Genomic DNA, 55,423 nt, shown 5'->3' with positions numbered 1-55,423 from the left:
TGCGGGCGACTGGGAGCTGATCATCGTCGACACACCGCCGAGCCGGTCGGCGCTGGACTTCCTCGACGCGCCGACCCGGCTCTCCGCCGCGCTCGACGGCCGGATGATCCGCCTGCTCACCGGACCGGCGAAGGCGGGCGGCTGGGGCCTTCGCAAGGTCGTCAGCGCCGGATTCTCGATGTTCGCGAAGGCCGTGTCGACCATCCTCGGCGGGCAGCTTCTCGCCGACGCGTCGGCGTTCATGCAGGCGTTCGACACGACGTTCGGCGGGTTCCGCGAGCGGGCCCGCAAGACCGCGGAGCTGTTGCGCTCGAAGGGCACGGCGTTCCTGGTGGTGGCGGCGCCCGAACCGGACGCGCTGCGGGAGGCGAGCTACTTCGTGGAGCGGCTGTCCGAGGAGTCCATGCCGCTGGCCGGGCTCGTCGCGAACCGGACCCATCCGGTGCTCGCCGATCTCTCGGCCATCGACGCGCTGGCCGCGGCCGACGCGCTCGACCGCGGAGGCAGGAGCGCTCCGCTCGCCGCCGCGGTCCTGCGCCTGCACGCCGACCGCGTCGCGCTGGCCGAACGGGAGAAGCGCCTGCTCGCGCGCTTCACCCGGGCTCACCCCGGGGTGTCGGTCGTGCGGGTTCCGGCGTTGCCCAGCGACGTGCACGACCTCGCCGGGTTGAGGGAAATCGGGGACCGCCTGGCCGGAAGCTGAGGCGGCCCCCTTCAGCGTTCAGGCTCCCGCGGCGGGCTCGTACTCGCGTTTGGCCGACTCCAGCAGGTCGCGCCAGCTGCCCACCTCGGGCCGCCTGCGCAGGAGCGCGCGCCGCTCGCGCTCGGTCATCCCGCCCCAGACACCGAAATCGATCCGGTTGTCCAGCGCCTCGGCCAGGCATTCGGTGCGCACCGGGCACCCCATGCAGACGACCTTGGCCCGGTTCTGCTCCGCGCCCCTGACGAACAGGCCGTCGGGGTCGGTGTCCCTGCAGTACGCATAGATCCGCCAGTCCGACTGGTTGGTCTCCATACCCCCAGCTCCTACCCTGTTGTGACCGCAGGCAGGCAGCGAAGTTCCTCGGCCTCGCCCCCCGCGAGCAGGTCTCCTGTGCTCACGTCCCTCCAGTAGCGCCTCCCCAGGCGCCGTATTCGTGAGATGTTGACGGACTGTAGGGGGCCTCGGTTCCGTCCGCCAACCCCCAAGCCGCGTTTTGTTACCAGATGTCACATTCCTGTCAATGCGGTATCCGGAGAACGCAACCCGCTCGGCCCAGTGAACGAATCAGGTGAGATACGCCACTCGTGGCTACCCTGATATGGGTGCGCATGAGGGACGGTCTGCTGAAGATGCTCGGCCTCTGCCTACTCGCGGGGGTGCTGGTCGCGGGGATCCTCTTCCCGGTCGTCGGGGGCATGGGGGTGCTCTCCAACCAGGCCAGCGACACCGTCGAGGCCATGTCCACGGGCCTTGCCGACGAGCCGCCGCCGCTGGTCAGCACCATTACCGACCGGGACGGCCAACCGATCGCGACGCTGTACGACCAGTACCGCATACCCACCGCCCCCGACCAGATCTCGGACGCCATGAAATGGGCGCTGATCTCGGTGGAGGACCGCCGCTTCTACGAGCACCACGGAGTCGACTGGAAGGGCACCATCCGAGCGGCGATCAGCAACACCTCGGGCGGCGACACGCAGGGCGCGTCCACGCTCACGCAGCAGTACGTCAAGAACTACCTCATCAACGTCATCTACCGGGGCGACAAGCTGGGCCAGCAGCGGGCGCAGGAGGTCACCATCGCCCGCAAGCTCAACGAGGCCCGGATCGCCATCCAGCTCGAGACGAAGATGGGCAAGGAGCAGATCCTCGCCGGCTACCTCAACGTCGTGGAGTTCTCGCGCGAGATCTACGGGGTCGGTGGTGCCGCGCGCGCCTACTTCAACACCACGCCGGACAAGCTCACGGTCGCGCAGGGCGCGCTGCTCGCGGGCATGGCCAACAACCCGCCCGCCTACGACCCGTGGAACAACCCGGAGCGCGCCACGGAGCGGCGCAACTTCGTGCTCGACAAGATGGTGGAGAATCGCAAGCTCTCGCCGCAGGACGCCGAACGCATCAAGGCCGAGCCGCTCGGCGTGGTCCCCGAGGGACCCAACAAGCCGGCCGCCAACTGCGTCGGCGCAGGCCCCGAACACGGCTTCTTCTGCCAGTACGTCGAGGACTACCTGCTCGAGCACGGGATGACCAAGGAAGATCTCTACACCGGCGGCTACACCATCCGCACCACCATGGACCCCAGGTCCAACCACCTCGCCAAGCAGTCGGCCGAGGAGCAGGTGGACAAGATGGAGGACAACGTCGCCAACACGTTGTCGCTGGTCAAGCCGGGCAAGGACCGGCACGAGGTGGTGGCGCTGGCCGCCAACCGCGACTACGGGCCCGACGCGGAGGCGGGGCAGACGGAGTACGCGCTGCCCTCGGCCATCTCGAACGTGACCGGCGCGGGATCGAGCTACAAGATGTTCACCGCCGCGGCCGCCGTGGAACGCGGTGTGGTCGGCATCTACGACACCGTCCAGTCGCCGCCGTCGCACGTGTCGCAGATCTTCAGCGGCAGCCCTCCGCCGTGTCCCTACATCGCGCCCTACACGCGCGGCTACTGCGTGGTGAACGCGAGCGAGGGCTACAGCGGCAGCATGTCGTTGCAGACGGCGTTGCAGACCTCGCCGAACACGGCCTTCGTGATACTCGAGGAGCAGACCGGCATGGGGCCGATCGTCGAGATGGCCAGCAAACTGGGGCTGCGCAAGACGATGGCGTCCAACGCCGCGACCGGCGGCCCGCCCGACCCGAACGCGGAGAGCCAGGAGGTCAGGCTCAGCCAGACCCAGTTCTTCGGACCGAGCGAACGGTCCCCGGGCAAGGGCTCGTTCACGCTCGGGGTGAGCCCGACGAGCGGCCTGGAGCTGGCCAACGTCGCGGCGACGTTGATGAGCGGCGGCGTGTGGTGCCCGCCGACGCCGATCGGCGAGATCCGGGATCGCAGCGGCAACCCGGTGCCGATCAAGGAGGAGCCCTGCGAGCAGGCCGTGCCGGAGGGGCTCGCCAACACGATGGTGGTGGGGCTGAGCAAGGACGATCTGCCAGGCGGAACCGCGGCGGCCGCGGCCCAGGGCGTCGGCTGGAGCCGGCCGATGATCGGTAAGACCGGCACCACCCAGAACAACGGCTCGGCCGCCTTCATCGGCGCGACCCCGCAGATCGCGGGCGCGTCGATGGTGTTCCGGCCCGACCTGCCCAACGGCGGTCTGGTCGACGGCGGGCCCGGCAACGTGATCGCGGTCGACGGAGACAGCGGCAACATGTTCGGCGGCAAGACGCCGGCCAGGACGTGGTTCGGAGCCGTGAGCAAGATCCTCGAAGGGCAGCCGGCCCCGCCGTTGCCCCCGGCCGACCCGAAGTACGAGCGGGTCAACTGAAGCCCGGCTGAGCACATCGGCGACGATCGGCTGAATCGTTGCCACGGACGAACACGTTTTCTGCATCACGCGTGTACGCTGGGTAACACAGGCACGCTCAAGGATGATGATGAAACGTCTCGTGACGGGTACGGCGGCACTCGGCGCCGCAACCCTCGGTTACGCCGTCGACATCGAGCGGCGGCACTGGACACTGCGCACGGCGGAGCTGCCCGTACTGGCCAGCGGAGCCCGGCCGATCAGAATCCTGCACGTCTCCGACCTGCACATGCTGCCCGGCCAGGTCTCCAAGCAGCGCTGGGTCGCCGAGCTCGACCGGCTGGAGCCCGACCTGGTCGTCAACACGGGCGACAACCTCGCCCACCGGCGGGCGGTGCCCTCGGTGCTGCGTGCGTTCGGCCCGCTGCTCGACCGGCCCGGCCTGTTCGTGTTCGGCAGCAACGACTACTACGCGCCCAAGCCGAAGAACCCCGCCAGGTACCTGATGCCGAGGGGCCGCAAGAAGCGCATCCACGGCAGGCATCTGCCGTGGCGCGACCTGCGCGCGGCGTTCCTCGAGCACGGCTGGCACGACCTGACCCACGTCCGGCGCACGATCACGGTCGGGGGCCAGCGGATCTTCGCGGCAGGCGTGGACGACCCGCACCTGCACCGAGATCGATATGTCGACATCTCTGGCCGACCCGATCGGGACGCCGTGCTCCGGCTCGGTATCACGCACTCGCCGGAACCGCGCGTGCTCGACCCGTTCGCGTCCGACGGCTACGACCTCGTGCTCGCCGGCCACACCCACGGCGGGCAACTCCGGATCCCCGGCTACGGCGCACTGGTGACCAACTGCGAGCTCGACCGCTCCCGCGCCCGCGGCGCCTCGCGCTGGGGCGCCGACATGTGGCTGCACGTCTCGGCAGGCCTCGGCACATCGCCGTACGCGCCGGTGCGCTTCGCGTGCCCACCGGAGGCGAGCCTGTTGACGCTCGTCCCGCGCGACGAGGCGCCCGCGAAGGCGAGGAAGGCAGCCCGGCGAAAGGCCGCCAGCGACGTCCGCTAGACTGTCTCCCGACCCATTGAGCAGTACATCGGGGTGTGGCGCAGCTTGGTAGCGTGCCTCGTTCGGGTCGAGGAGGTCGTGGGTTCAAATCCCGCCACCCCGACGGAAGATCTGGAAGAGCCGTGTCCGCGGAAAGCGCGGACACGGCTCTTCCTTTGTGTCTTGTGGGGGCGGAGCCCCCACGCCCCACCCGGAGGGGCTTCGCCCCCCCCCCGGACCCCCCTTAGGTAGACCTTTTGGGAGTGGGGTTGCCGGATGCAGTGAAGGCCACCTTCACTGCGTTGAACGCAGGCATGGTGGCCTTCACTGCGTTGATCGAACACAGCGGCGCGGCGCGCCTCCGTTTGGGTGGTGGTGGGAGACGGGCGGGCGCAGGCATGGTGGCCTTCACTGCGGGTGGGTCACCTGGTTGCCAGGACCTCCATCCAGCATTGGGCGAACTCGCCGTTTCCGTTGCGGACCCACATCCACGCCGAGCGGGCCGCGCTCGCGAGCTGCTGGTCCTGCCGGATGTGGATGGCCTCGGCCAGTTCGGCCTCCACCCGCTCCGCCAGCTCGCGGTAGCCGATCTCCGCGTGAAATCGCGCCTTCGCCCGGACGTCGCGGAAACCGGCTCGCACCACCCAGTCGGCCACGTGCCTGCCCGCGAACGGATCGCCGCCCGCCCTGCGGTGCAGCAGGTGCCGTCCCCGTAGCGCCGCGTCGACGTTCGCCGTCTTCGGCCGCAGCTTCGCCTTGCTCCAGTCCGGTGTGGACACCGCGAGGGTGCCACCGGGCCGCAGGACGCGTGCACACTCCGCGAGCACGGCCTGCGGCTGCGGCACGTGCTCGAGCAGCGCGTGCGAGAAGACCACGTCCACTGAGGACGATGGAAGGGGCAGCCCTTCGGGGCACGCCGCGATGAAGTCCACTGTGGATACCCGGGCCCGCTCGGCCGACTTGCGGGCCAGCGCGACTTCGGCGACGTCGGCGTCGACACCCAGCACGCTTATCGGATGCGCAGCCGTGCCGAGACTCAGCGTGATCGCGCCACGCCCGCAGCCGACATCGACCACCCGCATGCCCGGCTCCAGCCTCGGCAGGGCGAAGCCCGCGTAACCCTCCAGCACGCCCACAACAGTACGGACCTGGCAGGATCTCACGTGTGACCACACAGCATCCGGCAGCTCAGGTCCCCGACCAGCTCTTCGCCGACCCGGCCGCAGAGGAACGCTGGCGCGCGCGCTTCAAGGCGCCGAGGGTTTCGGTGCCCGAATGGGCCCTCGACGCCCCGGACGCCAGCCTGTACGTGTCGAACGCGAGCGGCGTCTGGGAGGTCTACGCGTGGGACCGCGCGGCGGACACCCATCGCCAGGTCACCGACCGCCCCAACGGCACCCTGCACGCGACGCCCTCGCCCGACGGCCAGTGGATCTGGTGGTTCGACGACACCGACGGCGACGAGTTCGGCTCCTGGGTCAGGGAGCCGTACGCGGGCGACGGCGCGGCGGCCAAGGCGCTCACCGACGTGCCCGACGGCTACCCGGCGGGCCTGGAGATCGGTCACCGGCTGGTGGCCGTCGGTGTCTCGACCGACGACGGCTCCACCCTCTACGCCCACCGCGACGGCGAGACCATGCGCTTCTACAGCAGCGAGGACGACGCCGGCGTGTCCGCGTTGTCCCGGGACGAGCGGTTGCTGGCGATCTCACACTCCGAGCACGGCGACTCCCGGCACCCAGCCGTTCGCGTGCTCGCGAGCGACGACTTCACCACCGTCGCCGACAAGTGGGACGGAGAGGGCAAGGGTTTGTCCGCGCTGGCGTTCTCGCCGAAGCACGGCGACACCCGGCTGCTCCTGCTGCACGAGCGGCACGGCCGCGAGGAACTGCTGATCTGGGACGTCGAGAGCGGCGCCGAGCAGGAGATCGACCTCGGGCTGCCCGGCGAGGTGGTCGGCGACTGGTACCCGGACGCGAGCGCGCTGCTGATCGTGCACTTCTACGAGGGCCGCAGCTCGCTCCACCGTTACGATCTCGCCTCCGGTGAGCTGACGGCGGTGGAAACGCCGCCGGGCCGTATCGGCGGCGCGGGCGTGCGCCCCGACGGCACCATCGAATACTCGTGGTCGAGTGCGGCGGAACCGCCCGTGGTGCGGGTGCGTGCCGCCGACGGCTCGGACGGCGTGCTGCTCGAACCGCCCGGCGAAAAGGCACCCGGTTCGGAGCCGGTGACCGACGCGTTCGTCGACGGTCCCGGCGGCCGCATCCACGCGCTCGTCTCCCGCCCACCGGGCGCGGAGGGTCCGCAGCCGACGGTTTTCCTGCTGCACGGGGGACCGCACGCCGCCGACGAGGACCGGTTTTCCGCGTACCGCGCGGTGTGGCTCGACGCCGGGTTCGCCGTGGTGGAGGTGAACTACCGGGGCTCGACCGGCTACGGCTCGGCGTGGCGCGACGCCATCGAGGGCCGTCCAGGGCTCACCGAGTTGGAGGACGTCGCCGCGGTTCACGACTGGGCGGTCCGCAGTGGACTGTCGGACCCCGCGAGGTGCGTGGTGGCCGGGGCCTCCTGGGGCGGCTACCTGACCTTGCTCGCGCTCGGCACCCAGCCCGGCCGGTGGGCGGCGGGTGTCGCCGGTGTGCCCGTGGCCGACTACGTGGCCGCCTACGAGGACGAGATGGAGCAGCTGCGAGCGTTCGACCGCGCGCTCTTCGGCGGGTCACCCACCGACGTGCCAGCCGTCTACGACGAGTGCTCGCCGATCAGCTACATCGAGAACGTCGACGTCCCGGTGCTGGTGCTGGCGGGCGACAACGACCCGCGCTGCCCGATCCGGCAGATCGAGAACTACCTGGATCGCCTCGCCGCGCGCGAGGTGCCGTACGAGTTCTACCGCTACGACGCGGGCCACGGCTCGCTCGTGATCGCGGAGACGATCAAGCAGGTCGCCATCGAGGTCGACTTCGCCCGCCGCGCCCTGAACCTGACGTGAGAAGGGAGCAAGGGAGCTTTACTACCGTTTTTCGGTAGTAAAGCTCCCTTGCTCCCAGTTTGGGGCTCAGTGGGTCAGGACGCCTGCTGGGCCTGCCACATCCAGTGCTGCTTCTCCAGCTCGGCGGCGATCTCGATCAGCAGGTCCTGGGTCACCAGGTCGCTCTTGTCGGTCTCGTCGATGCGCGCTCGCAGCCGCTCGATGATCTTGCCGAGGATCTCCACGATCGCGTTGACCGTGGCCTCCGTGGTCTGCCAGTTGTCCGGGTACTCGGGCAGCCCGGAACTCTCGACCACGGTCTTGGCCTTGCCGTTGGGCGAGACCCCGATCGCGTTGGCACGCTCGGCGACGTCGTCGGTGAATCCACGCGCGGCGTCAACCAGCTCGTCGAGCTGGAGGTGCACGCTGCGGAAGTGCTGACCGACGACGTTCCAGTGCGCCTGCTTGGCGATCAGCGAAAGGTCGACGAGGTCAACGAGGGTGGATTGCAGAGCGTTCGCCGTATGCTCCTTGTCGCTCTCTTTGAGCGGGCTCGTGACCGGCGAGTTGGCCATCTTCATGTCCTCTCTTCGCACTGTGGTGGGAGCGTCGACGTGGCGCACGGCGTCCGGCCGACGGCTACCCGTTCCAGGTCAGGGCGAAACCCCTACCCCAGTGTGCGCCGGGCAAGGCCGAACTCGGCAACTTGCCGCCCGATCAGGCGGAGGTTGGCCACCACCTTCTCTTCGGACGCCCCGCCGGCCTCGTCGAACTTGACCTCCGCCGTGTTCACCGCACCGCCGAGCGGGGTCGGCCAGCCACGCAGCGCGTGCGCGATCGTGCGGAGCTGGTTGAGTGTGGTCACGGCCGCCTGCCAGCCGTACGCGACCGCGATGAGACCGACGCCACGGCCGTCGAGGTAGGGGCGGGTGTCGGAGCGCAGGTCCTCCACGTAGTCGAGCGCGTTCTTCACCAGGCCGGACAGCGCGCCGTGGTAGCCGGGCGACACGACCACGATGCCGTCGGCGGCGCGGACCTCCTCGACCAGCTCGAGTGCCTCGGGCGTGCGCTCGTCGATGCCGGCGTCGTAGAACGGCAGCATCAGGGCACTGCCGGTGATGGCCGAGACCTCGGCGCCCACCTCCTCCGCCCCGGCCAGTGCGATGCGTAAGGCGCGTTCGGACTGGGAGCCGTCCCGAAGAGAGCCGCCGATTCCGAGCACCTTGATCGCACGCGTGGAAGTCACGCCTCCGAGGCTAGACCTTCGACTTAGGTCGAGGGCCAGCCCGAACGGCCGGGACATCGGTCACATCTGGCGCCCGAAGCTACCGATCAGTAGCCTCGGTCCCGTCATCGCTGACGGGAGGAAGAATGGCGATTCCGCTCCAGATCCGGGTGCAGGCCGCGGCCGCACAGCTGCTCTACGCGCTTCCCCGCCCGCTGCGCCGGGCCGTCGCGGGCAGACCGATCCGGCTCGACGGCCAGGAGCTCGCGCTCGACGCCCAGCTCCTGCTCCGCATGCAGCAGCTCTCCGGCGCGGCACTGGTCAGCAGGGACGCCACCGTGGAGCAGTCGAGGGCGGCGCTGGACGTCTCGCGGCACCTCGTCAGCGGCAAGCCCATCCAACCCGTCACCACGCGCGACGTCTCGATCCCGGCCGAGCACGGCGAGATCCCCGCGACCCTCTACACCCCGGAGGGCCTCGCCCCCGGCTCCGGGCTGCTGGTCTTCTATCACGGCGGCGGCTGGGTGATCGGCACCCGAGCGAGCCACGACAACACCGCGCGCTTCTTCGCCAAGCACGCGGGTGTGCGCGTGCTGTCGGTGGAGTACCGGCTCGCGCCCGAGCACCCGTTCCCCGCCGCCCAGCAAGACGCGCTCACGGCGTTCGACTTCGCCCACGCCAAGGCCGCCGATCTAGACGCCGACCCCGACCGCATCGCGGTGGGCGGCGACAGCGCGGGCGGCAACCTCTCGGCCGTGACGGCACAGGTCGCCACGCAGCGCGGCGGCCCGGCGCCCGCGTTCCAGCTACTGCTCTATCCAGGTGTCGACGCGAGCGTGCGCCGCCGCTCGCGCGAGTTGTTCGGCAACGGCTTCTTCCTCACCGACGAGCACATGACGTGGTTCCTCGACCACTACGCGCCCGAGGGCGTCGACCGCACCGACCGGAAGCTCTCGCCGCTGCTCACCGAGGACCTCTCCGGGCTGCCACCCGCCTACATCGCGACCGCCGGGTTCGACCCGCTGCGGGACGAGGGCGAGGCCTACGCCGCCAAGCTGTCCGCCGCCGGCGTGCCCGTCGCGCTCAGCAGGCAGGCCGATCTCATCCACGGTTACGTCAATTTCCTCGGCGTCGGCAAGCGATTCCGCGAGGCGACGGCGGAAGCGGCGGGCGCACTGAGAATGGGCCTCAGCCTCAAGCCGTGAGGCTTCTTTCCCCGAAATAGCGGAATCCGGCGTGGAAGCAATTCCACGCCGGATTCCGGTCCCCCTCATTTGGTGAGGATCATGGCACCGGCACGGGCACCCCGGGGACCTCGGGAACCGCCGGCAGCGGCGGAACGGAGCCGAGCAGCGAGTTCAGCAGCGCCTGCAGGCTCTCCAGCAGACCCTGCAGCAAGCCGTTGACCATGCTCAGCGGGTCGGGCAGCGGCGGCAGCCCCGGCACCTGCTGGGTGTAGGCCCTCGGCTCGGCGGCCGGGTCGGCCAGCACCTCGCTGACCTCGCTGTTCTGCGACTTCGCGGTGCCGGCCTGGTTCTGCGCGTCGGCCTGGATCGTGTAGATCTGGCCTGCCGCCAGGTCGGCGAGCAGCGGATCGAGGTCCGCGAGCGTGTCCTGCGTCCCCCGCACGTCCCCGGAGTAGGCCACCTTGGCGAGCTGGTCCCGTAGTTCGAGGACCTGCGCCCCGGCCGCCTCGGTCGACGTGGAGCCCTTACCCCCGCCTGAATTGCTCGCCGCGGCCACCCCTGCCGTGGTCAGCGCGAGCATCGCACCTGTCGCGACGGCGGCCACCACGCGAGCGAATTTGCTTTTCATTTCGTAAAACCTCCCGGCCCTCCTGAAAGCCCGACGGGACCATGGATACCAACCGGGTCAGTGATCCACCAGCCGATCCGAGGACACGACAGTTTCCAACCCTCACGTGCCGAATTCGCCGAGCGATAGTCGCCCGCAATTGATGAACCTTGAACTGTTGCGCTTCATCCGGAAGATCAGCATGAAAACCACGCTCCGCAGTCGCATCACCCGGTGGTACGGGCAGGTCATCCGTGCGGGCGCATTCGGGTGCCCCACTCACCCATCACCCCGTGGTGCGCGCGTGTCGCGTGGACCACGGAGGGCCTAACGGACACACACGAACGGCCCTCACCTCACAGCGGCAGGCCCCGCTCGAACTGGGTCAGGCCCCGGTCGATGTACTCGAGGAAGTCCCCGCCCTCCTCGATCGACGTGACATAGGCAGCCAGGATCACGCCAGTGAGCGCACCCGTCCACATCCGGACCGCGAAGTCGTCACGTTCGCGCCCGAGCCGCCGCAGGATCGCGTCGTGCAGCATCCGCATGCCCTCGGTGAACTGCTCGAAGAGCTTGGCCCGCAGGTCGGGCACCGAGATGACGAGCCGCTGCCGCACGGCCTCCAGCTCGGCCTCCTCCGCAGAGAGGCCGCGGAAGACGGCGTGCACCGCCGCCTTGATCGCCGCGATCGGCCCGACGTCGGCGGGCTGGTTCACGAAATGCTCGATCAGCACCGGGTCGAGCCGGTCGTAGAGGACCGTGTCCTCCTTGGTCGGGAAGTACCGGAAGAAGGTGCTCTGCGAGACCTCGGCGGCCTCGGCGATCTGCTCGACGGTCGTCGCCGCATAGCCCTGCTCGGTGAACAGCCGGAGCGCGTGGTCCTGGATCGCCGCGCGCGTCCTGGCCTTCTTGCGTTCCCGGAGCCCGACCGGCTTGTCAGCTGGCGACGTAGTCATGCCCTGATTCTGCCCGCACGACATCCTCTGGCCGCCTCGGCAGGAACCTCAACGTGAGCACCACGCCGGCCACCGCGAACGCCGCGCTCACCCACAGGGTCGCGGTCATGCCACTGACGAACGCGTCGCGCACGGAGCCCAGCAGACCCGGCGCCTCCCTGGCGACCTGCACCCCAGCGGCGGCGCTGTCGCGCACGGCGTCGGCCGCGGTGGGCGGCAGCCCGGTGACGTCGACGGCGGAGGTGTAGCCCGCGTTCAGCACGGTCCCGAGGATCGCGACCCCGAGCGTGCCCCCGACCTGCCGCATCGCCTGGAGCAGGCCCGAGCCGACCCCGCTGCGCTCGGTGTCCAGCGAGCCCATCGCGATGTCCATGGCTGGCGGCAGGGCGAACCCGAGGCCAAGCCCGAGCACGGTGATCCACGTCGCGATGAAGCCGTAGCCGTCGGCGGCGTCGGTCGCGGTGCCGAGCACCCCGCCCACCGCCATGATCGCGAATCCCGCGGCGACCACGACCTTCGCGCCGAGCCGTTCGCGCAGCCGCTCCGCCACCTGCACGCCGACCAGCAGGCCGCCGACAATGGGCAGCAGCCGCAGCCCGGTGCCGAGCGCGTCGGCGCCGTTCACGGCCTGGAAGAGCTGGGGCAGCACGAACATCGCGCCCATGAGGGCGAACGACGCGAGTGTCGCCAGCACCGCACCCCACGTGAACCCCGCCGAACGGAACAGTGCCCGGTCCACGAGCGGGTGCGTCGCTCGCCGCAGCCACAGCACGAACCCCACGAGCAGCACCACGCCGGCGACCAGCGGGACGAGCGCGACGGCGGAGCTCCAGCCGCGCTCGCCCGCCTCGGTCAGCCCGTAGGTGAGCGACACGAGGCCTGCGCTGGAGAGCGCGATGCCGACACCATCGATGCCCTGGTCCGGCCTCCCGGGCAGGCGCGGCACGAGGAACGCGACCGCGACGACCCCGACCACGACGAACGGCACGTTGATCAGGAAGACGGAGCCCCACCAGAAGTTGTCGAGCAGCCAGCCACCGACCACCGGACCGAGCGGGATGCCGAGTGCGATCGCCGCCGACCACACGCCGATCGCACGCGCCCGCTCCTCACCGGGGAACAGCACGGTCAGCACCGACATCGACAGCGGGACCAGCAGCGCGCCACCGACGCCGAGCAGCGCGCGGGCGGCGATCAGCAGCTCGGGCGTGCCCGCGTAGGCGCACGCCACCGACGCCACACCGAAGACCACGAGTGCCACGACGAGCAGCCGTTTGGGTCCGAACCGGTCGCCGAGCAGGCCGGCGGGAAGGAGCCCTGCGGCGAGCACGAGCGTGTACGAGTTCGCGAACCACTGCAGCTCGCTCGTCGAGGCCTGCAGGTCCACGGCCAGCGTCGGCAGCGCGACATTGAGCACCGTGACGTCCAGGCCGAACGCGAGTACCGCGAACACCAGCGCACCGAGGGCCCACCAGCGGCGTGGATCGGGAGCAGCCATGGCGACCACCTTTCGACAGTAACTACCTTTTGATAGTAGCTACCATTTTTCGTCCGGCGCCACCGAAAAGAAGTTGCACGGGCGTACCAGGTTGCGCTTGTCTGGACGTTGTGCCGCTGCAGCCCTACCTCGACGTCCTCCGCCTGCCAGGGACGAAAACGTCCTTCCTGCTGATGACACTGGCCCGGCTGCCGATGACGGCGACAAGCATCACGCTGACGCTGCACATCGTCAGCGAGCTTGGGCACGGCTACGGCGCGGCCGGGCTCGTCGGCACGGCCACCACGGCCGGCACGGCACTCGCGGCGCCGCTGATCGGCAGGCTGATCGACCGGCACGGCCTGCGCCCCGTGGTCGCGGTGTGCGGGCTCGCGTCGACGGCGTTCTGGGTGAGCGTGCCGTACCTGCCGTACCAGGCGCTGCTCGTCGTGGCCCTGCCCGCCGGGGCGCTCGTGCTGCCGGCCGGTTCGATCGCCCGCCAGGTGATCACCGCACTCGTGCCCGAGCCCCGGCGGCGCGCGGCCTACTCGCTCGACACCATCTCGCTCGAGACCACCTTCATGATCGGCCCCGCGCTCGGCATCGCGGCGAGCACGCAGCTCTCGTCCACCGTGGCGCTCACGGGCATCGGCATCGTGTTCGGGGCGTGCGCTGCGGCGCTGTACCTGGTGGATCCACCCATCCGCACCGAGGAGGAGCGCGGCGCGACACCGGGCACGCGGCCGAGGATCCGCGCGTGGCTCGGCGCGCCGCTGATCGGCACGCTGCTGGTCGCCATGGGCGCCCTGTTCGTGCTCATGGGCACGGAGCTCGCGGCACTCGCGGCCCTTCGCGAGTCCGGCGAGGTCGGCTGGACCGGTGTCGTGATCGCCGTGATGTGCGTCGCGTCGCTGACGGGCGGGCTCATCCACGGCGCGGTGCCGAGGTCGCTCTCCCAGCTACCGCTGATGGTTCTGCTCGCCGTGCTGGTGATTCCGGTCGCGCTGGTGACCGATCCGTGGTGGCTGCTGGCGCTCGCACTCGTGCCGACGAACCTGGCGTGCGCGCCGACGCTGGCCGCGACGACGGAGTCGGTGAGCAGGCTCGCACCGGTGTCCGTACGCGGCGAGGCGATGGGCCTGCAGGACTCGGCGACCCGGATCGGGATGGCGATCGGCGCGCCGGTGGTGGGCTTCGTGATCGATCACTCCCAGCCAGGCTGGGGGTTCGTGGCCGCGGGGCTGGGCGGGCTGCTGTTCGCCCTCGCAGGCTGGCTGCTGCAGCGCCGCCCAGGGCGGCCGTCGGTTACAGGCAGGCCTGGCGCAACTGCTCCAGGTTGTTCAGATTCCGTTGCAACCACTGGTTGAACGCGTTCATGTTGTCCAGCTTCTGCTGTTCGAGCTCGAGGTAGCCGTCGGCCATCGCGCCGAGCGTCTGCTTGACGTCCTGTTCGGCGACCTGGTTGGCCAGGTCCTGCAGCTGGTTCGCCTTCTCCTCGGCGCGCGCCTGCACCTCCTGCGGGTCCACGTTCGGGTTCAGGTCGACGATGCCCAGAGCCTGGCTGCACACGCTCGCCTTGCTCGTCGCCGAGTTCACCTGGTCGACGGCCTCGTTCACCTCGGAGCAGCCCGTGAGCAGCAACAGTCCCAGCGCGACCGGCGCGCACCTTTTCAGCATGCCGCAGAACCTACCGGGTTCCTCCCTTTTGCCCACCCGGCCTCCGACTTCAGGACGACGCCCTCGGCGCCCCGCGGCCCTAGTTTCGTCGCGGGAGGGAATCATGGCAGGTAGTGGGCGCGTCACCGCCCTGGACGTGATCCGGGGCATCGCGATCCTCGGCACGCTGGGCACCAACATCTGGATCTTCACCGACCCGCTGGGGGCAGCGGGATTCCTCACCGGTCCCGCACCGGACTCGGTCGCCGGGTTCACCGAGACGGTGCTGCGCTTCCTCACCAACGGCAAGTTCCTGGCACTGCTGTCGCTGCTGTTCGGGATCGGGCTCGAACTGCAGTACCGCGCGGCGATGCGGCGCGGTAGGCGCTGGCCCGGCTGGTATCTGTGGCGTTCGGCACTGCTGCTGGTCGAGGGCCTTCTGCACTACGTCCTGATCTTCGAGTTCGACGTCCTCATGTACTACGCCGTGGTATCGGTGCTCGTGGCGTTCCTCGTCGGCCGGAGTGCCCGGGTGCAGCGCGGCTGGCTCATCGGCGTGGCCGCGCTGCACGTCACGGTCATCGGCCTGCTCACGGCTGCTCTCGCGCTCTCCGACGCGACGGTCTCCGGCGGCGCCGCCACGAGCACCGACAGCTGGCCCGAGCAGGTGAGCACGCGGCTTTCCGACTTCGCCACGTACCGCGCCGAGGCGCTGTTCGCGATCCCGCTCAGCACGGTGCTGTTCCTGGCCGGGGTGCGGCTGTGGCGGGCGGGGGCGCTGACGTCGTCAGGGCGTGCTGTCCAGGTGCGGCTGATGCGGATCGGGCTCGGCGTCGGCGTCCCGCTGAACCTGCTCACGTCGTTCGCCGGGACGGAGTGGTTCCTGGCCGACCGATACCTCGCCGCTCCGCTCGTGGCGTTCGGCCTGCTCGGCCTGGTGCCGTGGCTGCTGCACCGGATGCGCGACGAGGCCGGACCGCTGCGGCGTGGCCTGACGGCCGTGGGGCGCTCGGCGCTGTCGTGCTACGTCGGGCAGAACGTCGTGTGCTCGATCCTGTGCTACGGCTGGGGGTTCGGCCTCGCGGCCATGTTCGCCGACGCCCGCCCGTGGTGGGTCGCCGCGCTCTTCGTCAGCGTGTGCGCGCTGCTGATGCTGCTGGCGTCGTGGTGGCTGTCCCGGTTCTCGCGCGGCCCGCTGGAGCAGGTGTGGCACTGGGCTTACCAGGCGCCGCAACGATCCCGCGAGCGCGTGGACGCAACGGCGCACTGACCGCACGGCGAGGTCAGCCGTGCCCAGCTGCAGTGAAGGCCACCTTGCCTGCGTTGAACGCAGGCAAGGTGGCCTTCACTGCAGTAGGTGACTCAGGCGAGGGTCTGCGCGAGCTCCTCGGCGATCTCGTACGTGTTCAGGGCGGCACCCTTGCGGAGGTTGTCGCCGCACACGAAGAAGTCGAGCGTGTTCGGGAAGTCCAGCGCCTGGCGGACCCGGCCGACGTAGGTCGGGTCGCCACCCACCACGTCGGCGGGCGACGGGAACTCGCCCTTCTCCGGGTCGTCGACGAGCACGATCGAAGGCTGCTGCTCGAACACCTTGTGCGCGGCCTCGACGGTCACCTCACGGGAGAACGTGGCGTGAACCGCGAGCGAGTGCGTGGTGACCACGGGTACGCGCACGCAGGTGGCCGACACCTTCAGGTCCGGGATGCCGAGGATCTTGCGTGACTCGTTGCGCACCTTCAGCTCCTCGGAGAACCAGCCGTCGCCCTTGTAGGAGCCAGCAGACGGGATCACGTTGAGTGCCAACGGAGTTCCGGCGAACGGAGTGTCCGCCATGGACAGTCCGGCCGACTCGAGGGCGGCGCGGACGTCGCCGGCCTTCGAGCCGAGTCCCTTGCCCGCCACGGCCTCCAGCTCGGCGTACAGCCGGTCGATGCCGCCCTGCCCGGCACCGGAAGCGGCCTGGTAGGACGCCACCACCAGCTCGGTGAGCCCGAACTCGCGGTGCAGCGCGCCGAGCGCGGCCATCATCGACAGCGTGGTGCAGTTGGGGTTGGCGATGATGCCCTTGGGTCGCTGCGCGACCTTGTCCGCGTTGACCTCGGGCACCACGAGCGGCACCTCGTCGTCCATGCGGAACGCGCCGGAGTTGTCGACGGCCACGGCGCCGCGCGCGGCGGCGACCGGAGCCCATTCGGCGGAGACCTCGTCGGGCACGTCGAACATCGCGACGTCGACGCCGTCGAACGCCTCGGGCTTCAGCTCGACGACCGTCAGCTCCTCACCGCGCACCACGATCTTCTTGCCCGCCGACCGCGCGGAGGCGATCAGCCGGATCTCACCCCACGGCACGCTCTCGCGCCCGTTGATGATGTCGATCATGACGGTGCCGACCGCTCCGGTCGCGCCGACCAGAGCCAGCGTGGGGCCCTGTGCAGTCATCTAGCGTCCACTCCCTGCGTAAACGACGGCCTCTTCGTCGCCGCCGAGCTCGAATGCCTCGTGAATCGCGCGCACCGCGTCGTCGAGCTGCGCGTCCCTGATCAACACCGAGATCCGGATCTCCGAGGTGTTGATGATCTCGATGTTCACACCCGACTTCGCGAGCGCCTCGCAGAAGGACGCCGTGACACCGGGGTGCGAGCGCATGCCCGCGCCGACGAGCGAGACCTTGCCGACGTGGTCGTCGTAGAGCACGGCCGAGAAGTCCAGCTCCGCCTTGATCTTCTCGAGCTCGCTCACGGCCTTGGGGCCGTTCGCCTTCGACAGCGTGAAGGTGATGTCAGTGCGGCCGGTGGTGTTGGAGATGTTCTGCAGCACCATGTCGATGTCGATCTCCGCGTCCGCGACGGTGCGGAAGATCCTCGCTGCCGCGCCCGCGTGGTCCGGGACCCCGGTGACCGTGATCTTGGCCTCCGAGCGGTCGTGGGCCACACCGGTGATCAACGCTTGTTCCACGGGGAGCTCCTCAATCGAACCGGCCACGGTCGTGCCCGGCTTGTCACTGTAGGAAGAACGAACCCGGATCGGCACGCCGTAGCGGCGGGCGTACTCCACCGAGCGCAGGTGCAGGATCTTCGAGCCGCTGGCGGCGAGTTCGAGCATCTCCTCATAGGGCACCGTGTCGAGCTTGCGCGCGTTCGGCACGATCCGCGGGTCGGCGGTGTACACACCGTCCACATCGGAGTAGATCTCGCACACATCGGCGTTGAGCGCGGCGGCGAGCGCCACCGCGGTGGTGTCGGAGCCACCCCGGCCGAGCGTGGTGATGTCCTTGGTGTCCTGCGCGACGCCCTGGAACCCGGCCACCAGTGCGATGTAGCCCTGCTCCAGCGCGTCGGTCACGCGACTGGGCGTGACATCGATGATGCGCGCGTTGCCGTGCACCGACGTGGTGACGACCCCCGCCTGCGAACCGGTGAACGACCACGCCTCGGCACCCTGCGCCGAGATCGCCATCGCGACAAGCGCGTTGGAGATCCGCTCTCCTGCCGTCAGCAGCATGTCCATCTCGCGTTCCGGGGGAACCGGGTTCACCTGTTCCGCGAGATCGAGCAGTTCGTCGGTGGTGTCACCCATCGCCGAGCACACCACCACGACCTCGTTGCCCGCCTTCTTGGTGGCAACGATCCGCTCGGCAACGCGCTTGATCCGGTCTGCGCTCTCCAACGACGAACCGCCGTACTTCTGGACCACGAGCGCCACTTGCCGAACCTCCTCGCCGGAGCGAGCACACCTCACGGTTCTGTTGCGAAGGGCCCGCTCCATACCTTCGGGACAGAGTACCGGGGGTGTGCACCGAGGACATCTCGCTTTGTGGCCCCGGCCACTCGCCGAGCGCCACGCGTACCACACCGCTGACCTACAGTGAGCCCATGAGTGACAAGGAAGCCGAGACGAGCGCCCCGGTGCACGAGCTGATCGCGCGGCGATGGAGCCCGAGGGCCCTCGACGACATGGCCGATGTCACAGCCGACCAGCTCCGCGCGCTGCTGGAGGCCGCGCGGTGGGCGCCGTCGTTCGGCAACACCCAGCCCGCCCGCTTCCTGGTCGGCAGGAGGGGCGCGGACACCTACGACCGCATCCTCGGCACGCTCACGCGCCGCAACCAGTCCTGGGCTCACCGCGCGGGGGCGCTGCTCGTGGTGCTCGCGCTCACACACAACGAGAAGGGTGCGATCCCCTACGCCGAGTACGGCGCCGGGCTCGCGGCGGAGAACCTCGTGCTGCAGGCCGTGGCCGAGGGGCTCGTCGCGCACCAGATGGCCGGCTTCGACCACGAGGCCGTGAGCCGCGAGTTCGGCCTGCCCGACGAGGTCCGGCCACTCGTCGCGATCGCCGTCGGCGGCCTCGCCGAGCCGGAGGTGCTCGGCGAGGAGCGCGACATCGCGAGGGAAAGCGCACCGCGCAAACGCGTGCCGCTGGAGGACTTCGCTTTCACGGGCAGCTGGGGCACCCCCGCGTTCTAAGGCCAGTTGATCGCGCCCCCCGGGCCGAGGAACGTCCGGAGGTGCCGGTCCTCGGCGCGGCCGTGCAGGGGGAACTCGAACGTCGACCCGTCCGGCCAGGTGATGGTCCGCCCGCGGAGGTCGACCTCCGGCGCCTGCGGCCGCCGCGCCTGCCAGAGGATCCGCGGCGGGGGCGCGTCGGCCGGGTCGGTGAAGGTCGATCCGGTGTCAACGATCGCCAGCCACGACGGCGAGCAGGCCAGCCACGGTCCCTTCGCCCCGCGGAGCCGGTCCACCAGGTCGAGCACCATCGCGTTCTCGGGGCCCTTCACGCGGATCTGCCGTTTGAACGGGTTCCCCCACTTGCCTCCGCCGCTGCCCGCGCCGTTGACGAAGGCGAAGACGGAGAGCACCGAGACGCCGATGCCGCGCACGATGTTCCAGCAGAAGCGACGGATCAGCTTCTTGCCCTTGACCGTGCCGTCCATGCGCCTGCCGGGCACCTCGAACCCGAGTCCGTCGTCGCTCAGGCGCAGCACGATCACCGGCTCGCGCCACTGACCGCGAAGCAGCTCCTCGACCCGTTCCCGGAAACCGGGGCGGACCAGCGTCTTGTCGCGCTTCGCGTCGAGCCGCTCCTCGTGAGCGAAGATCTTCTCCGCCGCCCGCCGCCTGGCCTCGGTGGGCGCCTGGGCGATCAGCTCCTCCGGCGTGCCGGCTAGATGTCGAGGTTCCCTCGGGTCTCCTCCGCGCTCTGGTCCCCGCCGATCTCGCTCTTGTCGAACCACGGCTCGTCCCCTCCGACGCTGACGTCTTCCGTGCCCTCGCTGTAGGCGGTCCGCCCCGCCGCTACACCGGCCTTGGCTCCGGCACCGGCGACCAACGGCTGAACACCGGCCGAGGTCTGGAACATCGTGGTGAGCGCCCGGTTGCTCGGGTTGAACGGCACCCCGGCGGTGTGCTCGAGAACCTCGAGCGAGAACTTCGACTCACCGGCGTAGGTCCCGAGGCGGAACTTCCTGGTCATCTCCATGACCTTCGTCGAGTACTTCGCCAGGAAGTCGATGAAGGTGTCGAGCAGCTTGCCGAACCTGCCGAGGTAGCCGGTGACCTTCTTGAGCACGCTGGCGGCCTTGGCGATCGAGGCGGTCATCGCGGCGGCGACCGAGCTGCCGAAGCTGATGACCGACGCGGCCAGGGCGGGCAGCCAGATGGTGATCAGCCACGACACCAGCTCGGTGATGATCGCCTTGATCACCTCTTCGATGACCTGCATGACCATCGACCACATCTGCAGCACCTCGGCCACCGAACCGGCCGCCGAGCCGATGCCGCGGATGCCGGAGGAGAAGTCGCCGAGCGCCTCCTTCGCCGCGTTGCCCGCCTCGTCGACCCATTCGGCCAGCGCGGTGTCGCCCGCCTGCTCGAAGTCGTCGGCGAGCGCGACGAAGCCCTGCGCGATGGTGACGAAGTTGTCGGAGGCGTGCCCGATGGCGGGGCCGTCGCCGGTGACCTGGTGCAGTGCGTCCTGCAGCGGCTGAACCAGCTCCAGCAGCATGTTGAGCCCGTGGCTGACCAGCCAGCCGATGGGGTCCATGGCGAAGGTGACGATGTCCCCGGCCGCGGCGCCGACGAACGCCGCGCCGTCACCGACCAGCGCGGCGCCCGCGGAGGCCAGCTCCTGCAGATTGTCCGCCTGCGCCGCCTGCTGGGCGTGCGCGGCGATCGACTTGCCGGAGTCGTAGGCCGTGCCGACCACCGGCACGTGGCCCATCGCGCGGTCGATGTTGGCGCCCGTGCTCTCGTCGTACGCCTGGACGTCGAGCGTGTCGGCGATGCTCTCCCGCTCGGTCATGAGCCGTGCCCTCCCGCCGCGTCGATCTGCCCCTGGTGCCGCCCGAAGGTGATCGTCCCCGCGTCCTCGGCCTCCTGGTACATCTCGGCGGCCCTGTTCAGCTTGGTGATGAACCCGTCGACGCCGTCCTTCATGTCGTTCAGCAGGGACCGCAGCTCCGCGAGGCGATCGGTGTAACCCTGCTTGGCGAAGATCCCGATGACGCCCCAGGCCTCGTTTGTCACGTCGGCGGCGTCGATGAGGTTGCCGAACTTGTCGGCCTCCCCCTCGTAGTGCGGGAGTTGCCTGGCGTAAGCGGAGATCGCCTCGATGTTGGTCTGTATGCCGTCGGGCATCGGGCCCCCTCGGTCGGGATCGGTCAGCGCAGGATCGAACCTTGGTCGAAGTAGTCGTCGTTGTCGTCGTCCGAAGGGCGGGACCTCCGGGTCGGCGGCGGCGTTTGCTGCGACGCAGGTTCCTCCTCGGCGGTTCCGAACGCCTCTGCCTGAGCCTGGCGAACCTGCTCCGAGGTGTTGACACCGAACGTGTCACCGAACGCGTCGTCCACGATCCCGGCCTGCCGCTGGACCGCACCCGCGACCGCCTGCCGCATGGTGCTCATGATCGTGGCGGAGAGCTGGCCCGGGTCCTGACGCAGCGCGCCGGGGGTCAGCCGCAGGTCGGTGACGGCGCCTCCGGCGCCCGCGACCACCGTGACACTGCCGTCCGGCGAGGTCGCGGTGCTCTCGATCTCGGCGATCCGCGCCTGCATCTCTCCTACGCCGGCGAAGCTGGCCTCGGCCTGACGGATCTTGCTCCGGAAGTTCTCGAACTGGGCGATCAGCTGATCCATGTGGGCGGACATCGGTACCCCATGCGGTGCGCGGCTGGGCGTCATTCGGGCGAATGCGCCGCCCGATTATGACAAGGCCGCGCGAGCACGGACCGGTTTTCCGCTCAGGAGGCGCCGCCCACCCTGCGGATGATGCGGGCCACGATCGAGGACACCACGAGCCAGAAGATCGCGGCGATGCCGTAGTTCACCAGCACCGAGAGCTTCGGGTCGTCGGGTGTGAAGAGGTCCTTGAAGCCCAGCGAGAGGCCCTCGGACCAGTCGGCGACCCACGACACGATGCCGTTGTCGGGGTTGGCCTCGCCGATCACGAAGATCACGTGCAGGACCAGCACCAGCGCGAACAGCAGGCCGACCCAGCGGGCCACGCCGGCCAGCAGGCCGACGACCTGGTCGCGGACAGCCTTCCAGTCCGTCTTGCGCTTCGGCGCCGGCTCCTGCTCCTCGGGGGAGTTGCGGAAGGTCGACACGGAAGGGCTGGGCGGGAGCGCCTGCGTGGCCTCGGCGTCGCTGGCGTCACTGCCCTGCGCTTTTTTCTCGGCGTGCTCAGCCATGCCCCGCAGTTTCCCACGGCTCCCGGCGAAAAGCTACGCGCCAGTAACTCGACGGAACGACCGGGCGATAACGGTTCGGCCTCGCCCCGGCTTTTCAACGCGATCACGCCGTGGTTAAGCTGGCCGACGTGGCACGTGCTCTCCTGCTTCGCTGCCGCGACGGGGCCTGATCAGACCGGCTCCCCGTCGCGGGGCTTTGTGGTGCCGCCGGTCGTAACCGAGCCCACAACCGAGCAGGAGCATTTCCAGACATGAGCACCCCCGAACCTTCGGTATCGCCCGCCAGCCGTATCCGCACGCCGTCCCGGCCCGCGCCTGACGGCCAGCCGGTGTGGAACACCCAGCGCGGCTCGTCGATGCCGGTCCACCGCTACCAGCCGTGGTACCGCCTGGTCGAGGACATCCAGCTGCCCGACCGGACGTGGCCGGACAAGCGCATCGACCGCGCCCCGCTGTGGTGCGCGGTCGACCTGCGCGACGGCAACCAGGCCCTGATCGACCCGATGTCGCCCGCCCGCAAGCGCAAGTTCTTCGACCTGCTGGTGCGCATGGGTTTCAAGGAGATCGAGGTCGGCTTCCCGGCCGCGAGTCAGACCGACTTCGACTTCGTCCGCGAGATCATCGAGGACGGCGCGATCCCGGACGATGTCCGCATCCAGGTGCTGACGCAGTGCCGCCCCGAGCTGATCGAGCGCACCTTCGCCTCGCTGGAGGGCGCCCCGAGGGCGATCGTGCACATCTACAACTCGACGTCGATCCTGCAGCGGCGGGTGGTGTTCCGCGAGGAGCGCGAGGGCATCAAGAAGATCGCGCTGCAGGCCGCCGACCTGGTGGTGGAGTACGCCTCGAAGTACTCCGACACCGACTTCCGGTTCCAGTACTCGCCCGAGTCGTACACCGGCACGGAGCTGTCCTACGCCGCCGAGGTGTGCAACGCCGTCTCCGACATCTGGCAGCCGACGCCGGAGCGGCCGGTGATCATGAACCTGCCAGCGACCGTGGAGATGGCGACCCCCAACGTCTACGCCGACTCGATCGAGTGGATGAACCGCAACCTGGACCGCCGCGACGGCGTGATCCTCTCCCTGCACCCGCACAACGACCGGGGCACCGGCGTCGCCGCCGCCGAGCTGGGCTACCAGGCCGGCGCCGACCGCATCGAAGGCTGCCTGTTCGGAAACGGTGAGCGCACCGGCAACGTCGACCTGGTGGCGCTGGGTATGAACCTGTTCAGCCAGGGCATCGACCCGCAGATCGACTTCTCCGACATGGACGAGATCAAGCGGACCGTCGAGTACTGCAACCAGCTGCCGGTGCACGAGCGCAGCCCGTGGGCGGGCGACCTGGTGTTCACCGCGTTCTCCGGCTCCCACCAGGACGCGATCAACAAGGGCTTCGACGCGCTGAACGCCGCGGCCGAGAAGGCGGGCGTGCCAGTGGAGGAGTTCCCGTGGGAGGTCCCGTACCTGCCGATCGACCCGAAGGACATCGGCCGCACTTACGAGGCCGTGATCCGCGTGAACTCGCAGTCGGGCAAGGGCGGCATCGCCTACATCATGAAGACCGAGCACCAGCTGGACCTGCCGCGCAGACTGCAGATCGAGTTCTCGCAGACCGTCCAGCGGCACACCGACTCCGAGGGCGGCGAGGTGGACCCGGAGACGATGTGGAGCGCCTTCTCGGCCGAGTACCTCGAGCCACGCACGCCGCTGGAGCTGGTCCGCCAGCACGTGACCGCGAACGGTGAGTACGACCTCACCGCCACGGTTCGCGTCGACGGCGAGGAGCAGGAGATCACCGGACGCGGCAACGGCCCGATCGCCGCGTTCTTCGACGCGCTGAGCACGGTCGGCTACGACCTGCGGCTGATGGACTACAGCGAGCACACGCTGACCCCGGGCGACGACGCGAAGGCCGCCTCGTACATCGAGTGCGCCATCGACGACAAGGTGTACTGGGGAGTCGGCATCGACCCGTCGATCGTCACCGCCTCCCTGCGCGCCGTCGTCTCCGCCGTGAACCGCGCGCACCGCTGACCCTTCCGGCCGTCGGCCCCCAAGGCCACCTTTGCTGCGCTCAACGCAACAAAGGTGGCCTTCGGTGCGTCCGGCGGCAGGGAGCAACCCTGAGGGGTTCTCAGTGGTGGCTGCGTTGAGCGGTACGTGGACGTCTCGACGCTCTCGCTGCTGGCGCTGTTCGTCATCGCGGCGGTGCCGCTGGCCCCGACCGAGGTGACGCTGATCGGCATGGGCGTCGTCGCCGCGGCCAAGGACGGGCCGATCGCGCCGACCATCCTCGTGGCCTCCGCGGGCTGCCTGCTCTGCGACTACCTGCTCTACGTCACGGGCAGGCGAGGCGGTTCGCGCGCGCTGGCGCGCGTGCGAAGGCGGCGCAGCGCCGACACGACCATCCGCTGGCTCACCGCCCGGCTGGAACGGCGGCCCGTCGCGGTCCTCGTGATCGCGCGCTGGCTGCCCGCGGGCGGCACGGCGGGCTCGCTGCTCGCCGGATCGCTGCGCTGGCCACGCGCGGCGTTCCTCACCGCGTCCGTCATCGGGGTGATCCTCTGGTCGACCTACGCCGTCCTGCTCGGCTACCTCGGCGGCTCAATGGTCGACGAGTCACTCATGAGCCTGCTGCTGTCGCTCGCTGTCGCCGCCGTGCTCACAGCACTGGTCGCCGCGGTGTGGCGGCGCCGGACCGGGCATCATCTGGACTATGCGCGCGGAACGTCTGGTGGCACTGCTGTTCACCCTGCAGAGCAGGCGTAGCGCCACGGTCCCCGAACTGGCCGAGGCGCTCGGCGTCTCCGAGCGGACCATGCACCGCGACATCGCCACGCTGCAGGCGTCGGGGGTTCCGCTGTGGACCGAACCCGGCCGCTACGGCGGGGTTCGCCTCGTCGAGGGCTGGCGGACCAGGCTCGACGGCCTCACCTCCCGCGAGGCGGTGGCGATCTTCGCGATGGGCGTGCCGCGCGCGCTCGCCGAGCTGGGCCTTGGCACCGCCGTCTCGGCGGCGCACGCGAAGGTGTCGGCTACCCTGCCCGCCCCGCTGCGCGAACAGGCCCAGCATCTCGCCCAGCGGTTCCACCTCGACGCGCCGGGCTGGTTCCGCGAGGAGGACGACACCGAGCACCTCGCGACGATCGCGCAGGCCGTGTGGGAGCAGCGCCGGACCAGGGTCAGCTACCGGCGCGGCGACGACGTGATCGACCGGTTGCTGGACCCGCTCGGCCTCGTGCTCAAGGCCGGCGTCTGGTACCTCGTCGCGCGGGTCGGCGACGCCGTTCGCACCTACCGCGTCAGCCGGATCGCCGAGTCGGAACCGCTGGACGAGACGTTCGAGCGGCCTGCCGATTTCGACCTGGCCGGCTGGTGGCACCGGTCGTCGGCGGAGTTCGAGCGCTCCCTGCGACGGCAACGCGTGCGGGTGCGGCTGAGCAGGGGCGGTCGGCGCGCGCTGCCGAGGTACATCGAGCCCGATGTCGCGCTCGCCGCGCTGGAGGCCGCGGGTCCTCCCGACGCCGACGGCTGGACCGAGGTGGAGCTGCCGCTGGAGGAAGGGGACATCGCGGCCGGCCAGCTGCTCGGCCTCGGCACCGGGGTGGAGGTGCTGGCACCACCCGCCGTGCGGGCGGCGTTCGCCGACGCCGCACAGCGGATGGCCGACCGTCACCGGTAGCCGGTGGCGTCCGCGGGCTTGCCGGGGTCCTGCACCTCGTCGACGTAACGCCAGGCGTCGGGCCTGCTGCCGTCGACGTCGTCGAAGTCGTAGATCCTCGCGAGCTGCCCGCTGTTGAGGGTCTGCCCGGTGAAGCGGTGCCGGTCCGGGTCGGCGGCGAGCTCGGCGACGGCGCGGCCGACGAAGACGGGCGACTCCGAGATGCAGAAATGCGGTTCCCTCACCAGCGCGTCGCGCCAGTTCTGCTCGGTGACGCCGTAGTGCTCGAGCATGGCCTCGGAGCGCAGCCAGCCGGGGGTCATGGCGACCGCGGTGCAGCCGTACTCGCGCAGCTCGTGCGCCTCGGCTCGCGCGACGTTGTGCGAGGCGGCCTTCGCGACGTAGAACCCGAGCGACGTGCCCACCCGGAACTTGGCGTTGTACTCGGCCGTTCCGTCGGTCATCTCCACCACCAGGCCGCCCTGCTGCCGGATCACCAGCGGGAGGAGGTGGTGGCTGGTGATCACGTGCGCGTCGATGCCGAGGCGGATCATGCGCAGTGTGTCGTGGAGCGGCATCTCCCACACCGGCTTGCCCCAGCCGATGTACTCGTCACCGCCCCAGATGCCGTCGACGAGGACGTCGATCCGGCCGTGCTCACGGTCGATACGTTCGGCGAGTGCGGCGACCTGCGCGGAATCGAGGTGGTCCACCCGCACGGCGACTCCCTCGCCGCCCGCCTCGGCGATCTTCTCGACGGTGCCCTCGATCGTCTCCGGCCGGTCCACTTCAGACCGCTCTTGTCCCGACGTCCTTCCCGTGACGTAGACGAACGCACCGCGCCTGCCCAGCTCGATCGCGATCCCCCTGCTCGCCCCGCGGGTTCCTCCCGCGACGACGGCCACCTTCCCTGCCAGTTCGTTACCCATGCACCCGACGATGCCGCCGAACCCTGTCAGTTCCCGTCATGGTTGGAACCGGTTGTCGCGCGAGTCCCCACTCCGGCTCGCGAGTCCCCCGCTCCGGTTCGCGAGTCCCCCGCTCGGGCTGCCGAGTTGCCCGCTCAGGCCGCCGAGTTGCCCACTCAGGTCGGGGCCTTCCCTGTTCCGAACGCACAACTCGGCGTCGGGAACGCACGACTCGCGAACGGGAACGCAGAACTCGCGGGCAGGAACGGGGGACTCGCGGGCCGGAACGGGGGACTCGCGGACGGGGCGTCAGGCGGGTGGGTCGGCGCCCACCTCGGCGGCTTCGGTGCGCAGGGCGTCGAGGACCGCCGTCACGGCGGGACGCCGGGTGCCCGCTCGCAACACCGCCTCCACGACCCGCGCCGCCCGGATCCCCGCCAAGGGCCTGCGCAGCACCCGGCGGGTGTCCATCGTGTACCTGGGCAGCAATGCGATGCCGTGTCCGGAGGCGACCAGGGCCTCGGTGATCCGGAAGTCGTTGAAGCGGTACGCCACACGCGGTCGCACGCCCGTTCGCGTCGCCAGCGAGAGCAGGACGTCGTCGACGGGGAACCCCACGTCGACGCTGATCCACTGCTCCGTCGCCAGATCGGTCAGCTCGACGTGGGCCCGGTCGCCGAGCGGGTGCCCCGGCGGCAGTGCCACGTCGAGCGGCTCCCTCAGCAGGGGCACCACGTCGATGCGCTCACCGGCGAACGGCGGCGCGTGCTCGTCGCGGTGGGTCACCACCACGTCGTGGTCGGCGAGCAGCCCCGGCACCTCGGGCGGGGTCATGTCGACGTCGCGGACGTCCACGTCGAGCCCGTCCCTCGCGGCGAACCGCGGCAGCAGGCCGGGCAGCAACAGCAGCCCCGCCGACGGGAAGATCGCCAACCGCACACGGCCACGCGGCGAGCGACGGTAGGTGTCCAGCTCGGCCTCGGCCCGGTCGAGCGCGGAGAGCACCTCGTCGGCCCTGGCCACGAGCGCCCTGCCCGCGTCGGTGAGCCGCAGCCCCCGCCCCGCCGGTTCGGTCAGCGCGAGCCCGACCTCGGCCTGCAGGGCCCGCAGCTGCTGCGACACCGCCGACGGCGTGCAGTGCAGTGCCCGTGCGGCCGCGGTCACACTGCCCCGATCGGCGAACTCTCGCAGCGTCCGCAGTCTGTCCAGGTCCACCAGCACAGTGAAGCACAGCTACAAGGTCATTGAAATTAAACTCGCTGGTCCTTCATTGTTAGCGGGCGCAAGCTTGGAGTGTGCCTGGACGTGACCGCTTTCTCGCCGCGTTCACCGCCCTGCTCTGGGGCTGCAACTTCCTCGCGATCCACGCCACCCTCACGCACTTCCCGCCGCTGTTCGCCGGCGCGCTGCGGTTCGTGGTGATCGCGATCCCGACGATGCTGCTCGTGCCGTGGCCGAAGGTGAAGCTGCGCTGGCTGATCGGCTACGGCATCGGCTTCGGCACGCTCCAGTTCGCCTTCCTCTTCGTCGGCATGAAGGCCGGCATGCCGACCGGTCTCGCCTCGCTCGTACTCCAGGCGTCGGCACCCTTCACGGTTGTGCTCAGTGCCGTCTTCCTGCGCGAGCGCCTCACGGCGTGGCAGGTCGCGGGCATCCTGCTCGCGGTCGCGGGGATGAGCGCCATCGGCTGGCAGCGCGCCGAGTACGCCGCGCTCCTTCCGCTGCTGCTGACGCTGCTCGGCGCGCTGAGCTGGGCGTGCGGCAACCTCTGCCTCCGCAAGGCCGAACCGGAGCACCCGCTGCGCTTCACGCTCTGGATGTCGGTGGTGCCACCGCTGCCCATGTGGGGGCTCTCGCTGGTCTTCGAGGGAACCGCCGCGCAGTGGGAGAGCCTGAGCACGTTCCACCTGCCCGCCCTGGCCGGAATGGCATACACCGCCGTGCTCGGCACCGTGGTCGGCTCCGGCATCTGGAGCGCGCTCATGCGCCGCAACCCGGCCAGCACGGTGGCGCCGTTCTCCATGCTGGTGCCAGTCGTCGGCCTGACGCTGGCGTTCGTGCTGCTTGACGAGCGCCCGACCGTGGTCGAGATCGTCGCGAGCGCCGTCGTGGTCGGCGGCGTGCTGCTCGGCTCGGTGCGCCGCCGCGGGCGTCAGGACACCACGGCGTCGGGCTGCACCAGCTCCACCTCCACCTCGTGCGGAGAGATCCGCCCGGCGCGGATGTCCTCCGCGTAGTGGCAGGCCACGCGGTGGCCCTCACCGATCTCCCGCAGCGCGGGCCGGTCGGTGTCGCACAGCGTCTCCTGCCGCCACGGGCAACGCGTGTGGAACCGGCACCCGCTCGGCGGCGCGGCGGGTGAGGGCAGGTCTCCGGCGAGCAGAATCTGCTCCCGGCTGTCCTCCACCACCGGGTCCGGCACCGGGATCGCCGAGAGCAACGCCTTCGTGTACGGGTGCAGCGGGTCCTGGTACAGCTCGTCGGAGCTCGCCTCCTCGACCAGCGAGCCGAGGTACATCACGCCGATCCGGTCGGAGATGTGCCGCACCACCGCGAGGTCGTGGGCGATGACGAGGTAGGTGAGGCCGAACTCGTCCTGCAGTTCCTCCAGGAGGTTGAGCACCTGCGCCTGCACCGAGACGTCCAGCGCCGACACCGGCTCGTCGGCCACGATCAGGTCCGGCTCCACCGCGAGCGCTCTCGCGATGCCGATGCGCTGGCGCTGCCCTCCTGAGAACTCGTGCGGGTACTTGCGCAGCGCGTTCTCGGGCAAACCGACCGCGGCGAGCAGCTCCTTGAGCCGCTGGTGCGTCTGTTGCTTGCCCTTGTCGAGCCCGTGCGCGCGCATGCCCTCCACGAGCAGTGACTCCACCGACTGCCGCGGGTCCAAACTGGACAGCGGGTCCTGGAACACCATCTGCATGCGGCGTCGCATGGTGCGCAGTTGCTCGCCCTTGAGGCTGCGGAGGTCGGTGCCGTCGAACACCACACGCCCGCCCGTCGGCTCCACGAGCCGCAGCAGCCCTCGACCGAGCGTGGTCTTGCCGCACCCCGACTCGCCGACGAGACCGTAGGTCTCGCCGCGTTCGATCCGCAGGTCAACGCCGTCGACGGCGTAGACGTAGCCGATCGTGCGGTCGAGCACGATGCCCCGTTTGATCGGGAAATGCACCTTGAGGTCATCGATCGTGACCAGTGGGTCGTCGCTCATCGTGTTCCCTCCGCCGCCAGTGGTGCGACCTCCACCGGATTGTGGCAACGCAGCATCCCGCCGCGATCCTCGACCAGCTCCGGCGGATCGCTCCAGCACTGTTCCAGCTGGTTGGGGCACCTCGGCGCGAACGCGCACCCGCGCGACCACGCGATGTTGTCCACAACGGACCCCCGGATCGGCACGAGCTTCTCGCCGCGCGGCGCGTCGAGACGGGGGATGGAGGCCAGCAGGCCGTGCGTGTACGGGTGCCTCGGCTCGGCGAACAGCGCGTGCCGCTGCGCGCGCTCCACGATCCGGCCGCCGTACATCACGTTCACCTCGTCGCAGAGTCCGGCGACCACGCCGAGGTCGTGCGTGATCATGATGAGCGCCGTGTCGGTGCCGGACACGAGCTCCGAGAGCAGGCTCAGGATCTGGGCCTGGATGGTCACGTCGAGCGCGGTGGTCGGTTCGTCGGCGATGAGCAGCCTCGGCCTGCACGCCAGCGCGATGGCGATCAGCGCGCGCTGGCGCATTCCTCCGGAGAGCTGGTGCGGGTACTCGTCGAGCCGCCGGTTCGGGTCGGGGATGCCCACCCGGTTGAGCAGGTGCTCGCCCTCCACTTTGGCCTCTTTGCGCGACATTCTCCGGTGCCGCTCCAGCACTTCCGTGATCTGCAGGCCGATGGGCACCACCGGGTTGAGCGAGGACAGCGGGTCCTGGAAGACCATGCCGAGGTCCCGTCCTCGCCGCTCGTCGAGCTGCCGCTGGGAGAGGCCGAGCAGCTGTTCGCCCTCGAACGTCACCGATCCCGACACCTCGGCGCCCCGCGACGGCAGCAGGCCCATGATCGCCAGCGAGGTCACCGACTTGCCGCAGCCCGACTCGCCGACGAGACCCACCGTCTGGCCCGGTTCGACGTCGAAGCTGATGTTGTCGACCGCGATGGTCGGCTCCTCGCCCCTGCGGCGGAACACCACCGAGAGGTCGCGAACTTCCAGCAGAGCCATCCCCATCACCGCCGCTGCCGTGGGTCGAGTGCCTCGCGCATCGACTCGCCGACGAGCGTGAAGCCCAGTGCCACCACGATGATGCACCCGGCGGGCCAGAACGCGAGGTGCGGCTGGCTGTCGAAGAAGTCCTGTGCGTTGCCGAGCATCTGGCCCCATTCCGGAGTCGAGTCGTCCGCGGCGCCGAGGCCGAGGAACGACAGTGCGGCCGCGTCGAGCACCGCGATGGCGAGCACGAGCGTCGACTGCACGATCACCGGGCCGAGCGAGTTCGGCAGGATGTGCCGGAACACGATGGCCCTTCTCTTCACGCCGAGCGCCTTCGCGGCGAGCACGTGGTCGCTCTCGCGCACGCTCAGCATCGTTCCGCGCAGCAGCCGCGCGAAGATCGGGATCTGCACGATCGCGACCGCGAGGATCACCGTGAACTGCGACTGTTCCGCGAACAGCGCGCCGATCGACACCGCCAGCAGCAGCGAGGGGATCGAGAGCAGCACGTCCACGATCCGCATGACGACCGAGTCGACCCAGCCGCCGAACGCGCCGGCCAGCGTGCCGAGCACCAGCCCGCCGCCGAGCCCGATCACCGTGGCGAGCGCGGCCACGAGCAGCGTCTGCTGCGAGCCGAGCAGCATCCGGGAGAAGAGGTCGCGACCGTACTGGTCGCCGCCGAGCGGGTAGCCGTCCTGCGGCGGCGGGATCTCGTTGTTGGCGCGGGAGACCTGGTCCTCCAGCAGCCGCAGCGCGGGATCGTGTGGCGCGATGAACGGTGCCAGCACGGCCAGTAGCACGAACAGGCCGATCATCACGGCGCCGACGATGAACACCGGGTTGCGCCGCAGCCGCCGCCACGCGGACACGGCGAGGCTGACGCCGGCGTCGTGACCGTTCGGCGAGCCCTGTCCGTCGGGACCGACCTCGAACTCCGGACCCCGCGCGGCCACACTGGCGAGCCGGTCGATTTTCGTCGCACGAGACGACGTCATAGCTAGCTCACTTTCTGCGCCGTGCGGATGCGCGGGTCGATCACCGCGTACGACAGGTCGACCAGGAGGTTGACCAGTACGTAGGCCATCGCGGCCGCGATGATCACCACCTGCAGCACGGGGTAGTCCTTGCGCTCGAACCCGATCGCCAGCGCCTGCCCGACCCCCTGCCACGAGAACACCGTCTCGGTGAGCACGGCGCCCGACAGCAGCGCGCCGGTCTGCAGGCCGACCGTCGTCACCACCGGGAGCATCGCGTTGCGGAGGATGTGCCGGTCCCGGATGATCCGCCGGGTCAGCCCCTTCGACCGGGCCGTGCGCACATAGTCCTCGTCCATGACGTCCAGCACGGACGCCCTGGTGATGCGGAAGATCACCGCGAATGGGATCGACGCCAGCGCCAGCGCAGGAAGCAGCAGGTGCTCCAGCGCGTCCCACGCCGCGTCCCACTCGCGCGTCAGCAGGCCGTCGAGCACGAAGAAGCCGGTGACGCGCGTGGCCTCGATGTCCGCGCTCTGCCTGCCGCCGGTCGGCAGCCAGCCGAGTTTGATCGACAGGATGTACTTGAGCAGGAACGCGAGGAAGAAGATCGGGATCGAGATGCCGATCATCGAGCCGACCACACCGGCGTTGTCCAGCCAGCCGCCCCGGCGGCGGGCCGCGAGGTAACCGAGCGGGATCGCACCGATCAGGGCGATGAGGATCGCCGCGATGCTGAGCTCGATGGTCGCGGGGAACCGCTCCAGGAACAGCTCCATCGCCGGCTTGCCCGGCGAGACCCCGGTGGAGGTGCCGAAGTCACCGGTGATCGCCCGGCCGAGGAACGCGAAGTACTGGACGAAGATCGGGTCGTTCAGCCCGAGGGCGTCGGTCAGTTCGGCGCGGCTCTCGGCTGTGCCGCGGTCCCCCAGGAGGGCCGAGACCGGCCCTCCCGGGAGTAACCGCAGCCAGCCGAAGATCAGCACCGAGAGCACTACCACGACGAGTGCGAGTTGCAGCACGCGCCGAATCGTGTATCGGAGCACCGTTCTCGCTTATTCGGGAGACGAGACCGAGACCGCGGCGAACTCTTCCTTGGTCAGCGGGCTGGGCACCAGCCCCTGCACCTCGGGGGAGACGACGATCGCGGGCGGGGAGTGCGACAGCGGGATCGCCGGGATGTACTTCGACATCAGGTCCCGGTTGATCTGCTGGTACTTCGCTTCGCGCTCGGCGGCGTCCACAGTAGAGTCGGCGTCCTCGATCGCGGTGGCCAGCTGCTGGCCCCACGGCGAGCCCGAGGTCCAGAACTGGTTCTCCGTGGTGCCGAAGAAGGTGCCGATGAAGTTCTCCGGCGAGTTGTAGTCACCCGTCCAGCCGAGCAGGAACAGCTGCGCGTCGGCGACCTCGACCTGGTCGAGGTACCCACCGGCCCACGGCTTGCTGATCGGCTTCACCGTGATGCCGGCGCCCTCCAGATCCTCCTTGATGGCACCGAAGATCGCCTGCGGGTTCGGCATGTAGGGCCGCGTGACCTGGCTCGGCCACCACAGCTCGACAGTCAGGTTGGGATGGCCGGCCTCGCGCAGCAGCTGCTTGGCGCGATCCGGATCGTACGAGTACTTCTGCACGTCGTCGGCGTATCCGTCGACCGACGACGGGTAGAACTGCGTGGCGACCTCGGAGTTCTCCGGCATCACCGACTTGACGAGGCTTTCGCGGTCGATCGCGTAGGCCAGTGCCTGGCGCACCTTGAGGTCCTTGAGCGCAGGGTTGTTCTTCTGCGTGATGCCCAGATACAGGATGTTGAACGGGTCCCGGATCTGGAGGTTGTAGCCGCCTGCCTTCAGCGAGTCCCAGTCGGCGGGGGCCGGGAAGTCGTAGCCGTCGATGTCGCCGGCCTCGAGCGCCTGCTTACGGGCGGTCTCGTCCTCGATCACGCGGAAGATCAGCTTGTTGAGCTTGGCCTTGTCGCCCCAGTACTGGTCGTTGCGGGCGAGTTCGATGGTGCCGTTCGCCTCGTCGTAGGAGGTGAACTTGAACGGCCCGGTGCCCGTCGGGTGCGAGCGCGCGTACTCGGAGAAGACGAAGCTGTCTCCCTGTGCCTTGACGTTGTTGGCCTGGAACTCGTCCATCGCCTTGGGGCTCTGCATGGCGAACGAGTCCTGGGACAGCATCGTCGGGAACGTCGCCGTGAAGCGGGTGAGCTCCAGCTTGACGGTGGTGGGGTTCTCGGCGGTGCAGCCCTGGTAGAGCGAGGGGTTGGCCCCGTCGCTGAAGCCGCCGAAGTTCTCGATCCAGTAGTAGGAGAGAGCCGCGGTGGCGCCGGCGCCGGTCTGGCCGTACATGCGCTCGAAGTTCTTGCACACGGCGTCGGCGTTGAACGGGGTGCCGTCGTGGAAGTTCACGCCCTCACGCAGGGTGAACGTCCAGGTCTTGCCGTCGGGGCTCGACTCCCACTTGGTGGCGAGCTCGGGCTCCAGCTCGGCGGTGCCGGGCTTGATGCCGACGAGGTTCTCGAACATCTGCCGGGTCACGCGGAAGGTCTCGCCGTCGGAGGCGTAGAACGGGTCGAAGTTCGACGGGGCGCCAGTGGCCCCGAAGACCAGCGTGCCTCCTTCCTGGCCACCGCCGGTATCACGTTCGGACTCGGCACAGGCGGTCAAGGACACCGCGAGCGCGGCGGCCAGCCCGATCAGGGCTGTGCGTCGCGTTCGGGCCACCCGCAGTTGGAGCATTTTGGCACCCCTTGAGGAAACATCAGTTCGGTTCGCGGGCACGAATCTCGTGTCCGCGATGGTCGCTGACCCTAGCGGGTGTGAGGGCGGTTACTTAAGGTCCTGAGGTTACGATCGGGCTACGCAGAAGGTGAAAAAGTTCCGAACAGTCGAGAAATCACCACGCTGGGTGACCAATCGACTACGCGCTACCTGCTTTGGTCGGCTTCTGTCAGGCGGGGTGGAGCCCTACCGCCGCATCGGCGTGCGGCTGTGTGCGGTCGACGGAGAACCACCCGCGCTCGAAGCTCTGCCAGGCGATGAGGTGTGGTCTGGACGTCTCGCCGTCACGGGCGACGGCCCTTTCGAGCCTGGCGGTGGAATCCGGATCCTCCACCCAGCACAGGTATGACAGCTTCGGCCGCACCGACGCGCGGCCCGCCGACACCCCCTCGAGCACGAGCACGCTCGGCACCGGGACGTCCACGACGGGTCCGAGCTCCGGCACGCCAGTGGTCCAGTCCATGCGCCGATAGCGACCGGGCAGGCCGAGGGCCAGCCGGTCGAGAACGCCCTCCCGCAGGCGTGGCCACCACGAGACAGGGTCGTCCCACGTGGCGAAGTCGTCGGTGCTGACGAGCGCCGTGGGCACGCCGCGTTCGCGCAGGGTGGCGACGACGGCCGCCGCGAGCGTCGACTTGCCGGACCCGGAGGGGCCGTCGATCGCGAGCACCCGCACGTCGCCGAGCCTCGGCTCGGCACGCAGCACCCGTTCCGCGACGGCCCGCCCCAGCTCCGCGACGTCAGGCACGGGACGCGTCAGAGCGCGCGGCGGCCGGAGAGGGCCCGGCCGAGCGTCAGCTCGTCGGCGAACTCGAGGTCGCCGCCCATCGGCAGACCCGAGGCGAGCCGGGTGACGGTGAGGCCGGGGAAGTCACGCAGCATCCGGACGAGGTAGGTCGCCGTGGCCTCGCCCTCGGTGTTGGGGTCGGTCGCGATGATCACCTCGCTCACCTCCTCCGCACCGATTCTGGCGAGCAGCTCCTTGATGCGGAGCTGGTCGGGGCCGATGCCGGAGAGCGGATCGAGCGCGCCGCCGAGCACGTGGTAGCGGCCGCGGAACTCCCGCGTGCGCTCGACGGCGAGCACATCCTTGGGCTCCTCGACCACGCAGATCAGCGCCGGGTCGCGCCGGGCGTCCCGGCAGATGCGGCAGCGCTCCTCCTCGGAGACGTTGCCGCAGACGTCGCAGAACCGCACGCCTTCCTTGACCTTGCCCAGCACGTCCTGCAGCCTGCCGATGTCGACGGGATCGCAGGCGAGCAGGTGGAAGGCGATGCGCTGCGCGCTCTTGGGACCGATGCCGGGCAGGCGGCCCAGCTCGTCGATGAGGTCCTGAACTACGCCTTCGTACAAAGTTACTGTCCGGGCAGACCGAGGTTGCCGAGCCCGCCGAGGTCGGGCATGCCGCCACCACCGAAGCCGCCCGCGAGCGGGCCGAGCTTCTCCTCGGTGAGCTTCTGCGCGTTGTGGGTCGCGTCGCGCACCGCGGCGACCACGAGGTCCGCGAGGGTCTCCGTGTCCTCGGGATCCACGATCTTCGGGTCGATCACGAGGTTCTTGAGCTCCATGCCGCCGGTGACCGTGGCCGTCACCAGGCCCCCGCCGGAGGTGCCGGTGACCTCGGCCGCCGCCAGTTCCTGCTGAGCCGTGACCAGCTGTTCCTGCATCTTCTGGGCCTGCTGCAGGATCTGCTGCATGTCGGGCATTCCGCCGCCGGGCTGCACCATGATTCGGATTCCCGCTTTCGTAGCTTGCGTGACGTGGTCTCCAGCCTAGTCGCAGCGGCTGTGGCACCGTGTGAGCCGTGCGTTGTCGCGGTGTCGTCCTACTGGTGGTGGGCCTGGTGCTGAGCGCTTGCGGGGGCAGCGGAGACGGTGGGGTCACCGCCTCGCCCACCCGGAACTCGCCCGGCCCTGAGACCTCGCAGAGCCGGTCCGCCGCGCCCACGAGGACCACTCCCCAGCCCGAGGCTCCGGTGGTGGTCCTCGACCCCGGCCACAACGGCGGCAACGCGACGGCACTCGCCGAGATCAACCGGCAGGTACCGGCGGGGCGAGGGCGGATGAAGCCGTGCAACACCACCGGCACCGCCACCGACAGCGGCTACCCCGAGCACGCGTTCAACCTCGACGTCGCGAGACGGGTGGGCGACGCGCTCTCGGCGCAGGCCGTGCGGGTGGTCTACACGCGCGAGGACGACGACGGCGTCGGCCCGTGCGTCGACCGGCGCGCTGCGATCGGCAACGAGGCGCTCGCGGACGCCGTGGTGTCGATCCACGCGGACGGCTCGTCGGCACAGGGCAGCGGCTTCCACGTCGCCTACTCGGATCCGCCGCTCAACGAGGCGCAGGGCGAGCCTGCGCAACGCCTGGCCGGTGCGGTGCTCGCGAGCCTGGCGGCGGAGTTCCCCGTGGCCGACTACATCGGCGAGGGCGGCCTCTCCGGCCGGGACGACCTGGCCGGGCTGAACCTCTCCGAGCGGCCCGCCGTGCTCGTCGAATGCGGCAACATGCGCAACGCGAACGAGGCAGCGGTGATGTCGACCCCGGAGGGCCGCCAGCGCTACGCCGACGCGATCACGGCGGGAATCCTGACCTACCTGCGGCGGTAGCGGAGCCTCGTCAGTCGATCGGGCGGGCGCCGAGGTGGTCGGAGAGGAGCTTGTGGGCGATGGCTTCCGGGTCCGCCGGTTCCGGGGCGGGAGCGGCCGGGGGGCCGCCCGCGTCGGGGCCCGCCGGGTAGGGGTCGTCCTCGTCTTCCGGCTCCGGCGGCAGCGGGATGTCCGGCTCGGTCGTGGCAGGAACCGCCCGGCGCGGCGGCTCCGCCGCAGGCGGCCGCTGGAAGGAGCGCTGCTGCTCCGCCGAGGTCTGCCGCTGAGAGGGCTGAGAGGGCTGAGGGGGTTGCGGCGCCTGGCGCGCGGGCGCGGCCGGCGCCTGCCTGGCCGGTGCGGCCGCCGCGCTCGCCTGCACGGCACCGGCGTGGACACAGCGCACCGTCCACTGGCCCGACATCACCTGACCGAGCGCGGTCGCGATGCAGTCGGCGTTGCGGGGCTCCGAAAGGCGCCGGGCGAGCGGCTCCGCGGAGTGGGTGAGCACCACGGTGGAGCCCTCGACGCTGTGCACCGTGGCGTTGGTAAGCATGGCCTCCGTGCTGCGGCTGAGCTTGCGGACCGCGGCAAGCAGCTGCGGCCAGTACTGGCGCAGCGCTGCGGCGTCGATCTGACCCGGCTCCGACCCGGCGACGGGCGCGGCCTCGGCGACCGGTTCCGCCCGCGCGGCGGGCGCCGACGCCGGTTTCGGCGCCGGAGCGGGCACTTCGCGGGCCCGAGCGGGGGACTCGCCGGCCGGAGCGGGGGACTCGCCGACCGGAGCGGGGGACACGGCACGCTGCGACGGCCGCTCGAAGGTCCGTTCCGGAGGCGGAGCGGCGGCGGGCTCAGCGGCCGGGGCGGGGCCACCCGCGGTGAACCGGCGCTCCAGCCGTTCGAGCCGCTGCAGCATGGCGGCCTCGTCCCCGGCGACCTCCGGAAGCAGCATCCGCGCGCACAGCAGCTCGAGCAGCAGCCGGGGCGCCGTGGCCCCCCGCATCTCGAGGAGTCCATTGTGGATGATCTCGGCGTACCGCGTGAGCGTGCCGGGCTGCATGCGCTCAGCCTGCGCGACCATCCGGTTCAGCTGCTCCTCCGGCGCCGACACCATGCCCGCGCTCGCCGCGTCGGGCACCGAGCGCAGCAGAATGAGGTCGCGCAGCCGGTCGAGCAGGTCGGTCGCGAACCGGCGCGGGTCGTGGCCGGCCTCGGCGAGCTGGTCGACCGTGCTGAACACGGCCTTGTGGTCGTCGGCTGACAGCGCGTCCACCATCGCGTCGATGAGCGCGACGTCGGTGACGCCGAGCAGCGACACCGCGCGCGCGTAGGTGACGCCCTCGGGTCCCGCACCGGCGAGCAGCTGGTCGAGCACCGACTGGGTGTCTCGAGCGGAGCCGCCACCGGCCCTGATCACCAGCGGGTAGACGGCGGGTTCCACCTGCACGCCCTCGGCCGCGACGTTGCGCTCCAGCAGCTCACGCATCGAGCTCGGCGGGATGAGCCGGAACGGGTAGTGGTGCGTCCGCGAGCGGATGGTGGGCAGCACCTTGTCCGGCTCGGTGGTCGCGAAGATGAAGATCAGGTGCTCCGGCGGCTCCTCCACGATCTTCAGCAGGGCGTTGAAGCCCTGCGTGGTGACCATGTGCGCCTCGTCGATGATGAACACCCGGTAGCGGGACTCCGCGGGCGCGTAGAACGCACGGTCGCGCAGCTCACGCGCGTCGTCCACACCACCGTGGCTAGCGGCGTCGAGCTCGGTGACGTCGACGCTGCCCGGCCCCTCCGGGGCGAGCGCGAGGCACGGGCCGCACTTGCCGCACGGGTCCGGTGTCGGGCCCTCGACGCAGTTGAGCGAGCGCGCCATGATGCGCGCGCTGGAGGTCTTCCCGCAGCCACGCGGCCCCGAGAACAGGTAGGCGTGGTTGATCCGGCCTGCCGCGAGCGCGGTGCGCAGGGGCTCGGTGACGTGGTCCTGCCCGACCACCTCGGCGAAGGTTGCCGGCCGGTACTTGCGGTACAGCGCGAGAGCCACGAGGCGAGGGTACCGGCAGTCTCCGACACCGGGGCCGCCCGGCCGTCCGGGGACAAAAGGGGACCCCCGCACCCGTCAGAGCCTGCTTATCCTTGCTGCCTTCCGGCCCTGGGGAGGTTCACAGGGTGGACGCCGCGGGGGTCCGTCGCCCAGTCTAGGCGACGCCTCCGCTGGACGCCGACACGGGGAGTGCCGCCGTGAACCCGGTGGCTCCCGGCTCGCTGCTCACGCCCACGTTCCCGTGGTGGGGCGGCCACCACGGGGCGACGATCGCGAGCCCGGCGGGATGCGGGGTTCTCCGCCGGGACACCGGCGCGCCCGGCGGGCCGGACCGACCGTGGCCCCGCCGGGCCGAACCGAGTGGGTCTACGCCGGGAGGTCGAACTGGCCGGCCTTGACGGCGATCAGGAAGGCCTCCCACTCGCGCGTGTTGAAGACGAACACCGGGCTGTCGGCGAGCTTGGTATCCCGCACTCCGACCTTGTCCGCTCCCAGGTTGACCTCGACACAGCTGCCACCGTTGGGCTCGCTCGCGAACGACTTCTGCCAGCCGGCGGCGTCGAACATGCTCACGGCCGTGGCGGGGTCGTAATAATCCGCTTGAGCGGCGTAATCGGCCATGGCGTTACCTCCGTGCCCGGTCGAAGGACATCGGCGAAGGAGTGCGCAAGGTCACACCTTTCTCGATGCCCCAGAGTCGATCCCCACCGGCCGATGCCGCCATTCGTGCGATGTTCGGCCGAGCTGGTCGACAGCGTGATTAATCTGAGACTAGGATTATTACTATCCATAGGGGCCGCGCCCGGCGCAATCCGGGGGCCGTCTCATGAGAGATCGGCAACACAGGCAAGACCGGGGATGGAGCACGACATGGCCGTACGACTGGACCTGGAACCGAGGGGTGTCGAGCGGGCCGGTCCTGCGAAAGACGACGACCTGCCCCCCTCCGAACAGCCCGCCCGCCGGTTCGATCTCGGCTTCGTCCGCGTGTGGCCGCCCCGCCCGCTCCGGCTCCTCGAACCGAACTTTTCGGTGCGCTACTGCCGCGTCTGACGGTTCAGCTCCTCGCGGTAGTGCTCGGCGAGCTCCTTGAAGAACTGCCGCGTCTCCTGCCGCTCCAACGCCGCGCCGCGCAGGCGGTCCCACGAGTCCACGAAGATCTGGAAGTCCTTGACGTCGTCGAGGTAGATCCCGCCGGCCGAGTGCTCGATGTAGACGAAGTCCCGGGTGCGGTCGGGGAACCGCATGATCGTGAAGTCGTTGGGCACCGAGGCCAGCTTCGCGTCGAACGGCAGCACGTGCAGGTAGACCCTCGCCCGCTTCTCCAGCTCGAGCATGTGCTCCAGCTGGTCCAGCATCACGGCCGGTGACCGGCCGCCGGGAGCCCTGCGCAGCGCCGACTCGCTGAGGATGAAGCGGTAGTACGGCGGCTGCTGCTGGTCGAAGACTGCCTTGCGGTCGAGCCGGTTGCGAACCAGTGATGTGACGTCCGTCGCTCCGAACTCGGTGAACTGCTTGAGCATGTAGTGCTCGGACTGCAGCGGCCCGGGAATGCGCTCGCCGTGCCACGTCATGATCTCCGCGGCGGCGGGCTCCAGGTCCGTGAACGTGCGGAACCAGTGCGGCACAACGGATCGGTAACCGGACCAGTGCCCGCGCTGCCCGGCCGCGGCCCGCGCGAGGTTGAGCAGGGTGTCGGCCTCCTCGCCCGCGATGCCGAACGCGTCGAGCATCGCCCGGACGTCGCCGAGCTTGACCCCGACGGCTCCCGACTCGATCTTGTTGACCTTGCCCTGGGTACAACCGAGGATCTCGGCCACGCGCTGCTGCGTGAGGCCCGCGGCGTTGCGCGCGTGCCGCAGCTCGTTGCCGAGCTGCTTTCTTCGGGAGGTGACGGTACTGGCCATGGCGCCTCGACGTTACCGTTTTCGGCGCCCAACTCGAAATCGCCTCTCCGGCGTAGGGTGCAGGTCATGACCAAGAAGGCGAGCATCGGCGTCACCGGCCTCGCGGTGATGGGCCGGAACCTGGCACGGAACCTGGCCCGGCACGGGCACACCGTCGCGCTGCACAACCGTTCGGAGCAACGCACCCGCGAGCTGGTGGAGCAGTTCGGCTCCGAGGGTGAATTCATCCCGGCGCACTCGGCGAGGGAGTTCGTCGACGCGCTGGAGCGGCCACGGCAGGTGGTCGTGATGGTCAAGGCCGGTGCGCCCACGGACGCCGTGATCGACGAGTTCGCCGAGCTGCTGGAGCCCGGTGACGTGATCGTCGACGCCGGCAACGCGCACTTCGCCGACACCCGCAGGCGCGAGGCGGCGCTGCGTGAGCGCGGGCTGCACTTCGTCGGCACCGGCGTCTCCGGCGGCGAGGAGGGCGCGCTGCACGGGCCGAGCATCATGCCGGGCGGCTCGAAGGAGTCCTACGAGTCGCTGGGCCCGCTGCTGGAGGACATCGCGGCCAAGGTCGACGGCACGCCATGCTGCGCCCACATCGGACCCGACGGCGCCGGGCACTTCGTGAAGATGGTGCACAACGGCATCGAGTACGCCGACATGCAGCTGATCGCCGAGTCCTTCGACCTCCTGCGCGGCGCGCTCGGCTACGAGCCCGCACAGATCGCGGAGATCTTCCGCACCTGGAACACCGGGCGGCTCGACTCGTACCTCATCGAGATCACCGCCGAGGTGCTCGCCCACACCGACGCCGCCACCGGCAAGCCGTTCGTCGACGTGGTGCTCGACCAGGCCGAGCAGAAGGGAACCGGCCGCTGGACGGTCCAAATCGGACTCGACCTCGGCATCCCGATCACCGGCATCGCGGAGGCGACGTTCGCGCGTTCCCTTTCCGGCCACGCGAACCTGCGCGCCGCGACCAAGGGGCTCGCCGGACCGTCGCGCACGCCGCTGTCGGGCAGCGACGCCGAGCGCTTCGCCGACGACGTGGAGCAGGCGCTGTACGCGTCGAAGGTCGTCGCCTACGCGCAGGGCTTCAACCAGATCCAGGCGGGCAGCGCCGAGTACGGCTGGAACGTCGACCTCGGCTCGGTCGCCTCGCTGTGGCGAGGCGGCTGCATCATCCGCGCGAAGTTCCTCGACGACATCCGCGCCGCCTTCGAGGCCGAGCCAGGGCTGCCGACGCTGCTCACGAGCGGCGACTTCCGCAAGGCCGTCGAGGACGCGCAGGACGCGTGGCGCTCGGTGGTCTCGACCGCGGTGTGTCTCGGCATCCCGACGCCGGGCTTCTCCACGGCGCTGGCGTACTACGACGGGCTGCGGGCCGACCGCCTGCCCGCGGCGCTCGTCCAGGGCCAGCGGGACTACTTCGGCGCCCACACCTACCGCCGAGTCGATCGTGAGGGCTCCTTCCACACCGAGTGGGCCACCGGCGCCCGCCCGGAGCGCCCGGCCTGATCCTCCCCCAACCGCAGTGAAGGCCACCTTCCCTGCGTTGAACGCAGGGAAGGTGGCCTTCACTGCAGCCGGGGCCGAGGGGGTGGCTCACTCGAAGGGCAGGCCCACGTAGTTCTCGGCCAGGCTGGTCGCGGCTGCGGTGGACGACGCCGTGTACCGCAGCTGCGACAGCTGGAGCCGGCGCTGGAACGCGTCGGCGTTCGGGTCGGTGTGCAGCATCGACGTCATGTACCAGGAGAAGTGCTCGGCCCGCCAGACACGGCGCAGGCAGCGGTCCGAGTAGGACAACGCGAGCTCGCCGTCCTTGTCCCGCAACAGTGCCTTAAGCGCACGGGAGAGGTTGCGTACGTCGGCGATCGCGAGGTTCATGCCCTTGGCGCCGGTCGGCGGCACGATGTGCGCGGCGTCGCCCGCGAGGAACAACCTGCCGTACTGCATGGGCTCCACCACGAAGCTGCGCATCGGCGTGATGCTCTTCTCCAGCACCGGTCCCTCGCGCAGCGAGAAGCCCTCGTTCGTCTCCAGCCGCTGTTCCAGCTCTGCCCAGATCCGGTCGTCGGACCAGTTCTCGATCCGCTCGGCGGGATCGACCTGGAGGTAGAGCCGGGTGATCTCCGGCGAGCGCATGCTGTGCAGAGCGAAACCGCGCTCGTGGTGGGTGTAGATCAGCTCCTCGTGCGAGGGCGGCGTCCGCGCGAGCACGCCGAGCCAGGCGAACGGGTACTGGTGGTCGTAGGCGGTCAGCTCGGCGGCCGGGATCGACGGCCTCGACACGCCGTGGAAGCCGTCGCAGCCCGCGATCACGGCGCAGTTCAGTTCGCGCGCGTTGCCATCGGCGTCACGGTAGGTCACGCGCGGCGACTCGGTGTCGAGGTCGTGCAGTTCCACATCGGACACCTCGAACTCGATGGGCAGCCCCTTGCCGACGTGCGCCGCGATGAGGTCCTTGACGATCTCCTGCTGGCCGTAGACGGTGATCGCCTTGCCGGTGAGCGCGGTGAGGTCGATGCGGTGGTCGGCGCCGTCGAAGCGCAGCGACAGCCCGTGGTGCGGAAGCCCCTCGGCCGCCATCCGATCGCCGACGCCGAGCTCGCGCAGCAGCTCGACGGTCGGTTGCTCGCACACGCCTGCCCGCACCCGCTTCTCCACGTACTCGCGGCTGCGCGCCTCGAGCACCACCGCGTCGATGCCCTCGAGGTGCAGCAGGTACGACAGGACCAGGCCGGCCGGTCCCGCTCCGATGATGCCCACCTGGGTGTCCGTCACCGATGCCTCCACGTCGTCATTGCCGTTGCCGCGACCAAGCGTGCGCCGTGCACCCGGCTCGGAACCACCAGGGCTTCCATTGAGCGGAAGCCTTTCAAAGGGTCTCCCAGTGCGCGCCGCCCGAGACCCGAACCGCCCTCGGCGCCCCGAGCGCCCGCGAGATGCCCCTCGCCGCCGCCCGGACGGCGGGCACGAGCGTGCGCGGATCGGTGCCCTCCGACGGCACGACGATCGACAACGCGGCCACCACGGTGTCCTGCTCGCCGTAGACGGGAGCCGCGACCGACAGCACCTCCGGCTCGATCTGCCCGTCGCTGATCGCATAACCGTCGCGGCGGACGTTGGCGAGCACGCGGCGCAGCTCGGCCGGCGACGCGATCGTCCTCGGCGAGAAGCGCTTGAGCGGCGAGGCGAGCACCCGTTCCTGCCACTCCGGCACGGCGAAGGCGAGCAGCACCAGCCCGACACCCGTGGCGTGCACGGGCAGCCTGCCCCCGACCCGCGACTGGATCCTGACCGCGTTGCGGCCGGAGATCCGCTCCACGTACACGACCTCGGACCCGTCGAGCACCGCGAGTTGCACATGCTGGTGGGTGGCCTCGTAGAGGTCCTCGAGGAACGGCATCGCGCTCTCCCGCAGCCCCGCCCCGTGCGGGGCGAGCGAGGCGACCTCCCACAGCCACAGGCCGATGCGGTACCGGCCGTCGGCGTCGCGTTCGAGGGCACCGCGCTCGGTGAGCTCGCGCACCAGCCGGTGTGTGGTCGAAAGCGGCAGCCCCGCACGGCGGCTCAACTCGGACAGGGTGAGGACTGGGTGCTCGGCACTGAAGGCGTCGAGCACGCCGAGCACACGACCGACCACTGTCGGTGAGACCCCTGCGTTGTGCCGCACACCCTCAGCCAACTTCGTCGGGCTCGCCGATGCAACCGCGCGGCAGGGGCCGGAACTGGTTAGCTTGGCGCCGAGGGTGATCAATGAACGGAGTGTCCGGTGGCCGGAGTCTCGGGCCGGCGGCGGGTTCGCCGGTTCCTATCCACTTGGCGGCACCCCGCGCGGATCGTGGTGCTGGCGTTCGCGGGCGTGGTGGCGTTGGGCACCGTGCTGCTCATGCTGCCCGCAGCGGCTGAGAACGGCACGCGCACGGATTTCGTCACAGCGCTGTTCACCGCCACCTCCGCTACCTGCGTGACGGGCCTCGCCGTCGTGGACACGCCCACCTACTGGTCGGCGTTCGGCGAGCTGGTGATCCTCGGCCTCATCCAGGCGGGTGGCCTCGGCATCATGACCATCGCCTCGCTGCTCGGTCTGCTGGTTTCGCGCCGGTTCGGGCTGCGGATGCAGCTCACGGCGCAGGCCGAGACGAAGGCGCTCGACCTCGGCGATGTGCGGCGCGTCGTGCGCGGTGTCGTGCTCGTGAGCCTGACGTTCGAGCTCGTGACCAGCCTCGTGCTCGCCGCGCGGTTCGCGATCGGCTACGACTACGGCCCGGGCAGGGCGCTCTACCACGGCGTCTTCCACGCGGTGTCGGCTTTCAACAACGCCGGATTCGCGCTCTACACCGACAGCCTCACCCGGTTCGCCACCGACGCGTGGATCTGCGTACCGATTTCCATCGCGGTGCTGGCCGGCGGGCTGGGCTTCCCGGTGTGGCTGGAGATCTGGCGACACCGGCGCCGGGAGCGAGGCAGGCGGCGCTGGTCGCTGCACACCAAGATCACGGTGCTCACCTCGGGGCTGCTGCTGCTCGTCGGGTTCGTCGTGATCACGATCGCCGAATGGAACAACCCGGAGACACTCGGCCGGTTCGGCCCCGGTGGCAAACTGATCGCGGGCTTCTTCCACGGCGTCATGCCGCGGACGGCCGGCTTCAACAGCGTCGATGTCGGCCAGCTGGAGTCCGGAACACTGCTCGTCAACAGCATTCTCATGTTCATCGGTGGCGGCAGCGCGGGCACCGCCGGCGGCATCAAGGTGACCACGTTCGCGTTGCTGGCGTTCGTGATCTACGCCGAGATCCGCGGTGAGCCCTCCGTTCACGTCATGGGCCGCAGGCTCGCGGCCAGCACGCAGCGGCAGGCGCTCGCCGTCGCGCTGCTCAGCGTCGGCGCCGTCGTGGCGGGCACGCTGGTCCTGCTCACGCTCACCCAGTACCGGCTGGAAGTCGTACTCTTCGAGGTGATCTCGGCGTTCGCCACCGTGGGGATGTCGACCGGAATCACCGCGGACGTGGGCTCGGCAGGCCATCTGGTGCTCGTGCTGCTGATGTTCCTCGGCCGCGTGGGGCCGATCACCCTCGCCTCGGCACTCGCCCTGCGCGAACGGTCGCGGCGCTACGAACTACCGGAAGAGAGGCCCATCGTTGGCTAACCGCAACCAGGGTCGCCGCGTCGTCGTCATCGGGCTCGGCCGGTTCGGCAGCTCGCTGGCGATGGAGCTCGTCAGGGGCGGCTGCGAGGTGCTCGGCATCGACAGCGACCCCAAGCTGGTGCAGAAGCACGCCGACGAGCTCACCCACGCCGCCGTGGCCGACACCACCGATGTCGACGCCATGACGCAGCTCGGCGTGCCCGAGTTCGAGCGCGCCGTGGTGGGCATCGGCACCGAGGTCGAGGCGAGCATCCTCACGACGTCACTGCTCGCGGACTTCGGCATCCCGCACATCTGGGCCAAGGCGGTCAGCCGCCAGCACGGGCGCATCCTCGAACGCGTCGGCGCCCACCATGTCGTGCTGCCGGAGCACGACATGGGCGAGCGCGTCGCGCACCTGGTGACCGGGCGGATGCTGGACTACATCGAGTTCGAGGACGACTACGCGATCGTGAAGACGACCGCTCCGGCGGAGGCGCTCGGCAAACCGCTCGGGGAGACGAGGCTGCGCAGCAAGTACGGCGTCACCGTGGTCGGGATCAAGCGGCCCGGCAGCGAGTTCACCTACGCCACGCCGGAGACGGTCATCCACCCGCACGACATCCTCGTGGTCGCGGGCCGCCGCGACGAGGTGGAGACGTTCGCGGACCTGACCTGATGGCTACCCCCACACCTTCGCGGCCGTCTCCACGATCCGCTCCAGCTTGCGGATCTCCTGCTCCTCCGTGAGGTCGTTGCCCTCCTCCGTGGAGGAGAACCCGCACTGCGGCGAGAGGCACAGCTGGTCGATGTCGACGAACTTCGCCGCCTGCTCGATGCGCCGCTCCAGCGACTCCATCGGCTCCAGCTCGCCGCGTTTGGTGGTCACCAGGCCCAGCACCACGTACTTGCCCTTCGGCACGAACCGCAACGGCTCGAAGCCGCCGGAGCGCTCGTCGTCGAACTCCAGGAAGTAGCCGTCCACGTTCAGCTCGTTGAACAGCGCCTCGGCGACGAAGTCGTAGCTGCCCTCCGCCGCCCACGACGAGCGGAAGTTGCCCCGGCACAGGTGCGTCGTGATCGTCATGCCCTCCGGTTTGCCCGCGATGGCCGCGTTCATCGTCTTGATGTTGCGCAGGTGCAGGGTTTCCGGGTCGCCGCCCATGCGCGCGACCAGCTCACGCTGCTTGGGGTCGTTGAGGTAGGCGAGGCTGGTGTCGTCGAGCTGGAGGTAGGTGCAGCCGAGCTCGCCGACGCCTTTGACCTGTGCCGCGTAGGCGTTGCCGAGGTCGGCGAAGAAGTCCTCCAGGTCGGGGTAGACGTGCTCGTCGACGGCGTGCCTGCCGCCGCGGTAGTAGACCATGCTGGGCGAGGGGATGGTCAGCTTCGGCGTCACCCCGGGGTCCACAATGGACTTCAGGTACGAGAAGTGCTCGCCGAAGATCGTCCCGCTCAGGCCGACCTTGCCGTCCACCTGCAGGCCAGGCGGGCTGAACTCCAGGTCCCCCGCGGCGTTGTGGAACTTGACGTGCAGGCGCTCGTCGCTCTGCGAGATGCCGTCGAGCTGATAGATGAAGTCCATGTGCCACGAGGCGCGCCGGAACTCCCCGTCGGTGGCGGACCGCAGGCCCACCTTGCGCTGGAGGTCGACGACGCGGCGGATGGCGTCGTCCTCGACGGCCTTGAGTTCGTCGCGAGTGATGGCGCCCCGCGCGGCCTGTTCGCGAGCGCGGTGCAACTCGGCGGGCCGCAACAGGCTGCCTACGTGGTCGGCGCGAAACGGAGGTGTCGAACGCTGACTCATTGCCGAATCCTCACACGTCGTGCCGACCCCATCAACAGCCGAACAGCCCCCTTTCCGGCAGATGGAATCCCGCCCGCGGTGAAGGCCACCAGCGCTGCGTGGGATCGAACGCAGCGGCGGGCGCAGCGAAGGTGGCCTTCACCGCATCAGGTCAGCCTCCCTGGTGGGGAGCCTGGTAGTCCTTGGCCTCCGGAGACTCGAAGAGCGGCTTGACGTACTTCATGCCGCCCGGCACCGACGCGTCCGGCTGCGCGACGTACACCTGCCTCGTCGCCGGTGCGCCCGGCTGCGAGAAGTCCAGCTTCGCCACGAGGTCGCCCGTGTCGGCGGACGTGGTCTCCTGCAGCGCCTTGTGGATGCCGGCCCGCGTGAGGTCCTTGTTCTCACAGGCCTTGCGCAGCACCGCACCCCACACCTCGGCAACGGCGTAGCCGTACGGCACGCCCGCGTTCGGCGGCTCGCTGTAGCCAGCCTTCTCGTACTTGCCCGCGACCTCCTTCATCTTCGGGATGTCGGCGGAGAAGGGCACGCTGCTCGCCACCACGTACAGCTTGTCGAGCGCGCCCGCGGCGGGGCTGTCGTGCAGCAGCGGGTCGAACGTCGGGTTGTTGCCCAGGATCGGCACGTTGAGCCCGAGCGCCTCGTTCGCTGCGGCGACCGAACCGGTCTGGGTCGGCGTGGTGGTCAGCAGGATCGCCTTAACCCCCTCACCCTTGAATCCGGTGACGATGTTGGTGAGGTCGTTGTCGCTGGAGGTGATCTTGACCTCGCGCAGGTTCAGGTCGTGCTGCTGCGCGTAGTGCCGCGCGCCGCGCAGGCCGTTGGCGCCGTACTCGCCGTCGATGTAGATGTGCCCGACCGTGTCGCCGTCCTTGATCTTGCCCTGCTCCTGCAGGTAGGAGAGGCCGTCGATCATCTCGACGTCGTACGTCGTGCCCACCACCATCACGTAGGGGTTGCCGAGCAGCTCTGACGACCAGGACGCGGGCGTCACGGTCGCCTCGTCGGACTCGAGGTCGCTGCTCAGCGCCGCCATGATCGGCGAGCCGACGACCTGGACGAACCCGGCGACCTTGGGCTCGATCTGCGGGTAGAGGGTCTTCGCGGTGTCGGCCTTGTACCCGTGGTCGACGATCTCCAGTTTGATCTGCCTACCGCACACGCCGCCGGAGGCGTTGACGTCCTTCACCCACAGCTCGTTGCCGTGCGTGATGCCCGTCGAGAGGTTCTTGAACGGACCTGTCTGGTCGGTCATGACGCCGAGCGTGATCTCGGAGTCGGTCACGCCGACCCCGGCCTGCACACCGCCCGCGCCCTCTCCGGTCTCCTCCGATCCGCCGCCCTTGGTGCCGCAGGCGGCCACTGCCAGCGCCGAGGCGCACGCCAACGCGAGTATTCGCTTCATGTGCCTTTCCTTTCCCGCTGTTTCCCACTCAGGCGACCGGCGATCCTGCGGCCGATCGCGGCGAGTCCCCCGGGCTCGAAGAGCACGACGAGGATGATCGCCGCGCCGTAGACGAAAGAACTGATCAAGATGGGCGTGAACGCGTGCTCGCCGGTACCCGTGGACCAGCCGAGCTCGGTCGAGTAGAGGGCGAGCACCTGCGGCAGGCCGTTCACGAGCAGCGCGCCGACGAGCGCGCCGGGAACGGAGCCGAGGCCGCCGATGATGATCATGGCGAGGTAGGCGATCGACACGTTGATCCCGTAGGTGCCGAACTCGCTCTCGTCGGGCTTGAGCAGGTCGAACCAGAGCACCGTCATCACGCCGGCGAGCCCGGCGTAGGCGGAGGACACCGCGAACGCACCCGCTTTGGCCCGCCAGACGCTCACGCCCATCACCGCGGCCGAGGGCTCGTTGTCCCGCACCGCGCGCCACGCGCGACCGACGCGGCCGCCGACCGCGCCGCGCGCCAGCAGGAACGCGATGACGGTGAGGGCGAGGAACAGGTACCAGACCCGTTCGGTCGCGCGGATGGGCACACCGAGGATCTCCAGGTCGCCTTCGTTGGAGAACGGGAAGCCGAACAGTGAGAACTCGGCGGGCGGGCGGCCCGTGGAGGTGCCGCCGGTGAGGTTCTCGGCGGCCTGCCCGAAGTACAGCCCGAGGAACACCAGTGCGAGAGAGGCCACGCCGAGGTAGATGCCGCGCAACCGGCCCGCGACGGGAGCGAAGGCGAGGCCGAGCAACGCGCAGATCGCGATCGCGCCGAGGAGGGCCAGCAGCGGGTCGAGGCCGAAGCCCACTAGTTCCGGATCTCCGGTCGGTCCCGCCAGCACCGTGTACGCCGTGCCACCGGCGAGCAGGAAGAACGCGTGCGCGAGCGACAGCTGACCCGCCTGGCCGGTGAGCAGCGTCAGCCCGATCGCGCCGACGGCGCCGACCATCATGTACTGGCCGGCCTTCAGCCATTCGGCCTCGAGGTAGAGCGGCAGAGCGAGCGCCAGGAGCAGGACCGCGAGCCACAGCGCCTTCCGGACCCACCACAGCGCGTCGCGGCGCGGCTTCGGGCTCGGTGCCCGCTCGGGCGCCTCGGGCGGCGTTTTGGTCGCGATGTCAGACACGGATGGTCTCCCTCGTCCCGAAGAGGCCGGACGGTCGCACCACGAGCACGACGAGCATCACCAGGAACACGGCGCTCTTGGCGAAGGCGAAGGACACGTAGTGGGTCGCGAGCGCGTCGACCAGCCCGACGGTGATGCCGCCGACCACGGCGCCGGCCGTGGAGTCGAGCCCACCGAGGATGGCCGCCGGGAAAGCGGCGAGCGCGATCGAGTGCGTGCCCCTGGAGAGGCCGGCTCCCGAGAAGTCCTGCGTGGCGATGAACAGCACGGCGACACCGGCAAGCAGCCCGGCGACGAGCCACGCGGTCGCCGTCACCCTCCCGCTGCGGATGCCCACGAGCGCGGCGGCCTCCTTGTTCTCCGCCTGGGCGCGCATCGCGATGCCCCAGTTCGAGTACCGGAACGCGAGGAAGAAGAGCGTGATCAGCACGGTCGCCACGACGAGTGCCACGAGGTGCGTGCGGAAGAGCGTGATGCCGCCGACCTGGACCGGCTGGGCGTCCCAGGCGTCGCCGATGAACGGCAACGAGACCCCGAGCCTTCGCACGATCTCCTCGGTGACGATCACGTCGACGCCGATGGTCAGCAGGGCGAGGCTGAACGGGTCGGCGAGTTTCGAGCGCGACAGCAGCAGCCGCTCGACCGCCAGGGCGAGCAGCCCGGCGCCGACAACGCCGACGATCGCGGCTCCGGCCCAGCCGATGCTCTCGCGCAGGGTCACGACGAGGTAGCCGCCGAACAGCACGAGGGAGCCGTGCGCGAAGTTGACCACCTCGGTCGCCTTGAAGATGATCACGAAGCCGAGGGCGAGCAGCGCGAACACGGCGCCCTTGCCGAGGCCGTTCACGATGAGCTGGACGAATGTCTCCACTAGCCGGCCTCCGCGTTCTCGCTGCCCAGGTAGGCCCTGATGACTTCGGGATCGGCCTGCACCTCGGCGGGAGTGCCGTCCGCGATGACCCGGCCGAAGTCGAGCACGGTCACGCGGTCGGCGATGCCCATCACCAGGCCCATGTCGTGCTCGACGAGAAGGATCGAGATGCCCAGCTCGTCGCGGATGTCGTGGATCGTGCTGGCCAGTTCGGCGGTCTCAGCCGCGTTCGTCCCGGCGGCCGGTTCGTCGAGCAACAGCAAGGACGGCTCGACGGCCAGAGCTCGCGCGAGGTCGACCCGTTTCACGATGCCGTAGGGCAGGGAGCCGACGGGCTGGTGCAGTTCCGCGCCGATGCCCAGGAAGGCGCAGATCTCGGCGGCACGCTCGGCGTGCTTGCGCTCCTCACGACGCGTCCAGGGCAGGCGAAGCCCGCAGGAGAGGAAGCCGCCGTGGGTGAGGGCGAACCGGCCGAGCATCACGTTGTCGAGCACCGTGGAGTGCGGCGACAGCGCGGCGTTCTGGAACGACCTGCCGATGCCCAGGCGGGCCAGCCGGTGCGGGCGAGTGTGGGACAGGTCGTGCTCGCCGAAGGTCACGCTGCCCTCGTTGGCGCGGTAAAGCCCGCTGATGACGTTGAAGCAGCTGGACTTCCCGGCGCCGTTCGGTCCGATGAGCGCGTGCAGCGAGCCCGGCTCGACGGTGAGGGATACGTCGTCGAGTGCGTAGAGCCCGCCGAAGCGGAGCGTCACGTCCCGCACGAGGAGTTCCGGCGCGGTCATCCGCCCCACCTCGACAACCGGCGAACGCCCGCGCGTTGCCTGCGCGCCTCCGCGACCTGCCGCTCGGCCGCGGCGTCCGATTCGGCGTGCCCGCCCAGGTAAAGCCGCTGTACGTCCTCGCTCGCCGACAGCTCGGCGGCGGTGCCCGCGAGGGCGATACCGCCCACCTCGAGCACCACGGCGTGGTCGGAGACGTCGAGCGCCATCACGGCGTTCTGCTCGACGAGGACCACAGCGGTGCCCTGCTCGTGGATCTCGCGGATGGTCGCGCCGATGCGTTGGACGATCCGGGGCGCGAGCCCGAGTGAGGGCTCGTCGAGCAGCAGCAGGCGGGGACCGGACATCAGCGCCCTGCCGATGGCGAGCATCTGCTGCTCGCCGCCGGAAAGCAGGCCCGCGCGCTGGCTCGCGCGTTCGGCGAGCACGGGGAACAGGTCGTGCACGCGCCGCTGGGCCTCCGCCCGCTTTGACGCGGGAGCACCGATCGCCCCGGCACGCAGGTTCTCGGCGACGGTCATCCTGGCGAAGACCTGCCTGCCCTCGGGGACGCCGACCACGCCGAGGCCGACGATCGCGGCGGGATCCAGCTGATCGATGCGGCGGTTGCCGTAGCGCACCTCGCCCCCGGCGACGGTGCCACGGTGCATCCGCAGCGTGCCGGAGATGGTCCGCAGGAGGGTGGACTTCCCGGCGCCGTTGCCGCCGAGCACGGCCAGCACGCCGTCGTCTGGCACGTCAAGGTCGACACCGTGCAGCGCGGCAACCGAACGGCCGTAACGGACCGTGAGGTCACGCACGGTTAACACGGCGTCTCCCGCTTCGGGGCGTCGTTGCCCATCAGGACCTCCGGTCGTGTGACTCAGGTCACTACCAGTGGCGGCTATCCTGCGTGGGCCGGTTTGAAACGCACACCCCCACTTGGAGAGGTAAACAGCAACGAACCGGATACGGCCTGGTCACAACAGGCCGGCTTCGCTTGCCTTCCCGATCGCCTCGACACGGTTGCGCGCACCGAGCTTGTGCAGCGCGGACTGCAGGTAGGTCTTGACGGTGTTGCGCGTCAGCCCGGTCGCCTGTGCGATCTCCGGGTTGGTCTTGCCCTGGGCGGCCAGGCGGAGCACCTCGTACTCACGGCGAGTGAGCCCGCTGCGGGCGAGCGCGTTGGACCGCTCGCCGTCGTCGGGCATGATCCGGGGGTCGACCACCCGCTCGCCGTGCAGCACCCTGCGCAACGCCGCGGCGAGATCGGTGCCCGCGACGTCCTTGAGCAACCCGCCGTTCGCGCCGGCCTCCAGGGCGGCGACCACACCCTGGTGATCGCCGTGCGCGGTGAAGACCACGATCTTGGCGCGCGGGTGCTCGCGCCGCAGCCCCGCGATCACCTCTGGCGCGAGCATGTCGGGCAACCGCAGGTCGAGCAGCACGAGGTCCGGGCACAGCTCGGCGACGCGCTCGATCGCCGCATGCCCGGACTCCGCGGAGCCGACGATCGCGAGCGACGGATCCGAGCGCAGCAGCATCGTGACGCCGTCGCGCACGACGGGGTGGTCGTCGACCACCAGGACCGTGGAACTCACCGCACCTCCCGTGCCCCGCGGGACACCCGTTCCCGGCCGGCACCGGCGCGCGGGGCTTCGCAATGGTCGCTCACCGTGCCTCCACGTCCGGCAGCCAGGCGCGCAGAGTGCACCCACCGTCCTCGTCCCGGACGAGGCTCACCCGGCCGCCCGCACGCACGGCCCGCTCCGCGAGCGACCGCACACCCATGCCGGTGCTGGCACCGGGCTCGGCGGGTTCTCCGGTGCCGTCGTCGGCGACCACCACCTGCACACCGCCGTCGCACGGGCCCAGACTCACCACCACCGAGAACGCCCTGGCGTGTTTCTCCACGTTGAGCAGGCCTTCCCGCACCACGGCGACGAGCAGCGCGGTGCGCTCGGCGTCCATTGGCGGCACGGGCGCCAGCTGGACGAACCGCGCCGGCACACCGGTACGCGCCTCGAACGACCGGGTGTACTCGGCGAGCTCGACCGGCAAGGCCCGTTCGGGCGTGGTGTCGGCGAGAGCGAGCAGCGACTCACGCAATGCGCTCGACGCGGCGGAGACGTCGGACTCCAGCCGCTGCAGCCGCACGTCGAGGGCCGGGTTGTCCCGGATCGCCTCGTGCAGGTCCCTGACCTGCACCCCGATCGAGAACAGCAGGGCACCGACGGAGTCGTGCAGCGCGCTCTGCATCCGCTGCCGCTCGGCCGTGACCGCGTCCGCCGTGCTCGACTCGGCCAGCCCCGCGAGGTGCAGCGCCGTGGCGGCCCGGTCGGCGATGCCTTCCAGCTTGAGCACGGCCGCGTCCCCGAAGTCGGCGGCCTTGCGCATCGCGGCGTAGGCGACGGCGACCGTCTTCTCCTTGTCCCCGAACCTGCTGATGATCGGCACCGCGAGCATCCCGCCGAGCCCTTCCCCGCGGACCTGGGCGTCGAACTGGTGTGTGATCGTGGGCGAGCTGACGTAGTCGCTCACGCGCACGGGCTGGCCGAGCGCGAGCACGCGACCACCGATGCCCTGGCCCACCGGCACGATCAGGTTGTGCAGCTGGTCGGTCCGGTTTCCGGCGAGCCACCGGATGACGGCCTGGTCGGGCCCGTCGAGGTCGGCGACGAACCCGAAGTCCGCGCCGAGCCGCTCCCGGATGAGCCGGGCGGTGCCGTGCAGGGCGACCACGCGGTCGAGCACGGTGAGCAGGCCGTCGCGCTCGCGAAGGAGCCCGTCGAGCGCATTGCTCTGCTCGACGACCCGCTCCCTCGCGTTCCGCTGCTCCGCAGCCACGAGGCAACTATATGTCTGAAACCACCTCCCGATGTCCTGTTACCGGGGGCCCACCTCGGGTATCCGGCTCACATGTTGAGGTCCATCGCGCGCGGACTCGCCGCAGGCGCCGCCGGGGTCACCGCGCTCAACGCCACCACCTACCTGG

General features: G+C 70.0%; 56 protein-coding genes, 1 tRNA gene and 1 other RNA gene (2 of these 58 running past the window's edge). 19 read left to right on the top strand and 39 right to left on the bottom strand.

All coding sequences use genetic code 11. From position 1 onward, the window contains the following. Positions 1–703: the 3' portion of an ArsA family ATPase gene (locus FCN18_RS17895; RefSeq protein ID WP_137095658.1), read on the top strand. 434 nt of this gene lie to the left of the window's left edge; the window shows 703 of its 1,137 coding nt (coding positions 435–1,137); its start codon lies beyond the left edge, outside the window; it ends in the stop codon at positions 701–703. Positions 704–721: 18 nt separating this feature from the next. Here the strand turns inward: FCN18_RS17895 and FCN18_RS17890 are convergent, their stop codons facing one another. Continuing rightward, positions 722–1,015: a WhiB family transcriptional regulator gene (locus tag FCN18_RS17890; RefSeq protein WP_112265002.1), complete on the bottom strand. Its 294-nt coding sequence runs from the start codon at positions 1,013–1,015 to the stop codon at positions 722–724. A gap of 290 nt (positions 1,016–1,305) precedes the next feature. Between FCN18_RS17890 and FCN18_RS17885 the strand changes: the two genes are divergently transcribed. The 3 genes from FCN18_RS17885 (at position 1,306) to FCN18_RS17875 (ending at position 4,619) form a co-directional block, all read left to right on the top strand. Further along, on the top strand, positions 1,306–3,465 hold the full coding sequence (locus FCN18_RS17885; protein ID WP_112265004.1) for a transglycosylase domain-containing protein: 2,160 nt from the start codon (positions 1,306–1,308) through the stop codon (positions 3,463–3,465). A 109-nt stretch (positions 3,466–3,574) separates the two neighbouring features. Beyond that, positions 3,575–4,516 carry a metallophosphoesterase gene (locus tag FCN18_RS17880; protein WP_137095657.1) on the top strand — a complete coding sequence of 314 codons (942 nt, stop codon included), beginning with the start codon at positions 3,575–3,577 and terminating at the stop codon, positions 4,514–4,516. A gap of 29 nt (positions 4,517–4,545) precedes the next feature. Further along, positions 4,546–4,619, top strand: a tRNA-Pro gene (locus FCN18_RS17875). Positions 4,620–4,917: 298 nt separating this feature from the next. On the opposite strand, the gene FCN18_RS17870 is transcribed toward FCN18_RS17875, so the two are convergent. Continuing rightward, on the bottom strand, positions 4,918–5,625 hold the full coding sequence (locus FCN18_RS17870) for a class I SAM-dependent methyltransferase (protein ID WP_137095656.1): 708 nt from the start codon (positions 5,623–5,625) through the stop codon (positions 4,918–4,920). 35 nt (positions 5,626–5,660) lie between these two features. Here FCN18_RS17870 and FCN18_RS17865 point away from each other — a divergent pair, with 35 nt between their 5' ends. Beyond that, on the top strand, positions 5,661–7,490 hold the full coding sequence (locus FCN18_RS17865; RefSeq protein WP_112265008.1) for a prolyl oligopeptidase family serine peptidase: 1,830 nt from the start codon (positions 5,661–5,663) through the stop codon (positions 7,488–7,490). A 74-nt stretch (positions 7,491–7,564) separates the two neighbouring features. On the opposite strand, the gene FCN18_RS17860 is transcribed toward FCN18_RS17865, so the two are convergent. Both FCN18_RS17860 and FCN18_RS17855 read right to left on the bottom strand, forming a co-directional pair. Then, positions 7,565–8,044 (bottom strand): Dps family protein, encoded by a 480-nt coding sequence (locus tag FCN18_RS17860; protein ID WP_112265010.1) that lies wholly within the window; start codon positions 8,042–8,044, stop codon positions 7,565–7,567. Between the two features lie 92 nt (positions 8,045–8,136). After that, entirely contained in the window at positions 8,137–8,715 is a 579-nt protein-coding gene (locus FCN18_RS17855) for an NADPH-dependent FMN reductase (protein WP_112265012.1), read from the bottom strand. 125 nt (positions 8,716–8,840) lie between these two features. Between FCN18_RS17855 and FCN18_RS17850 the strand changes: the two genes are divergently transcribed. Then, on the top strand, positions 8,841–9,899 hold the full coding sequence (locus tag FCN18_RS17850) for an alpha/beta hydrolase (protein ID WP_112265014.1): 1,059 nt from the start codon (positions 8,841–8,843) through the stop codon (positions 9,897–9,899). Positions 9,900–9,978: 79 nt separating this feature from the next. On the opposite strand, the gene FCN18_RS17845 is transcribed toward FCN18_RS17850, so the two are convergent. From FCN18_RS17845 to FCN18_RS17835, 3 genes are all read right to left on the bottom strand, one after another. Continuing rightward, positions 9,979–10,509: a hypothetical protein gene (locus tag FCN18_RS17845; protein WP_112265016.1), complete on the bottom strand. Its 531-nt coding sequence runs from the start codon at positions 10,507–10,509 to the stop codon at positions 9,979–9,981. 335 nt (positions 10,510–10,844) lie between these two features. After that, positions 10,845–11,444 carry an acyl-CoA-like ligand-binding transcription factor gene (locus FCN18_RS17840; protein WP_112265018.1) on the bottom strand — a complete coding sequence of 200 codons (600 nt, stop codon included), beginning with the start codon at positions 11,442–11,444 and terminating at the stop codon, positions 10,845–10,847. Further along, positions 11,425–12,942 carry a DHA2 family efflux MFS transporter permease subunit gene (locus FCN18_RS17835; RefSeq protein WP_137095655.1) on the bottom strand — a complete coding sequence of 506 codons (1,518 nt, stop codon included), beginning with the start codon at positions 12,940–12,942 and terminating at the stop codon, positions 11,425–11,427. The genes FCN18_RS17840 and FCN18_RS17835 overlap by 20 nt, the downstream gene beginning before the upstream one ends. A 110-nt stretch (positions 12,943–13,052) precedes the next feature. On the opposite strand from FCN18_RS17835, the gene FCN18_RS17830 reads away from it, so the two are divergent. Further along, the gene (locus FCN18_RS17830; protein ID WP_137095654.1) at positions 13,053–14,288 is read left to right on the top strand and encodes an MFS transporter; all 1,236 of its coding nucleotides are present in this window, start codon (positions 13,053–13,055) and stop codon (positions 14,286–14,288) included. Here the strand turns inward: FCN18_RS17830 and FCN18_RS17825 are convergent. After that, complete coding sequence (locus FCN18_RS17825; RefSeq protein ID WP_112265023.1) at positions 14,227–14,598, bottom strand: hypothetical protein; 372 nt, start codon at positions 14,596–14,598, stop codon at positions 14,227–14,229. The genes FCN18_RS17830 and FCN18_RS17825 overlap by 62 nt on opposite strands. A gap of 103 nt (positions 14,599–14,701) precedes the next feature. Between FCN18_RS17825 and FCN18_RS17820 the strand changes: the two genes are divergently transcribed. Next, positions 14,702–15,847: a DUF418 domain-containing protein gene (locus FCN18_RS17820; RefSeq protein WP_137095653.1), complete on the top strand. Its 1,146-nt coding sequence runs from the start codon at positions 14,702–14,704 to the stop codon at positions 15,845–15,847. 92 nt (positions 15,848–15,939) lie between these two features. Here the strand turns inward: FCN18_RS17820 and FCN18_RS17815 are convergent, their stop codons facing one another. Both FCN18_RS17815 and FCN18_RS17810 read right to left on the bottom strand, forming a co-directional pair. Further along, positions 15,940–17,016, bottom strand: coding sequence for an aspartate-semialdehyde dehydrogenase (locus FCN18_RS17815; protein WP_113641273.1), 1,077 nt, complete (start codon positions 17,014–17,016; stop codon positions 15,940–15,942). After that, on the bottom strand, positions 17,017–18,279 hold the full coding sequence (locus FCN18_RS17810) for an aspartate kinase (RefSeq protein ID WP_112265027.1): 1,263 nt from the start codon (positions 18,277–18,279) through the stop codon (positions 17,017–17,019). It lies immediately after the preceding gene. Positions 18,280–18,449: 170 nt separating this feature from the next. Between FCN18_RS17810 and FCN18_RS17805 the strand changes: the two genes are divergently transcribed. Beyond that, complete coding sequence (locus FCN18_RS17805; RefSeq protein WP_112265028.1) at positions 18,450–19,043, top strand: nitroreductase family protein; 594 nt, start codon at positions 18,450–18,452, stop codon at positions 19,041–19,043. On the opposite strand, the gene FCN18_RS17800 is transcribed toward FCN18_RS17805, so the two are convergent. The 5 genes from FCN18_RS17800 to FCN18_RS17780 form a co-directional block, all read right to left on the bottom strand. Next, positions 19,040–19,810 carry a hypothetical protein gene (locus FCN18_RS17800; protein WP_323808362.1) on the bottom strand — a complete coding sequence of 257 codons (771 nt, stop codon included), beginning with the start codon at positions 19,808–19,810 and terminating at the stop codon, positions 19,040–19,042. The two genes, FCN18_RS17805 and FCN18_RS17800, sit on opposite strands and share 4 nt — an antisense overlap. Further along, complete coding sequence (locus tag FCN18_RS17795; RefSeq protein ID WP_112265030.1) at positions 19,741–20,877, bottom strand: hypothetical protein; 1,137 nt, start codon at positions 20,875–20,877, stop codon at positions 19,741–19,743. Before FCN18_RS17795 ends, FCN18_RS17800 begins: the two co-directional genes overlap by 70 nt. Beyond that, positions 20,874–21,212, bottom strand: coding sequence for a hypothetical protein (locus FCN18_RS17790; protein ID WP_113641276.1), 339 nt, complete (start codon positions 21,210–21,212; stop codon positions 20,874–20,876). Before FCN18_RS17790 ends, FCN18_RS17795 begins: the two co-directional genes overlap by 4 nt. A gap of 23 nt (positions 21,213–21,235) precedes the next feature. Next, positions 21,236–21,721 (bottom strand): YbaB/EbfC family nucleoid-associated protein, encoded by a 486-nt coding sequence (locus FCN18_RS17785; RefSeq protein WP_137095652.1) that lies wholly within the window; start codon positions 21,719–21,721, stop codon positions 21,236–21,238. Between the two features lie 92 nt (positions 21,722–21,813). Continuing rightward, a complete protein-coding gene (locus FCN18_RS17780) occupies positions 21,814–22,263 on the bottom strand; it encodes a hypothetical protein (protein WP_228714023.1) in 450 nt (149 codons plus the stop codon). 251 nt (positions 22,264–22,514) lie between these two features. On the opposite strand from FCN18_RS17780, the gene leuA reads away from it, so the two are divergent. The 3 genes from leuA to FCN18_RS17765 all read left to right on the top strand — a co-directional run bounded on the left by leuA (position 22,515) and on the right by FCN18_RS17765 (position 25,947). Further along, the gene (leuA, locus tag FCN18_RS17775) at positions 22,515–24,299 is read left to right on the top strand and encodes a 2-isopropylmalate synthase (protein ID WP_112265035.1); all 1,785 of its coding nucleotides are present in this window, start codon (positions 22,515–22,517) and stop codon (positions 24,297–24,299) included. A 126-nt stretch (positions 24,300–24,425) separates the two neighbouring features. Next, entirely contained in the window at positions 24,426–25,034 is a 609-nt protein-coding gene (locus tag FCN18_RS17770) for a DedA family protein (protein ID WP_137095651.1), read from the top strand. Beyond that, on the top strand, positions 24,982–25,947 hold the full coding sequence (locus tag FCN18_RS17765; RefSeq protein WP_113641278.1) for a helix-turn-helix transcriptional regulator: 966 nt from the start codon (positions 24,982–24,984) through the stop codon (positions 25,945–25,947). The genes FCN18_RS17770 and FCN18_RS17765 overlap by 53 nt, the downstream gene beginning before the upstream one ends. Here the strand turns inward: FCN18_RS17765 and FCN18_RS17760 are convergent. Together FCN18_RS17760 and FCN18_RS17750 are read right to left on the bottom strand one after the other, a co-directional pair. Further along, positions 25,938–26,855: an SDR family oxidoreductase gene (locus tag FCN18_RS17760; RefSeq protein ID WP_113641279.1), complete on the bottom strand. Its 918-nt coding sequence runs from the start codon at positions 26,853–26,855 to the stop codon at positions 25,938–25,940. The two genes, FCN18_RS17765 and FCN18_RS17760, sit on opposite strands and share 10 nt — an antisense overlap. A 288-nt stretch (positions 26,856–27,143) precedes the next feature. Further along, the gene (locus FCN18_RS17750; RefSeq protein WP_137095650.1) at positions 27,144–28,049 is read right to left on the bottom strand and encodes a LysR family transcriptional regulator; all 906 of its coding nucleotides are present in this window, start codon (positions 28,047–28,049) and stop codon (positions 27,144–27,146) included. An 80-nt stretch (positions 28,050–28,129) separates the two neighbouring features. On the opposite strand from FCN18_RS17750, the gene FCN18_RS17745 reads away from it, so the two are divergent. Continuing rightward, positions 28,130–29,071, top strand: a complete 942-nt coding sequence (locus tag FCN18_RS17745; protein WP_137095649.1) for an EamA family transporter — start codon at positions 28,130–28,132, stop codon at positions 29,069–29,071. Here FCN18_RS17745 and FCN18_RS17740 read toward each other — a convergent pair. From FCN18_RS17740 to FCN18_RS17705, 8 genes are all read right to left on the bottom strand, one after another. Then, positions 28,987–30,045, bottom strand: a complete 1,059-nt coding sequence (locus FCN18_RS17740) for an ABC transporter ATP-binding protein (RefSeq protein ID WP_137095648.1) — start codon at positions 30,043–30,045, stop codon at positions 28,987–28,989. The two genes, FCN18_RS17745 and FCN18_RS17740, sit on opposite strands and share 85 nt — an antisense overlap. Further along, the gene (locus FCN18_RS17735; RefSeq protein WP_112265048.1) at positions 30,042–31,037 is read right to left on the bottom strand and encodes an ABC transporter ATP-binding protein; all 996 of its coding nucleotides are present in this window, start codon (positions 31,035–31,037) and stop codon (positions 30,042–30,044) included. Before FCN18_RS17735 ends, FCN18_RS17740 begins: the two co-directional genes overlap by 4 nt. Before the next feature lie 5 nt (positions 31,038–31,042). Then, positions 31,043–32,023, bottom strand: a complete 981-nt coding sequence (locus FCN18_RS17730) for an ABC transporter permease (RefSeq protein ID WP_112265050.1) — start codon at positions 32,021–32,023, stop codon at positions 31,043–31,045. A 2-nt stretch (positions 32,024–32,025) separates the two neighbouring features. Continuing rightward, complete coding sequence (locus FCN18_RS17725; protein ID WP_112265053.1) at positions 32,026–33,048, bottom strand: ABC transporter permease; 1,023 nt, start codon at positions 33,046–33,048, stop codon at positions 32,026–32,028. Between the two features lie 9 nt (positions 33,049–33,057). Further along, positions 33,058–34,740, bottom strand: coding sequence for an ABC transporter substrate-binding protein (locus FCN18_RS17720; protein WP_112265055.1), 1,683 nt, complete (start codon positions 34,738–34,740; stop codon positions 33,058–33,060). Between the two features lie 211 nt (positions 34,741–34,951). After that, positions 34,952–35,530: a uridine kinase family protein gene (locus tag FCN18_RS17715; RefSeq protein ID WP_228714022.1), complete on the bottom strand. Its 579-nt coding sequence runs from the start codon at positions 35,528–35,530 to the stop codon at positions 34,952–34,954. A gap of 8 nt (positions 35,531–35,538) precedes the next feature. Beyond that, complete coding sequence (gene recR, locus FCN18_RS17710) at positions 35,539–36,135, bottom strand: recombination mediator RecR (RefSeq protein WP_112265057.1); 597 nt, start codon at positions 36,133–36,135, stop codon at positions 35,539–35,541. A 2-nt stretch (positions 36,136–36,137) separates the two neighbouring features. Next, positions 36,138–36,509, bottom strand: coding sequence for a YbaB/EbfC family nucleoid-associated protein (locus tag FCN18_RS17705; RefSeq protein ID WP_112265060.1), 372 nt, complete (start codon positions 36,507–36,509; stop codon positions 36,138–36,140). Between the two features lie 77 nt (positions 36,510–36,586). On the opposite strand from FCN18_RS17705, the gene FCN18_RS17700 reads away from it, so the two are divergent. Beyond that, positions 36,587–37,393: an N-acetylmuramoyl-L-alanine amidase gene (locus FCN18_RS17700; protein ID WP_228714021.1), complete on the top strand. Its 807-nt coding sequence runs from the start codon at positions 36,587–36,589 to the stop codon at positions 37,391–37,393. 10 nt (positions 37,394–37,403) lie between these two features. Here the strand turns inward: FCN18_RS17700 and FCN18_RS17695 are convergent, their stop codons facing one another. The 3 genes from FCN18_RS17695 to FCN18_RS17685 form a co-directional block, all read right to left on the bottom strand. Further along, positions 37,404–39,404 carry a DNA polymerase III subunit gamma and tau gene (locus tag FCN18_RS17695; RefSeq protein WP_137095647.1) on the bottom strand — a complete coding sequence of 667 codons (2,001 nt, stop codon included), beginning with the start codon at positions 39,402–39,404 and terminating at the stop codon, positions 37,404–37,406. 50 nt (positions 39,405–39,454) lie between these two features. Further along, an RNA gene (ffs, locus tag FCN18_RS17690) (signal recognition particle sRNA small type) lies at positions 39,455–39,553 on the bottom strand. A 217-nt stretch (positions 39,554–39,770) separates the two neighbouring features. Then, a complete protein-coding gene (locus FCN18_RS17685; protein ID WP_112265062.1) occupies positions 39,771–40,025 on the bottom strand; it encodes a DUF397 domain-containing protein in 255 nt (84 codons plus the stop codon). A gap of 249 nt (positions 40,026–40,274) precedes the next feature. On the opposite strand from FCN18_RS17685, the gene FCN18_RS17680 reads away from it, so the two are divergent. Continuing rightward, positions 40,275–40,457: a hypothetical protein gene (locus FCN18_RS17680; protein ID WP_137095646.1), complete on the top strand. Its 183-nt coding sequence runs from the start codon at positions 40,275–40,277 to the stop codon at positions 40,455–40,457. On the opposite strand, the gene FCN18_RS17675 is transcribed toward FCN18_RS17680, so the two are convergent. Continuing rightward, on the bottom strand, positions 40,442–41,311 hold the full coding sequence (locus FCN18_RS17675; protein ID WP_112265064.1) for a helix-turn-helix domain-containing protein: 870 nt from the start codon (positions 41,309–41,311) through the stop codon (positions 40,442–40,444). The two genes, FCN18_RS17680 and FCN18_RS17675, sit on opposite strands and share 16 nt — an antisense overlap. Before the next feature lie 66 nt (positions 41,312–41,377). On the opposite strand from FCN18_RS17675, the gene gndA reads away from it, so the two are divergent. Further along, a complete protein-coding gene (gene gndA, locus FCN18_RS17670) occupies positions 41,378–42,817 on the top strand; it encodes an NADP-dependent phosphogluconate dehydrogenase (protein WP_137095645.1) in 1,440 nt (479 codons plus the stop codon). 87 nt (positions 42,818–42,904) lie between these two features. On the opposite strand, the gene FCN18_RS17665 is transcribed toward gndA, so the two are convergent. Both FCN18_RS17665 and FCN18_RS17660 read right to left on the bottom strand, forming a co-directional pair. Continuing rightward, positions 42,905–44,083, bottom strand: a complete 1,179-nt coding sequence (locus FCN18_RS17665; RefSeq protein ID WP_112265066.1) for a 4-hydroxybenzoate 3-monooxygenase — start codon at positions 44,081–44,083, stop codon at positions 42,905–42,907. 94 nt (positions 44,084–44,177) lie between these two features. Then, positions 44,178–44,975, bottom strand: a complete 798-nt coding sequence (locus FCN18_RS17660; RefSeq protein ID WP_137095644.1) for an IclR family transcriptional regulator — start codon at positions 44,973–44,975, stop codon at positions 44,178–44,180. Between the two features lie 99 nt (positions 44,976–45,074). Between FCN18_RS17660 and FCN18_RS17655 the strand changes: the two genes are divergently transcribed. Together FCN18_RS17655 and FCN18_RS17650 are read left to right on the top strand one after the other, a co-directional pair. Beyond that, complete coding sequence (locus FCN18_RS17655; RefSeq protein ID WP_456107164.1) at positions 45,075–46,451, top strand: TrkH family potassium uptake protein; 1,377 nt, start codon at positions 45,075–45,077, stop codon at positions 46,449–46,451. Next, on the top strand, positions 46,444–47,109 hold the full coding sequence (locus FCN18_RS17650; protein WP_112265068.1) for a potassium channel family protein: 666 nt from the start codon (positions 46,444–46,446) through the stop codon (positions 47,107–47,109). Before FCN18_RS17655 ends, FCN18_RS17650 begins: the two co-directional genes overlap by 8 nt. A gap of 3 nt (positions 47,110–47,112) precedes the next feature. Here FCN18_RS17650 and FCN18_RS17645 read toward each other — a convergent pair whose 3' ends face one another. The 8 genes from FCN18_RS17645 to FCN18_RS17610 all read right to left on the bottom strand — a co-directional run bounded on the left by FCN18_RS17645 (position 47,113) and on the right by FCN18_RS17610 (position 55,275). After that, positions 47,113–48,234: a 5-methyltetrahydropteroyltriglutamate--homocysteine S-methyltransferase gene (locus FCN18_RS17645; RefSeq protein WP_112265069.1), complete on the bottom strand. Its 1,122-nt coding sequence runs from the start codon at positions 48,232–48,234 to the stop codon at positions 47,113–47,115. Between the two features lie 151 nt (positions 48,235–48,385). Further along, entirely contained in the window at positions 48,386–49,639 is a 1,254-nt protein-coding gene (locus FCN18_RS17640) for an ABC transporter substrate-binding protein (protein ID WP_112265071.1), read from the bottom strand. After that, complete coding sequence (locus FCN18_RS17635; protein WP_113641289.1) at positions 49,636–50,799, bottom strand: branched-chain amino acid ABC transporter permease; 1,164 nt, start codon at positions 50,797–50,799, stop codon at positions 49,636–49,638. Before FCN18_RS17635 ends, FCN18_RS17640 begins: the two co-directional genes overlap by 4 nt. After that, a complete protein-coding gene (locus FCN18_RS17630; RefSeq protein ID WP_112265073.1) occupies positions 50,792–51,670 on the bottom strand; it encodes a branched-chain amino acid ABC transporter permease in 879 nt (292 codons plus the stop codon). Before FCN18_RS17630 ends, FCN18_RS17635 begins: the two co-directional genes overlap by 8 nt. Then, positions 51,670–52,452 (bottom strand): ABC transporter ATP-binding protein, encoded by a 783-nt coding sequence (locus tag FCN18_RS17625; protein WP_112265075.1) that lies wholly within the window; start codon positions 52,450–52,452, stop codon positions 51,670–51,672. The genes FCN18_RS17630 and FCN18_RS17625 overlap by 1 nt, the downstream gene beginning before the upstream one ends. Continuing rightward, positions 52,449–53,258, bottom strand: coding sequence for an ABC transporter ATP-binding protein (locus tag FCN18_RS17620; protein ID WP_112265077.1), 810 nt, complete (start codon positions 53,256–53,258; stop codon positions 52,449–52,451). Before FCN18_RS17620 ends, FCN18_RS17625 begins: the two co-directional genes overlap by 4 nt. Positions 53,259–53,408: 150 nt before the next feature. After that, positions 53,409–54,029 (bottom strand): response regulator, encoded by a 621-nt coding sequence (locus FCN18_RS17615; RefSeq protein WP_112265079.1) that lies wholly within the window; start codon positions 54,027–54,029, stop codon positions 53,409–53,411. A 70-nt stretch (positions 54,030–54,099) separates the two neighbouring features. Then, positions 54,100–55,275 carry a GAF domain-containing sensor histidine kinase gene (locus tag FCN18_RS17610; protein ID WP_112265081.1) on the bottom strand — a complete coding sequence of 392 codons (1,176 nt, stop codon included), beginning with the start codon at positions 55,273–55,275 and terminating at the stop codon, positions 54,100–54,102. A 72-nt stretch (positions 55,276–55,347) separates the two neighbouring features. Here FCN18_RS17610 and FCN18_RS17605 point away from each other — a divergent pair, with 72 nt between their 5' ends. Further along, positions 55,348–55,423: the start of a hypothetical protein gene (locus tag FCN18_RS17605; protein ID WP_112265083.1), read on the top strand. It continues 383 nt past the right edge of the window; 76 of the gene's 459 nt are visible here — the first part of the coding sequence; the start codon lies at positions 55,348–55,350; its stop codon lies beyond the right edge, outside the window.

The organism is Prauserella endophytica (assembly GCF_005146945.1).
GTDB classification, from domain to species: Bacteria; Actinomycetota; Actinomycetes; order Mycobacteriales; family Pseudonocardiaceae; genus Prauserella_A; species Prauserella_A endophytica.
This window is presented reverse-complemented; position numbering and strand designations above follow the sequence as displayed.

Excerpts from the sequence above, each read along its gene's own strand:
- FCN18_RS17740 (WP_137095648.1), bottom strand. The coding sequence starts at position 30,045 with ATGAGCGACGACCCACTGGTCACGATCGATGACCTCAAGGTGCATTTC.
- FCN18_RS17760 (WP_113641279.1), bottom strand. The coding sequence starts at position 26,855 with ATGGGTAACGAACTGGCAGGGAAGGTGGCCGTCGTCGCGGGAGGAACC.
- FCN18_RS17685 (WP_112265062.1), bottom strand. The coding sequence starts at position 40,025 with ATGGCCGATTACGCCGCTCAAGCGGATTATTACGACCCCGCCACGGCC.
- FCN18_RS17835 (WP_137095655.1), bottom strand. The coding sequence starts at position 12,942 with ATGGCTGCTCCCGATCCACGCCGCTGGTGGGCCCTCGGTGCGCTGGTG.
- FCN18_RS17705 (WP_112265060.1), bottom strand. The coding sequence starts at position 36,509 with ATGGTGCAGCCCGGCGGCGGAATGCCCGACATGCAGCAGATCCTGCAG.
- leuA (WP_112265035.1), top strand. The coding sequence starts at position 22,515 with ATGAGCACCCCCGAACCTTCGGTATCGCCCGCCAGCCGTATCCGCACG.
- FCN18_RS17860 (WP_112265010.1), bottom strand. The coding sequence starts at position 8,044 with ATGGCCAACTCGCCGGTCACGAGCCCGCTCAAAGAGAGCGACAAGGAG.
- FCN18_RS17720 (WP_112265055.1), bottom strand. The coding sequence starts at position 34,740 with ATGCTCCAACTGCGGGTGGCCCGAACGCGACGCACAGCCCTGATCGGG.
- FCN18_RS17675 (WP_112265064.1), bottom strand. The coding sequence starts at position 41,311 with ATGGCCAGTACCGTCACCTCCCGAAGAAAGCAGCTCGGCAACGAGCTG.
- FCN18_RS17840 (WP_112265018.1), bottom strand. The coding sequence starts at position 11,444 with ATGACTACGTCGCCAGCTGACAAGCCGGTCGGGCTCCGGGAACGCAAG.
- FCN18_RS17735 (WP_112265048.1), bottom strand. The coding sequence starts at position 31,037 with ATGGCTCTGCTGGAAGTTCGCGACCTCTCGGTGGTGTTCCGCCGCAGG.
- FCN18_RS17780 (WP_228714023.1), bottom strand. The coding sequence starts at position 22,263 with ATGGCTGAGCACGCCGAGAAAAAAGCGCAGGGCAGTGACGCCAGCGAC.
- FCN18_RS17640 (WP_112265071.1), bottom strand. The coding sequence starts at position 49,639 with ATGAAGCGAATACTCGCGTTGGCGTGCGCCTCGGCGCTGGCAGTGGCC.
- FCN18_RS17845 (WP_112265016.1), bottom strand. The coding sequence starts at position 10,509 with ATGAAAAGCAAATTCGCTCGCGTGGTGGCCGCCGTCGCGACAGGTGCG.
- FCN18_RS17850 (WP_112265014.1), top strand. The coding sequence starts at position 8,841 with ATGGCGATTCCGCTCCAGATCCGGGTGCAGGCCGCGGCCGCACAGCTG.
- FCN18_RS17645 (WP_112265069.1), bottom strand. The coding sequence starts at position 48,234 with ATGAGTCAGCGTTCGACACCTCCGTTTCGCGCCGACCACGTAGGCAGC.
- FCN18_RS17805 (WP_112265028.1), top strand. The coding sequence starts at position 18,450 with ATGAGTGACAAGGAAGCCGAGACGAGCGCCCCGGTGCACGAGCTGATC.
- FCN18_RS17820 (WP_137095653.1), top strand. The coding sequence starts at position 14,702 with ATGGCAGGTAGTGGGCGCGTCACCGCCCTGGACGTGATCCGGGGCATC.
- FCN18_RS17785 (WP_137095652.1), bottom strand. The coding sequence starts at position 21,721 with ATGTCCGCCCACATGGATCAGCTGATCGCCCAGTTCGAGAACTTCCGG.
- FCN18_RS17730 (WP_112265050.1), bottom strand. The coding sequence starts at position 32,023 with ATGACGTCGTCTCGTGCGACGAAAATCGACCGGCTCGCCAGTGTGGCC.
- FCN18_RS17880 (WP_137095657.1), top strand. The coding sequence starts at position 3,575 with ATGAAACGTCTCGTGACGGGTACGGCGGCACTCGGCGCCGCAACCCTC.
- FCN18_RS17680 (WP_137095646.1), top strand. The coding sequence starts at position 40,275 with ATGGCCGTACGACTGGACCTGGAACCGAGGGGTGTCGAGCGGGCCGGT.
- FCN18_RS17815 (WP_113641273.1), bottom strand. The coding sequence starts at position 17,016 with ATGACTGCACAGGGCCCCACGCTGGCTCTGGTCGGCGCGACCGGAGCG.
- FCN18_RS17795 (WP_112265030.1), bottom strand. The coding sequence starts at position 20,877 with ATGACCGAGCGGGAGAGCATCGCCGACACGCTCGACGTCCAGGCGTAC.
- FCN18_RS17790 (WP_113641276.1), bottom strand. The coding sequence starts at position 21,212 with ATGCCCGACGGCATACAGACCAACATCGAGGCGATCTCCGCTTACGCC.
- FCN18_RS17765 (WP_113641278.1), top strand. The coding sequence starts at position 24,982 with ATGCGCGCGGAACGTCTGGTGGCACTGCTGTTCACCCTGCAGAGCAGG.
- gndA (WP_137095645.1), top strand. The coding sequence starts at position 41,378 with ATGACCAAGAAGGCGAGCATCGGCGTCACCGGCCTCGCGGTGATGGGC.
- FCN18_RS17825 (WP_112265023.1), bottom strand. The coding sequence starts at position 14,598 with ATGCTGAAAAGGTGCGCGCCGGTCGCGCTGGGACTGTTGCTGCTCACG.
- FCN18_RS17625 (WP_112265075.1), bottom strand. The coding sequence starts at position 52,452 with ATGACCGCGCCGGAACTCCTCGTGCGGGACGTGACGCTCCGCTTCGGC.
- FCN18_RS17890 (WP_112265002.1), bottom strand. The coding sequence starts at position 1,015 with ATGGAGACCAACCAGTCGGACTGGCGGATCTATGCGTACTGCAGGGAC.